This is a genomic window from Pseudoalteromonas sp. S554, assembly GCF_005930865.1.
GTDB lineage: Bacteria > Pseudomonadota > Gammaproteobacteria > Enterobacterales > Alteromonadaceae > Pseudoalteromonas > Pseudoalteromonas marina.
Genome location: NZ_PNDV01000092.1, coordinates 1 through 57,671, shown reverse-complemented (window position 1 = coordinate 57,671; position 57,671 = coordinate 1). Strand labels below are relative to the sequence as shown.

Below are 57,671 nucleotides of genomic sequence, written 5' to 3'. Positions count from 1 at the left end.
CATGCGTGTGGAATGCTTATGCCATTTTTAAGCGCCGCGTCGAGCACAGTTTGCCCCTCAGGTGCTTCAATTGCAGCGCCGTCAGGACACAATTCAGGATGTGGAAGAAAAACAATTTGTGGCATTCTAATCTCTCTTAAATGTTGTCTACTGACTGACCCGTTAGGGCTTTTTTAATTGATGCATCCATTCTGCGCGATGCAAACTCACTACTGGCGTTATCTACTTTTTCGATAGCCGCTTTAATTTCGCTAGGTTGTTGAGCATTTTCGCGCACTTTTACCAGCTCTGCAATTTCAGCTCTTAAACTTGTAAGCTGAGCGTCATCAAGTAACGCGCCATCAGCATCTAACGAAGCATTTAGTGCTTCAATAACACGAAGAGCCTCAACTTGTTGCTCTTTAAGCATACGTGCTTGCATGTCGTCTTTTGCGTTGCTCATCGACTCTTTTAGCATGTTAGCTACTTGGTCGTCAGATAAACCAAACGAAGGTTTAACCTGAATTTCGGCTTGCACACCCGTTGATTTTTCCATCGCTGAGACACTTAATAAACCATCAGCATCTACTTTAAAGGTAACCCGAATATGCGCAGCGCCTGCTGCCATTGGTGGAATACCTTTTAAGCTAAACTTAGCAAGTGAACGACAATCGTCAACCAGCTCACGCTCACCTTGTAATACATGCAAAGACATCGCCGTTTGGCCATCTTTAAACGTCGTAAATTCTTGAGCACGCGCTACCGGAATAGTGGTGTTACGCGGAATAATTTTTTCAACCAAACCGCCCATGGTTTCAAGTCCAAGCGACAGTGGCAGTACATCAAGTAATAACATGTCTGAGTCTGGCTTATTGCCAATGAGCACGTCTGCTTGCAGTGCTGCACCCAATGCTACAACGCGGTCAGGATCGATTGAGGTTAGCGGTTCTTTATCAAAAAAGCTATGTACTTGGCTGCGTACCAGTGGCATACGCGTTGAACCGCCGACCATAATAACTTGTAAAACTTCTTCGTTTTCAATGCCAGCATCTTTAACAGCTCGGCGACACGAACGCAGTGTTTTTTTAACCAGTGGCATCGCCATTTCGTCAAATGTTTCGCGCGTTACTTCTACCGTGTGGTTTTGCCCGTCAAACTCAAGCCCTACATTTACTTTTGCGTATTGGCTTAACGCTTCTTTACAGGCTTTGGCTTTGTTAATAAATAAACGTAAAACCGAAGGTGATAAAGCTGATACTCCGGTTTGCTGCTTAAAGTAGTCAACGAGTAGTGAATCAAAATCGTCACCACCTAAGCTTGAGTCGCCGCCAGTTGCCATTACTTCAAACACACCTTGGTGTAAACGAAGAACAGAAATATCAAATGTACCACCGCCTAAGTCGTAAACAGCAATAATACCTTCTTGACCCGAATCTAAGCCATAGGCAACAGCCGCCGCTGTTGGCTCATTTAACAAGCGTAATACGTTAATGCCAGCAAGCTCTGCTGCATCTTTAGTACTTTGGCGCTGAGCATCATCAAAATACGCAGGAACGGTAATAACAGCGCCTAAAATCTCTTGGTTGCCAAAACTTTGCTCTGCACGCGCTTTCAACGCCGCTAAGATGTGGCTTGACGCTTTAACTGGGCTGACTTTTCCAGCCTCAGTTTGAATGGCAAGCGAGCCATTATCTTCACAAAATTGATACGGTAATTGGCCGTAGCTTTGCTCTATTTCAGCCTGTGTTTTGCCTAAAAAACGCTTTACCGAAATAAGTGTATTCGCTGGGTCTTGTGTTGCAGCTTGAGCCGCATCGCTACCCACAGTAATACCACCGGCTTGATAACGAACAACCGACGGCAACATTGCCGCACCTAACTCATCTGTTAAAGTGCGCGCTTCGCCGCTTTGTACGGTAGCAACTAATGAATTAGTAGTGCCAAGGTCAATACCTATGGCTAGTTTGTGTTCGTGTGGTGCCGCGCTTTGCCCCGGCTCAGCAATTTGCAATAATGCCATAATGCTCTTTAAACTCGTTTTGCTCGCTTTACAGCAAGTAATTAATCGTCAAATAAACTGTCTTCAATGCGTTCTAGTTCGTCACGTAATTTATAAACAAACTTCAGTTTACGAATATTATCGGCAGCTAGTTGGTACTGTTGCTCGTTGCTGCTTGCTAAATGTTCTGCAAGTTGTGCACTGTATTGCTCGTTAAGTTGTTTTATTTGTTTTTCAAAATTAGCAATGGCCGCATCCGGGTCACTCGCTGATGCAAGCTCTTCAAGCTCTTCGCGCAATTCCATTTGTTGCATTAAAAATAATGGATCTTGCAGTGTTTGTTGCTCGGCGCGAATATCAACTCCCAGCTCGCTTAACATATACTCAGCACGTTTAACTGGGTGCTTAAGTGTTTGCAAGGCATCGTTAATTTCAGCTGCACTTTGCACCGACATTAACTTATCACGGCTGCTTGCATTGGCATGGCGGTCGGGATGTACAGCACGCTGCAACTCTAGGTAATTTTTATTAATCGTTGCTAAATCAATATTATAATCAACGGGCACTGCAAATAATTCAAAGTAACGCATAGCTTCAACCAGTAATATTCAGAAATAACAAAGCCCTACAGTTGCAGGGCTTCAAAATACAATTACACGTAGCAATTAAACGGTAAAGCTTTCGCCACAACCACACTCGTCAGCTTGGTTAGGGTTATTAAATTTAAACCCTTCATTTAAGCCTTCTTTAGTGTAGTCGAGCTCTGTGCCATCGATGTAAACTAAGCTTTTTGCGTCAACTATTAAAGTAACGCCTTTAGCCGCAAAGGTTTCATCGTCTTCGTTTAACTCGTCAACAAACTCAAGTACATAAGCAAGACCTGAACAGCCCGTCGTTTTAATGCCAACGCGCAGACCTAACCCTTTGCCGCGGTTTGCTAAAAATGATTGTACGCGGTTTGCTGCCGCATCTGTCAATGTCACTGCCATGAGTTTCTCTTCTTACTTCGCTTGTTTGCTTTTGTAGTCTGCAATTGCTGCTTGAATTGCATCTTCGGCTAAAATTGAACAGTGAATTTTCACTGGTGGTAATTCTAGCTCAGCACTGATATCAGTGTTTTTGATGGTTGCTGCTTCATCAAGTGTTTTACCCTTAACCCACTCTGTTACAAGCGAAGAAGAGGCAATTGCGCTGCCACAACCGTAGGTTTTGAATTTTGCATCTTCAATAACGCCAGTATCCGATACTTTAATTTGCAATTTCATTACGTCACCACATGCTGGTGCGCCTACCATACCCGTTGCCACTGACGGATCGTTTTTGTCTAGAGCACCTACGTTACGTGGGTTTTCTACGTGGTCGATTACTTTATCACTGTACGCCATAATTCTATCCTCATTACCTGCTAGGGTATGTGCTTACATCACTAAGTATTAGTGGTGAGCCCATTCAACTGAATCTAAATCAATACCTTCTTGATGCATCTCCCAAAGTGGAGACATTTCACGTAGGCGACCGATAGAGTTTTTCATTAATTCAACGGTGTAATCAATCTCTTCTTCGGTAGTAAAACGACCAATACTGAAACGAATTGAGCTGTGTGCTAATTCGTCGTTACGGCCAAGTGCACGTAAAACATAAGAAGGCTCTAAGCTTGCAGATGTACAGGCTGAACCTGACGATACCGCAATGTCTTTTACTGCCATAAGTAACGATTCACCTTCAACAAAGTTAAAGCTGATGTTTACAATACCCGGTACTGATTGGTCTTGTGTGCCGTTAAAATATACTTCGTCCATATCAGCCATAATGCCGTCGATTAGGCGTTTACGTAATGCGCTGATGTGTGCAAAATCTTTTTCAAAATCTTCTTTTGCGATTCTAAATGCAGTACCCATACCCACTAACTGATGAGTTGCAAGTGTACCTGAACGCATACCACGCTCATGACCGCCACCGTGCATTTGCGCTTCTAAACGAGCACGTGGTTTACGACGAACGTAAAGCGCACCTACACCTTTAGGGCCGTATGCTTTGTGCGCAGAGAACGACATAAAATCAACTTTAAGTTGTTGTACGTCAATAAGTACTTTACCTGCACTTTGCGCAGCATCTACGTGGAACATGATTTTACGTTCACGACACATTTCGCCAATCGTCGCAATGTCTTGAATTACACCTAGCTCGTTATTCACGTGCATGATGCTGACAAGTACTGTGTCGTCACGCATTGTGTCTGCTAGCTTTTGCAGATCAAGCAAGCCATTTTCTTCAACGTCCATATAGGTTACTTCAAAACCTTGACGTTCTAATTCACGACATGTGTCGATGACTGCTTTGTGCTCAGTTTTAGCGGTAATAACGTGCTTACCTTTCTTTTTGTAAAACTGTGCTGCACCTTTAATAGCTAGGTTATTTGATTCAGTTGCACCCGAAGTGAACACAATTTCACGTGGGTCTGCATTTACTAAATCAGCAATATCTGTACGTGCTTGGTCAACGGCTTCTTCAGCTTGCCAACCAAAACGGTGTGAACGTGATGCAGGGTTACCAAATTTACCGTCCATTGTAAGGCATTGCATCATTTCTTTAGCAACACGCTCATCAACAGGCGTGGTTGCTGCGTAATCTAAATAAATCGGTAACTTCATTTCTCTCTCCGCTGCAGGTCAACCTTAAAGTTGACAGCTTACTTGAATGTTTTCCAACTGCTTAATTGCGTTATTGATACTGTTATCTTGGCGCGATGCAATTTCTTTCACATCTGATTTTTCCACCAATTCAGCAAGGGTAATACTGTTCAAAAATTCTTCTATACGTGCGCTTAAATCTGACCACAAATTATGGGTCAAACAGCGCATACCGCTTTGGCAGCCAGTGTTGGCGCCTTGGCAACGTGTTGCATCAACCGATTCATCAACTGCGGTAATAATGTCACCAACAGAAATAACACCGGCTTCTCGCCCTAGTAAATAGCCGCCACCAGGTCCTCGAACCGAACTTACCAAGCCATTTTTACGCAGCCGAGCAAATAATTGTTCAAGGTATGACAAAGAAATTTCTTGTCTTTGTGAAATATCAGCAAGGGCGACAGGACCAACACCTGTGTGCAGCGCAACATCAAGCATCGCTGTAACGGCATATCGGCCTTTTGATGTTAATTTCATAACGCCCCCTGCACAAAGAGTGCAAATTTTAATTACCAGAGTAAATTAGTCAAGTATTATCACTTGATAAAAATTTGATTTAAAAACATATCGCTCAAAGTGAATGTAGTTAACAAATTTTTAATACCTGACCTGTTTGGTCAAGTATTGTCTCCATTGTAATTACCTGAGTAATTTAGTCAAGTATTAGCCAGTTATTTAAACACCCGTTTATATAACTAATTGCTATACCTTACTTAGGAATCGATTTATTTATAGAGGTAAGAATACCGCGCAAAATATTCATTTCAGCCTCTTCTGGGCGTGCACGGTTAAATAAACGACGAAGCTTTGTCATCACAATACCTGGGTGCTGTTTGATAATAAAACCTGTGTTATAAAGTGTTTCTTCTAGGTGATCGTAAAATAACTCTGTTTGTTTTGAGTTAGGGTAAACGGTGTCGTCTTGTGCTTCTTGCTTAGGTTGCTTATTTAAAAATGCCATACGTGTTTCGTAAGACAAAGTTTGCACAGCCATAGCAAGATTTAGCGAGCTATATTCTGGGTTAGCTGGAATGCATACATGGTAATTACACAGCTGTAGCTCTTCGTTAGTTAAACCACTGTTTTCACGGCCAAACACTAATGCCACAGGACCATTTTCAGCTTCTGCCACCAGCTTTTCACCACACTCGCGAGGCTCAACCATAGGCCATGAAAGCGTGCGCGAACGTGCGCTTGTACCAATGGTTAATGCACAATCAGCAATAGCGTCTTCAAGCTTATCAACAATCACTGCATTGCCTAATACATCGCTGGCACCTGCAGATAACGCACTTGCATGGCTATCAATTTCACAAGCAGGGTCAACTAAATAGAGTTTTGATAAACCCATTGTTTTCATGGCGCGAGCCGCCGAACCTATATTACCTGAGTGTGATGTGTTAACTAAAACAACGCGAATATCGTCTAAGATCATTGCTGTGCTTCTTACTAATGCCAAAAAATTGCGCGAATTCTAACATAAAAGCACACTAAGATCCTAGATCCTTAAACCCGATCAACACACGTAATAGGGACCTTTAAACCATGGCTGCTTTTACATACACATCAAAACGGTTCTTTTTAGTTTTAATTTGCATACTGGGGGTTTTGTCATTTAAAAACGGGGCGTAATCAGGGCGCTTAACCACCACTCGCTTGCTAGCAAGTGGGTAGGCAAATTCAAGTAAATCATCGGCGTCGGTATCTGCGCCTACTAACTCTTGAAATACGCGCATTTCTTTTTTTACTAAGGCTGACTTTTCACGGTGTGGGAACATAGGATCTAGATAAACCACATCGGGCATGCTTTCACATTGGGCAAGTAACGTGTGGCTTGAGCCAAACACTAGGCTCATATTGTCTCTCATCCAAGAGCCAATTTCTGTGTCGCTGTAAGCTCTGTTTAAACCGTCGGCCAGCAGTGCAGCAACAACCGGATGACGCTCATGTAAAATAACCTTGCAACCGAGTGACGCCAATACAAAGCCATCACGCCCCAAACCTGCGGTGGCATCCAGTACTATAGGCGTTGCCCCTTTATTAAGACCAACTGCTTTGGCAATAGCTTGCCCTTTACCGCCACCAAATTTTCGCCTGTGGGCAGCTGCCCCGGTAACAAAATCAACATTAATGGCACCTAACTTAGGTTCATCAGTTTTAAATAAACTCAGCCCTGTATCGTCATAGTGCAGGCTAAAACCTTGGCTATTTTGTTGCCAATTTACTAAACCAAAACGCGTTTCTAATTCATTTAAATACGGGCGACACTCTTTAAAGGCACACTGAATAACCACAATACACTCCGACGATAAAATACCGCCAGAGTATATCAACCAGCGAGCTTAAGCGCACTAAAATAGCTCTATGTCAGGGTCTTGGTCATTTGCCGGCTCAATCTCTTCAACTTTATGGCGTAAACTCTGTAAAAACTCACTGCGGCTTTGTGTTACTTGCTCAAACTGATATTTTATAAACGCTAAATCGCTATTGGCAGACACCAGTAACTGCATAGTATGCTCAAGCTGCGATATACATGAATCAAAATCAGCGGGGTTTAAATTATTCTTTTGAAGCTCAATAGCTGTATTTAATGCCTCTAGTTGTGCACAAAACTGCTCTGCTACAGTACTTTGCGTGATATTTTGAGCATTAAACTGGCTTATTATATCTTCCAGTGCCGTGCTAATTTGTTCAGCTTGCTGGTAATTTTTTTCGTTTCTTTCCATAGTAACGACCTTTTCATTGGTAACCTCTAAAATATGAGGAAACAAATCTTTATAACGCCCATATTTTTCGCTCTCATCGACGGGCATATTTTTTACCAGCAACGATAGTTTTGGGTAATTAATGATAGTGCTCTCGCCTATATCAACAAACCGCTGTGCATCTTTATGTTGCGCCAATAACTCCTGCACTAGTGGGCATACACCACCTTGTAAGCTGTAAAATTCACTTTTATGTTGATACCAAAATACAACCACTACATCCAAATTAAGAGGAGTAAAAAACCCTAAGAAGAACTCACTCAACGTTTGTAAGCTATTGGCATGATAACTTTGTCCAACGTAGCGCATAATTCGCCCCATATCTCCCGACTCGGTCATCGCCATTGCAGCCGTTTTATTGGCTTTATTTATGTCGCTTTCGAGTTTGACGCATTGCTGGCGATACGCATACAGTATTTTAATACGTGCCATTAGCTCTTCTGCGTTAAACGGTTTCATTATGTAGTCAGACGCACCAACGCTGTAGCCTTTCACTCGGTCGATAAGCGCTTCTTTTGATGACAAAAACATAACCGGAATATCTTTTGTATCGGCATTTTGTTTTATTTCTTGGCAGACTTGATAACCCGACTTACCCGGCATTTCTATGTCGAGAAGGATAATATCGGGTTTATGTTCGTTTATTAACCTTAGCCCCTCCTCGCCCTCTTTAGCATGAAGAAGTTTACAAAACCCAGCTAGAGACTCTTCAATAATGAGGTGGGTTAATTTATCGTCATCAATGGTAAGTACTAACTTTTCCATACACAAATCCGTTTAGTTGAGCATGCTTAGAGCATAGTACGGCGTGCTGAAATTACTAACGTTTATAGCCTATTATCTAAAAACAATAAAAAAGCGCCTAAAAGGCGCTTTTGTTAAATTTAATAAACGACATATTTTTAAGCTGCGATGCCGCTGTGGCGGAGTAACGCATCAACGCGTGGCTCGCGGCCTCGGAAGTTTTTAAATAATTCCATAGGCTCTTCACTGCCGCCTTTTTCTAGAATATGCTGCATGAAGGCTTGCCCTGTTTGTGGGTTAAAAATTCCTTCCTCCTCAAACTTAGCGTAAGCATCGGCCGATAATACTTCAGCCCATTTATACGAGTAATAACCGGCACTGTAGCCACCTGCAAAAATATGACTAAACCCGTGCTGAAAACGATTAAACTCTGGAGCGTGAACAACCGATGTACGACTGCGCACATCATTTAATACCGACTGAATTTGACACGGCTCGCCCGCGACATAATCGTTATGAATTTTAAAATCAAATAACGAAAACTCAATTTGACGCAGCATTTGCATGCCTGAGTTATAGTTTTTAGCAGCCAATAACTTATCAAGTAATTCTTTTGGTAATGGCTCACCGGTTTCAAAATGGCCCGAAATAAAGCTCAGCGCTTCTTCCTCGTAACACCAGTTCTCTAAAAATTGACTTGGTAGCTCTACGGCATCCCATGCTACGCCATTAATACCTGCTACGGGAGCAGCATCAACTTGAGTCAGCATATGGTGAATACCGTGACCAAACTCATGGAATAAAGTCGTTACCTCATTATGGGTGAACAAAGCTGGTTTATCACCTACCGCTTTATTAAAGTTACATACTAAGTAAGCTACAGGGGTTTGTAACTCGCCATTAGCGCGTACCTTACGACCCATACAATCGTCCATCCACGCGCCACCGCGTTTGCGATCGCGTGCGTAAAGATCTAAGTAAAAACGTCCTCGTAGTGTGTTATTGCTATCAACAATTTCAAAAAAGCGCACATCTTTGTGGTATGTGTCAAAATCGGTTACTTCGTTTACGCTAATGCCAAATAAGCGGTTAACTGTTTCAAATAAGCCACTCAATACTTTATTAGCAGGGAAATATGGGCGTAGTACTTCATCAGAAATTGCGTATTTTTCTTGTTTTAGTTTTTCGCCATAGTAGCCAAAGTCCCACGCTTCTAACTCTGTAATTCCGTGTTTTTGTGCTGCATACGCTCTGAGTTCTGCCACTTCTTGCTCTGCTTGCGGCTTAGATTTAGCGGCTAAATCTTCTAAGAACGAAAACACTTGCTCTGGTGTTTCAGCCATTTTTGTTGCTAATGATTTTTCAGCGTAGCTTTTAAACCCTAATAACTGCGCAAGCTCATGGCGAAGTGCAAGTGCTTCTTTCATTATGTCTGAGTTATCAAACTCACCCGCATTTGGGCCTTGATCAGATGCGCGTGTGCTAAATGCGGTGTAGGTTTCTTTACGAAGTTCACGGTTATCAGCGTAAGTCATAATTGGCAAGTAAGATGGAAAATCAAGCGTAAATACCCAACCGTCTAGCTCTTTACTTTTGGCTGTGTCAGCAGCAAGCGCTAGTGCAGACTCGGGGAGTCCGGCTAAATCGGCTTCATCAGTAATGTGCTTGTGCCACGCTAAAGTCGCATCCATTACATTGTTACCAAACTTAGATGAAAGCTCAGATAAACGCGCACTAATTTCGCCGTAACGCTTTTGATCTTCGCTCGCTAATGCAATACCCGACAATTTAAAGTCACGCAAGGCGTTAGTAATTGATTTTTGTTGTGCTGTGGTGAGTGTTTTAAATTCGTCACTGTTGTGCAAAGCATTATACGCTTCGTATAAACCTTGATGCTGACCGACAAACGTAGAGTACTCAGAAATAAGCGGTAAACACTGCTCGTATGCTTCACGCAGTTCGTCGTTATTCATAACAGAATTTAAATGAGAAACAGGCGAAAATAGTCGCGATAGTTTATCGTCGGCCTCTTCAAGTGGTAACACTAAGTCATCCCACGTGTATGACTTTTTCGCAAGTACGTCATCGATGGCTTTTCGACAATTTGCTATTCCGTCTTTAAGTGCCGGTACTACAAATTCAGGCTTAATTTTAGAAAATGGTGGTAAGCCTTCAAGGCCAATTAGTGGGTTGCTCATAAATACTCTCTTTGCGTTAATGCATTTCATTTTTAGATTGGGTCTAAAAGTTAAAAAACAACATACTTTTTATTAATCTAGCTTTTCAAAAGCCATTAATAACTATTTTTAGGCCCGGTAATAATGAAATGCCTACAGTTAATGCAATCTAAAGCGAGCCGGGTTACGTACTGCAGATATTCTGTTTGGTACTGACTTAACGTATCGCTTTATATCGATAAGGCTGTAAATGTGAATGTTTTTTTACTCAACATAGGTCATCTAAACACTCTTTATTTTTAAAACTTAATGTTATGCTTATGCGCATAAAACTCAACGCCTAAGGACTTAAAATGACACAACACTTTGATTACATTGCAATTGGCGGTGGCAGCGGTGGTATTGCTTCTGCAAACAGAGCTGCAATGCGCGGTGCTAAAGTGGCACTTATTGAAGCAAAACACATGGGTGGTACCTGTGTAAACGTAGGCTGTGTGCCTAAAAAGGTTATGTGGCACGGCGCACAAGTAGCCGAAGCAATTAACTTATATGCACCCGATTACGGTTTTAACGTTGAGGTAAAAGACTTTAATTGGAGCAAGCTAGTAGAAAGTCGTGAAGCCTACATTGGCCGAATTCATAAAGGGTACGACAACGGTTTAGCAAGTAATGGCGTTACCGTTATTAAAGGCTTTGCTACCTTTATTGACAGCAAAACAGTAGAAGTAAATGGTGAACACTACACCGCCGATCATATTTTAGTGGCTGTAGGCGGACGTCCTACTATTCCAAACATTCCGGGCGCTGAGCATGGTATTGATTCTAATGGCTTTTTTGAACTTAATGAACAGCCTAAACGCGTAGCCGTAATTGGTGCTGGTTACATTGCCGTAGAAATTGCAGGTGTATTACATAGCTTAGGCACAGAAACACATTTATTCGTGCGTAAAAGTAAGCCTCTACGTACATTTGACCCTTATATTATCGACACGCTCGTCGATATTATGGCTAAAGAAGGTCCGACTCTTCATACTGAATGCTCTCCTAAAGAAGTTGTCAAAGAAAGTGACGGCAGTTTAACTATTCATTTTGAAAACGGTTACAGCCAAAATGTTGACCAAGTTATTTGGGCCATTGGCCGCACACCTACAACAGACAAGATAAACCTTGCGGCAGCCGGTGTAGAAGTAAATGAAAGCGGTTATGTGAAAGTAGATGAGTACCAAAATACGACTGCTAAAAACGTTTATGCAGTGGGTGATATTATTGAAGGCGGTATTGAGCTTACTCCTGTTGCAGTTAAAGCAGGCCGTACGTTATCAGAACGCTTATTTAATAAAGCACTCCCTGATGATTTAAAAATGGATTACAGCCTAGTACCAACAGTCGTATTTAGTCATCCGCCTATCGGCACTATTGGTTTAACCGAGCAAGAAGCGATTTCTCAGTACGGCGTAGAAAACGTAAAAGTGTATAAATCAAGCTTTGCCGCTATGTACACAGCGGTAACTCAGCACCGCCAAGCATGTAACATGATGCTAGTTTGCGCAGGGGAAGACGAAAAAGTGGTTGGCTTACATGGCCTTGGCTTTGCAGTTGATGAAATGATTCAGGGCTTTGCCGTAGCGATGAAAATGGGTGCAACTAAAGCTGATTTTGATGCAGTTGTTGCACTGCACCCAACAGGATCTGAAGAGTTTGTAACTATGCGCTAAGCTATTTAACCTAAACTCTGGATAATAAATCGCTTAACCAGAGTTCAGGTTATTTACTAATTTAACAACGTTAAGCCCCTTACACATACGTGCTAAGGGGCTTTTTTATTAAGGTTAAATTTGCTTATTAGCTAAATAACTCAATATACTAGCGTGTGTTTATCAACATACCTACAACTGGATATTATGATTACTGATATATTGCTACACCCGTTTCTTGTTTCAATTGTTATGCTTAGTTTTGCACTTGGATTAAAAGTACTTGTTGATAAATTAGCGAGAAACCGCGCAGAAAAAAAAGACAAAGATATTCGCTACATTGCACATAACATTAAGCATTTTATTAATTTTGTGTTGGTGCTATCGCTGTTGTTTGTGTGGTCGACTGAAATTCAAAATTTTGCGTTATCTATTGCGGCCTTTGCGGTTGCCATTGTTTTAGCTACGCGAGAATTTATTCAATGTGTTATTGGCTTTTTTTACTTAGTCACCACACGCCCATTTAGAGTCGGCGACTGGGTGCAAGTCGGTGAATATTACGGTGAAGTAGCAGAAACAGACTGGATAAAAACAACCATGCATGAAATAGACATGCACACTTATCAGTTTTCAAGAAAAACGATTTACATACCTAATAATAAACTCATCACCAGCCCAATTAAAAATCTAAATTATGTAAAACGCTTTGCAACACATAGCTTTTCTATTGTTCGAAAAGAGAGCTTTAACCCTTACCCAATTTACGACACGCTCTCGGTAAAAGCTAAAATGTATTGTGAGGAGTTTGAAGAGCTCGCCACTCGTTATAACTCGATTATTGAGCGAAAACTAGATGCAAAAATATCGGGCCCTGCACCAGAAATACACTTTGGAACAACCGAATTGGGGGAGTTTAGAGCACGCTTTACGCTATTTTGCCCAACCGAGCAGGCACTGGACATAGAGCATAAACTCACTGAGTGTTTTATGGCGCTATGGTATGAAGAAGAAATGAAGCATAAAGTTGCATTAAGCGAAGTAAAAAACGAAGTAACTAACTGATAAAGCGACTAGGCGCGAACGGTTTCGCGCCTAAACTTTAGCGGTTAGGCCTTTAAGCTGTTCCACCTACCGTTAGCTGATCAATTTTAAGGCTCGGTTGCCCTACGCCAACCGGAACACTTTGCCCATCTTTACCACACACGCCAACGCCTTTATCAAGTGCTAAGTCGTTACCTACCATTGAAATATGCTGCATGACTTCAGGGCCATTACCAATGAGGGTTGCGCCTTTGATTGGCTGTGTAATTTTACCGTTTTCGATTAAGTAGGCTTCTGATGCACTAAATACAAATTTACCCGAGGTAATATCAACCTGCCCGCCACCAAAGTTAGGTGCAAACACGCCTTTTTTAACGCTACTGATAATATCGGCTTGGCTATGCTCGCCACCTAACATATAGGTATTTGTCATACGTGGCATAGGTAAATGAGCATACGACTCACGACGTGCATTACCGGTTGGGTTTACCCCCATTAAACGTGCGTTTAGCTTATCCTGCATGTACCCTTTTAAAATACCATTTTCGATTAGCACGTTATATGCAGCAGGTGTGCCTTCATCATCTACGTTAAGCGATCCACGACGATCAGCCATGGTGCCATCGTCAACGACGGTACATAGCTCAGAAGCCACTTTTTGCCCTACTTTGCCACTAAACGCTGATGCACCTTTACGGTTAAAATCGCCTTCAAGGCCATGGCCTACCGCTTCATGTAAAAGTACACCTGGCCAACCATTTCCTAATACCACTTCCATAGTGCCAGCTGGCGCGTCAATAGCTTCTAGGTTGACTTTAGCTTGGCGTACAGCTTCTTGTGCAAACTCCATCCAACGTGGTTTACCGTTTACCAGCTCTTTAAAATAGCCGTAATCTAAACGTGCTCCACCGCCTGCGCCACCGCGCTCACGACGGCCATTTTTTTCAAGCAATACTGAGCAGTTTAAACGAATAAGCGGGCGAATATCGGTAGCAAATGTACCGTCACTGGCCGCAATTAATACTTCTTCGTATACTGCTGACATAGAGCTAATTACTTGCTCAGCGTCAGGAGCGAGTTCTCGAATGTAGTTTTCAAGCTCGCGTAATAAACTCACTTTATCGCTATCGCTCATACTTGAAATTGGTTGATGTGGCGCAAATTGCATTTTTGCTGATACATCACTAAATACTTTAATGGTTTTATCTTCACCTGCATCGGCAATACTGCGAGCCGCTGTAGCGGCTTTATTAAGCGCTTCTAAGTTGATAGCATCCGAATATGAAAAACCTGTTTTTTCGCCGCTTACGGCACGTACGCCAACGCCGCGCTCAACATTGTATGAGCCTTCTTTTACCAAGCCGTCTTCCAGTACCCACGACTCGTGATGACTCGATTGAAAGTATAAATCGGCGTAATCTACTTTGTGCTGATGTATGTAAGCGAGCGTTTTTTCGAGCTCTTCTCTATTTAGTTGGCTGTCGTGTAATAAATGCTGTTCAACCGAATTCATAATAAATGCTCTCTAAATCGTTGATGAGACTGCACAGGCATATCTCGTCTAATTTTTTGTAACGGCTCTAAATCAGCGTTAGCGCTAATAAAACCTGTACCGCTGGGTAAATTACTTAAAGTATTACCCCAGGGTGAAATAATAATACTGTGGCCATATGTTTGGCGGCCATTTTCATGTGTGCCGTATTGGGCTGCAGCAACCACATAACATTGGGTTTCTATCGCTCGCGCCGCTAATAATGGTTGCCAGTGTGCTTGACCAGTAACCATTGTAAATGCACTTGGCACTAAAATAACTTCAGCACCTTTACGTGCAAGCGCATTAAATAAGGCACTAAAACGCAGATCATAACACACTGTTAGACCTAGTTTACCAAAGGGAGATTCAACCACAACCACATCACTTCCTGCTTGGGTAAAATCAGATTCGCGGTAACTCCCTGTTTTATCATCAACGTTTACATCAAATAGATGTATTTTATTATACGTTGCGACGCACTCACCTTGATTATTATATAAATGTGAGGCGGCATAATATTTAGTATTATTGTATGGTTCAGGTATTGTGCCTGCGTTTAACCAAATATTATGGTGTTTACATAATTGGCTTATTTGACGTTTGTATTGCTCGATGTGTTTAGCTGTTAAGAGCGTATCGTGACCGCTTTTGCTAAACACTAAAAAGGCCTCAGGGAGACATACAAGCAATGGCCGTGTTGCGGGAAGTGTGTTTAATGCTTTTTTAAGTTCTGCAATATTGTCGTCAGCATTTAGACCAGAACACATTTGTAAAGCAAGTATATTGTGGTTATTAGGGGTCGCTAAATTAGTCATTAGTTGCGGTTACTTCAGCATCTTTAAGTTTTAAATCGACTGAGGCTTGGGGCTGGTTTTGCGCCGCTTGTGGTAATGTAACTTCACGGCTTTTTCTATCTAGCTCCTGAACAACAGGCTCACTCATGGTGCCAGTCACTTTAAAGTTAATTTCAGAAATTACGCGCGCAGAGTGTATTACTTTATCTAGTGCCAATGCTGCTAGCCCTGTTACTGGGTTTACCATCCACGCCACAATAACGGGAATACTTGAGGTGACCTGCGGTGCAACAGCGAGATCGTAGTTGATATCAAGCGTATTTAAATTTGCGTAGCCTTTAATGGTTAAATCAGCCGGAACGCCATCCATCTTAGTGTCTTTTGTATAAGCGATACCGTTCTCTAATTGCATAGAACCTTGCATGCTGTTGTAGAAAAACCCTTTTGAAAATACGTCTCTAAAATCAAGTTTTAGTTTTCGAACCAACGAATCTAAGCTCAACAACGAAAAAACCCGTGCGCCACCATCACTAATTTCTGTTAGGTGCCCTTCTCCTAAATCCCAATCAATTTCACCACTGAGGCTCGGAACATCAAATAAGTAAGGTGCGGCTTGCCAAGCAAGATTGTAATTTATAGTGGCTTTAGAGCCTTTAATAGCCGTGGTAATATCAAACTCATCAAACAACGCGCCTATATCATCACTTTTAACTTCACCGCTTAACTGTGTGGTACCATCTTTCCATTGCCCTTTCGTGCGCAAAATATGATCGCCTTTATCAACAACCAACTCAGAAATAACCAAACGTTTACCGTCGCCAAGTAACGACGCGCTTACTTTGTCTAACTGATAGTTGGTAATTTTACAATCTGCACATTCAAACTCTACAGCCGGTAAGTTCGTCAGCCACGTTAAATCGGTGTCAGGGTCTGCTTTTGCAGCCTCAGTGATGGGCGCTTCAATTTGCTCTGCAAAATTCACGCGTAAATAATCAGCGTTAAATCGAATAGGCTGGCTGCGCTGCGAGGTAGGAATAAATACACCTGCACGTAATTCTTTGGCGTTTAATTTTAAATACACATTGCTTTGCTCAGGGGCTAGGCGCATTTCAAAGTCATTAAACACCATACTACTAAAATCGAGCATGCCAATATTTGCGACAATCTCGTTAAGCGGTGGCATGATGCCTTGTGATTCAGGGTCATCCTCGTTTTGGGCCGCACTAATGATTTGATCAATAAGATCAACCCAAGGTACAAGTTCGGTTTGCTCTAGGTTTATTGAAACGCTTAAATCTTGTGAATTTAGCCCTAAATCTTGCTTACCGATAACAAAATGCGCATTACTAAATTGCGATTTTCCATTTTCTAATATTGCATTAAAATAAAACTGCTTATTTACCTGTGCAGTTATAAGGTTTGAAATGTCATCGCCTTGAACAACCGCATCAAGAACCCACGGTTGTGTCTCGGCTTTTTTGTATGGTGCTGGCAATTTACTTGTTAACCCAACAAGGTCAGATTTAACCTGTGCACGATAATTAAACCCTTGCTCGGTAAAATTAAGCACAAGTCCAATATCAACTGCACTTTGTCCTTCTAGTGACCCTTTTAAAATACCTTGCCCGCTATCGATTAAAGTATTGGCATCAAGTTGTACATTAATATTTATGTTTGCTTTGTAGTCACTCGCTTCACTTTGGCTGTTGTAATTAAGTGCCAGCGGCATCCCAAGCCATGTAGCGGTGGCATTTTTAAGTTCGATATTATCGTTTTTAAAGTTAAGCACGCCGGTTAAGTTATTTAACGCAATACCGGGTGTGGCAATAAATACGGGTAAATCATCTAGCTTGACAGTGCCGCTAACACTTGCACCACCTTCAAACTTTGAACCTACCAGTAACTCAATGCTGGCATCGGCTTCACCTTGGCCTTGTATTACCTCAAAAATATCAGCTAACGGGCTCGCAATGGGCGTGGCTTTAAAAAAGGTGTACAGGTTTTCTATCGGTGCTTTTTTATCTATTTGCACCACCAGCTCATCGGCATTAATTAAATCATTAATGCTAACTTTAACGCTATTACCCACATCTAAATTAACCAAAGAGCCTTGTTGGCTGTAAATGTCCATGCGTTCATTAGCAAAATGTAGCTTTACCTTTGCATCTGTTACTGCTGGCCACTGCGGATCGAACTGGTACGTGGCATTGTCAATTTGAGCAAGTACATCAAATTGCCCTGAGCCATCTTTAAATGGAAATCCTGATAACGGACCTGCAAATAGAACCTGCGCTTTTGATATTTCACCGCCTTTTATAGCCCCGTTTAGGTAGCTAACTAATTCTGGGCTCATCGCTTTTAACGGAAAATAATGACCGGCAATACTGGCATCCTCTGCAAATGCCTCTGCGTATAAATCAAGACGCGGTGCATCACCAAAGCTCAGTTGCATCTCTGCGGCTAGCGTTATCTCATTGTTATCAAACCAAATATTATCACTGCTAATACGCCAGTTATTATTTTGCTTTGCGAGGTCTAATTCTATATTGAGCTGGTTATAATTAATGTTGTCACTAAAACTATCGCCAGTTATTAAAGTGCCGTTTTCTCCAAATAAGCTGATACGGCCTTTATCTTGGTTTAATAAACCGCTTACGCGTAAACCTTGCGCAGCTGGCACTGAATTAAGCTCTTGCCAGCCTATGTTATTAGCGTTAAACCATACTTGCCACTGCTGGTTACTCTCGTAATTAACGTACGCCTGCTGTATTTGGCCACTTGGTTTGCGTTTTAAAAACGCGTCGAGAGAGTCAAAATTTGTCAGCGCTGCCAAGTTAGCCAGTAGCGCTATATCTATTTGATTTAACCAAATTTGATTATTTTCACCAAGTTGAGCCTCAAACTCTAAGCTTGGCCATGTTGTATTATTGTTATTAAACGCTAAACCAGTGCTTTTTAAAAACCAATTACCTTGCTCGGGATAAAGATGAAAGCCACCTTCACTTAAACTAACTTGCTGGCTTTGAGATTCATTAAACCAAGTAACAGAACTAGGTAGCCACTGCATTTTTATATCGTCAATTAGGCCTTTTTCAATTTTTAGCCAAGCTTGTAAATTGATATCGCTGGTTAATTGTTGTTTTTCAGTATTTATATATTGCGCCAACCAATTAGACACATCCACCTTATTGGCTTGGACATACATATTGCCAGCAACTTCTTCTAAGCTTTCACCTTTGAGAGCAATGCGTGCATCAAAGGTGCCTACTGTGATACCAGGTAAAGCTAATGTTCCGCTACCTAAATGTTGAGACTCTTCATTTTGCCAAATGATATTTTCAAGCAGGAGTTTTCGCTCTTTGTTATCGTCTAAAACAAAATTAATACTGGAGTTTTCTATTGCAAAATGACCGGTATTACCTAAAAACAGCCCTTCTATAAGCTCTTTTTGCTCAAACGAAACATCATCTTGATTACCGCTCTCAAACAGGTCTGCCACGTTTACCGTGGTATGAAAGCCATTTATAACAAAGTAGTTAGACTTTAACTGCAGGGTTTTAATGCTTTCCCATAAATTAAGCTCTAAGCTAGTTTTTGCAATAGTGAGGGAAATTGGCGCAGTTTCGTTGTCTTTAAACGATAGCTCTTCAAGCACGAGGGCAGGACCATTTCCCTGCCAGCTTGCTGAAATAGCGCCAATAGATAAACTAATAGCAAACTTTTCGTCTAGGTAGGTTTCTATATCGCCTTTGTAATCATTTGCGTAAGGGAGTGTGTACTTTAATATTGAAACAATAACGGCCAGTAATACTAAAATTATGGCACAGGTTTGCCATAACTTTCTAAAACAAAAAAAACAGACCGCTTTTGCATTCATTACATCATTACCACATCAAACTGTTCTTGGCTGTATAAGCTTTCTGTTTGTATGTGTACTTGCTTACCTATAAATAGTTCAAGCTCCGCCAAGTTGTGGTATTCATCATTAAGTAAGGCTTCACTTACTGCTGGGGCTGCATAAACCATAAATTTATCGGCTGCGTAGGCGCGGTTTACGCGAACAATTTCACGTAATATTTCGTAGCATACCGTTTCGACTGTTTTTTGTGAGCCACGGCCTGAACATGCTGGGCATACATCACATAAAATATGCTCTAAGCTTTCGCGGGTGCGTTTTCGGGTCATTTCAACTAGCCCAAGTGCCGACAAACCATTGATATTTGTTTTAGTGCGATCTTTAGCTAACGCAGATTCTAACGAATGTAATACACGGCTTTTATGCTCTTCGCTGACCATATCGATAAAGTCGATAATAATTATTCCACCTAAATTACGAAGTCTTAACTGGCGCGCAATGGCCGACGTTGCCTCGACATTAGTGTTAAAAATAGTCTCTTCTAAATTACGATGGCCGACAAACGCACCGGTGTTTACGTCAACCGTAGTCATCGCTTCTGTTTGATCAATAATGATGTACCCGCCTGACTTTAACGTGACTTTGCGATGCAACGCTTTTTGCACTTCGTTTTCTACATCAAATAAATCGAATATAGGTCGCTCACCCGGGTAGTACTCGAGTACCTGTGAAAGTTGCGGCACAAATTCTTCGGTAAATATTTTTAGCTCTTGGTAGGTAAGCTTTGAGTCAACACGAATACGCTCCATATCTTCACCTACGTAATCACGCAGTGTTCTAAAGGCAAGCGTTAGGTCTTCATGTAATATGGTTGCTTTACTGGTTTTTTTACGGCGTGCGGTTATTTTTTCCCATAATTTTCTTAAAAAACCAGCATCGTGCCTTAACTCTGCTTCGCTTGCACCTTCAGCCGCGGTACGTACTATAAAACTGCCATTTTCATCGCCATATTCGGCAACAATTTTTTTAAGGCGTGATCGCTCTTCTTCAGTTTCTATCCGTTGGCTTACACCAACATGCGTTGCGTCTGGCATAAATACTAAGTAGCGAGATGGAATAGTGATGTCGGTAGTGAGTCTCGCGCCTTTTGTGCCTAATGGATCTTTAACCACTTGCACCATAATGTATTGACCTTGGCGCACTAACTCTCGTATATCTTGCACTTTTTTTATTGGTACATCGTCAACACCTTCAACAATGGAGGCACTGTTTACTATGTCAGATGCATGTAAAAATGCGGCTTTCTCTAAGCCAATATCAACAAAAGCGGCCTGCATTCCAGGTAAAACGCGGCTTATTTTTCCTAGATAGATATTGCCAACAATGCCTAGGTTACCAATTCGTTCTAACTGAATCTCTTGCAGCACACCGTTTTCGATTAGGGCAACACGACTTTCACTCGGTGTTACGTTGATCAGTAATTCTGTACTCATGCTACCCTCTTAGAAGTGCGTGTAATAATTGTTCAGTCTCATATAAAGGTAAACCGACAACACTAAAATAGCTACCCGCAATATGTGTAACAAAGCGACCACCTAGCCCCTGAATACCATAACCACCGGCTTTATCTTGCGGCTCACCACTTTGCCAGTAGGCTTTAATCTCTTCATCGCTCAGTTTTTTAAATGTCACATCGGTACTGATAACTTGGCTAAGCACTTTATCTTCAGTCGCAAAAGCAATAGCGGTTAGTACCTGGTGAGTGTTTCCAGACAAGCGTTTAAGTGTATGCGTAAAATCGGCTTCATCGCGTGGTTTACACAACGATTCATTATCAATAACAACTACTGTGTCACTACCTAGTACTGGCCGGTCTGTGTAACCAAGCTTGACACCTGAGCAAGCTTTTAGCCTCGCTAAGCGCTCTACATAGGCATGAGGAAGTTCATTAGGGAGTTGGCTCTCGTCTGCATCAACACTAAATTGCGAAAATTCGATACCAAGTTGAGCCAATAGCTCTTTACGACGAGGAGAAGCTGATGCCAGATATACGGCAGTATTCATTATCTGATCCTAAAATGTCTGCGGTATTTACGAAGTAATAAAAACACCCAAAACCAACTAATCATGCCAGTAAATACCGGCCATAAGTATTGTGGGTTAAAGTAAACACCAAGCAAAAAATGGTTTAGCCAAAACTGCATTAAATGATACAGCGTTAAAAACAAACCAATTAACAAACTTTGCTGCCAAAGCGAGAAGTTACGAATTTTTTGAAAGTTACTTGCGGTAATAAATATACATACCGAAAATGTCAGCGAGTTAACACCTAAAGGTGAGCCTGACGCTAAATCAATGAGTAAACCTACGACCCAAGCAGTACCAATATTTAACCGATGTGGCACCGCCAATGACCAATACATAAGTACTAATAAGACCCAATCCGGTCTAAATGGTTCAAACGAAAATGGCAGCGGCATTAGCGCCATAATTAAAGCAAAAAATATGCTCAGCGCAATTAACAATGAATAACGGTTAATCATCGTTTATTTGCTCCTGCTGGCTGCGCCATAGAATTACAAGTAAGCGAATACGGTCAAGCAACGCAATAGGCTCTGCATATACTTGTGCAAATGGACGACCTTCATCTCGGTTAATTTCTGTCACAATGGCGACAGGATACCCCTCAGGAAATGTGCCCCCAAGCCCTGAAGTCACCAATACATCACCAATACGCACATCTAAGCTGTGTGGAACATGCGAAAGCTTAACCACATTAATTTTACCAATGCCTTCAACTACGGTTCGTACGTCATTTCTAAGTATACGCACAGGTGTTGCGTGAGTTGTATCGGTCATCAATAATACGCGCGACGTAGTGGAACCTACTTTAGTAAGCTGCCCTACCACCCCCATTTCGTCTATTACCGCTTGCCCTTCACTTATACCGTCTGTAGTACCACGGTTAATAACGACTTGATGGCTATATGGGTTTGAGTGAACCGATAATACTTGTGCAATAATTTTACGATTAGATTGTTTTGCTGACGAGCCTAGTAATGCACGTAACTTTTGGTTTTCTCTGGCTAAAAATTGGTACTGTTGCAGCTGCTCACTTTGTAGCATTTGCTTTTTTTTCAGTGCTTCGTTTTCAGTAAGGAGTTGGTCTCGCGTGTGTAAGCTTTTAGCACCAATGCTAAATAACTCATAAGGTAAGTTGGCAACATAAATAAGCGGGCTAACCAGTGTATTTAAACTGGTGCGCACAACGGTTCCACCTTCTGTGTACCTATCTCCAGCTATGAGTACGATACTCAAAAGCACTGCGACAAAAAGTCGCAGTTGCAAAGAGACAGTGCGCCCAAACATTAATTTCATTAGTCGTAACTAAAAACGTCACCACCGTGAACATCAATCATTTCTAATGCTTTACCGCCGCCACGTGCTACACACGTTAATGGATCGTCAGCAACAACAACAGGAATGCCTGTTTCTTCCATTAATAAGCGATCTAAATCTTTTAATAGTGCACCACCGCCAGTCAGTACCATACCGTGCGCAGAAATATCTGATGCAAGCTCTGGTGGCGATTGCTCAAGGGCAACCATTACTGCACTTACAATACCCATTAGAGGCTCTTGAAGCGCTTCTAAGATTTCATGTGAGTTAAGCGTAAATGAACGTGGAACACCTTCAGCTAAGTTACGGCCACGTACTTCGATTTCAATTGGCTCATCCGTTTTAAACGCAGAACCAATTTGGTGCTTAATGTTTTCAGCGGTTGCTTCACCAATTAAACTACCAAAGTTACGGCGTACATAGTTAATAATAGCTTCGTCAAATTTATCGCCACCAATACGTACTGATGATGAGTAAACAACACCATTTAGTGAAATAATAGCAACTTCAGTTGTACCACCACCAATATCAACAACCATAGATCCTGTTGCTTCTGATACCGGTAAACCCGCACCAATTGCCGCAGCCATTGGTTCTTCAATTAGGTAAACTTCTCGGGCGCCAGCGCCCATTGCAGATTCACGAATTGCGCGTTTTTCTACTTGCGTTGCACCACATGGTACACAAATTAGTACGCGCGGACTTGGGCGCATAAAGTTATTGTTATGCACTTGCTTGATGAAGTGTTGTAACATTTTTTCTGTTACATAAAAGTCAGCAATTACACCGTCTTTCATTGGGCGGATTGCTTTAATATTACCCGGCGTACGACCTAGCATCTGTTTTGCTTCAGTACCTACCGATGCAACACTTTTAGGTCCACCAGCACGCTCTTGACGGATAGCAACTACTGAAGGCTCGTTTAGAACAATACCTTCTTCTTTTACATAAATTAGGGTATTGGCTGTACCCAAGTCGATCGACAGATCGTTAGAAAAAATACCACGGAGTTTTTTAAACATGAGGCTGGATGACCTTTGAAATACGTTCTTATATTAGCTGCCTCACTTTAACATGCTCATTTTGATGAGCAATATAAAGTGCAGCGCCTTTGTGAATTTGTTAAAAAAGGAAGCAAAGCTTCCTTATAATTTTATCTCTCGCGAACTAAGCGAAAACCAATGTAGTTTGATCTAAAATCAGCCGCTAAAATTAATCGTGTTGATACACGTGCAAGGCTTGGTGCAAAGTTCCATGCCCCGCCTCTTACTGCCACATCCGATTCACCTGATTTTTTACCGGTCCATTCCCATACGTTACCTACCGTATCGTAAAGTCCAAACGCATTTGGAGAAAAAGACCCAACCGGTGCTGCGCGCTTGTTTGACCATTCACTACCACACCAACCACAGTTAGCTAAGTTTTTACCAATTTCGTTACCCCAAGGGTACTCAGTTTCTGTACCTGCACGAGCTGCATATTCCCACTCAACTTCGCTAGGTAAACGAAACTGCTGCCCTGTCTGGCCAGATAACCAGTCAGCATATGCTTTTGCATCGTTATAAGTTAAACATACAGCCGGAAAGTCACTGCCCTGTTCAAAGCCAGGATTGCGCCAGTTTAAAGCCGCTTCCCATACTGGCTCGCCATTTAAATAATATGCGCAGCCTTTATTTATTTCTGCTTCTGTTTTATACGCCGTATTAGCAACAAATTTTTCATAGTCGCCTACAGTCACTTCCTTGCTTTGCATAGCAAAAGAGTTAGCAATGGCTTTTTCAATAACGGGGCGCTCATTAGCTAATCCGTTACCATTGATATCACCCATTTTAAATTTGCCAGCAGGAATAACCACAACAGGTGTTTCTACATTTGCGTTTAAAACGTTAACATTTTCGCTTACTCTGCGTGTTTGTGTTTCTGGTTGCTCGCGAGTATAGGTCGGTGCAGCAATCGACTTAGGCTTTTTTACTAAGTTAGCATTAATTGTTTGCGCTTTATTTAGGTTTACACGTGCTTGGTAAGGCTTGTAACCTAATTTACGAATTTCAATTTCATGCACACCTTTTGGTAAACGCGTAATTAAACGAGTAGAACCAAAGCTTACACCGTTAATGAATACTTCATCATCGTATACATTAGAGCGAAGTGTTAACTCTACCGACTGATCTTTTTTTTGTTCAACAACCGTGTAATCAGACTTAGACTGAACTGGCTGCTTAACAGAATAATCGCGTACAGGCTTGTTGTTTAAACGCGATACCGAAACTGTATTGTTATTATCCGCGCTATTGCTGAATGTTAACTGACTATCTGAATAGGTAGTGCCATAAGTTGGCTGGTAAGCTGTATTTAGCGGTGAACCGTATTCTGAACAATAACGGTTATCTATACTTAATAGGTTACATAAACGGCTGCTATTCACTTCGCCGCGCATTGAAACGCTTAAGTTAACGTTGTAATTACCTTGGCCGCTAAACGCACTATTAACCACATGGCTACTTAAAATTTGTACTTGCGCCCCTGCTAAATTGCGTTTTGGTTCAACTATGCGCTCTTCGGTTAAGTTTGCAAAAATTTGATCTACAAAGCGTTTGGTTGCTTTTTGTAAACCCATTTGCTGACCACGTTGCTCACAGGCTGCAAGTGTTTCGGTGCGCTTACAATTTATTGTATGGTTAACCTCAAGCGTACCTTCACGCGTAAACTCGTTACGCAAGCGCTCAACACGAGCTGTTGTTAACTGCTCTTTTAAACTTTCTAAGGTATTTAGTAAAGTGTGCTTAGCAACTCGTATTTGCTCAATATCTTTTCGGTGAGATGCAATTGCCGCCAACTGCATAGAGATATCATCTTTATTTTGCTTGTGATCAACTACCGCCTGTTGATAGCGAGATTGAGCACTTGTAATATTTATTGATGGATCATCAATTAAACGGCGATACATTTCGTTCATCGCGTCGAGCGCTTGGTTTTTTTCTTTATCTAGCTCAGTTGAACGAGAACGAAGTAGCTCTAATTGATTTTGTAACTGACTTTCTTCTTTTAAATGTTTATCAAGTATTCTTGTCGAGTTATCGTATTCTGTCTGTTTAACACTAATCTCTGACTCAATTCCAGTTACGGTAGCTGTGTCTTGTGCAAATGCACTACTTGCTAACAAACTAGCTGTAATTAACAGAGATAAAGGAGTAATTCGCATATATTCCAGTCCCAAAAAGCGGCAATTATTTGGTCGTTATTATTTTTTTATAATTAAAGTCTTATGCTATGTACTTGCAGCGCAAAACACAAGCTTTGTTCAATTATTATCTTAGTTTACAACTATTCGCCCGTTTCACGCTAGTAAATAACCTGATCATTTACTCTAAACCCGATAAATTGTGAAACAATGCTTAGATTCTCATTAAATTCATAAGCTTACACTTAACAGTGAAACTATTTTATTTTAGGTTATTGATCACCGTTAAGTGTCACTTTGTATTAAAGCTAGCGTATTTGCGTTATTTAACCGTTAACCATTAAAAATAACGTTATCAAATAAACTAGCAAACTTATAAACACTTATTTTTTGTACTAACACTCAGACGTAAATACGCTTAAAGCGGGCGCAGTAATTATATTTTGTTTAGTGTTTTTTTTGGCTTCAACATATTCAATACGGCAATTCTCTACTGCAGAATAACTGTTGGGATAAATAATAGCTTTTGCAACTTGTGGGTTGCTAGTAATATTAAATTCCCCAGTATTATCACTCGCAAACTTAGTATCTAAAAATGCCTTAAAAGCGGCCTCGGTTGCAGCAGGATAGCCGTAAACAATATCAACCATTTTTCCTGAACCAAGCTCGATACTAGCATTAGCTTTATTATGCACACTTTTTACAATGGCTTTTCCATGTACAACGCTTATTTCAGCTTGAATTGATACTTGCAGTGTTTCAAGAATGGATGCGTGTGCCTCACCTTGAAGGTTTAAAAAGCGCGGGGCAAAATAAACAGCTAACGCACCAAAAGTGACAATAACAATTATTAGCTGCAGAAACGAAAAGCCAACCTGTTTTTTTATAAGTATTGTTTCTTGAAATTGCTTCTTCATAACTAAACTCCCTTTACAATTGGTTAACTTTAAAACATGTTTACCAATCTAGCTACTCAAAATTTAATCAACGCACTGTTACACACAACAATCCGTTGTAATTTTGGATAGCCCCTTTTGTTTATAAGCTATAAAATTGGTCATGTATTTTATTAATCCTTTTAATTGAGAAAAAATGCCTGCATCTTTCAAAATAAATGAAACCACTATTACGCAAACAATTGATGATCCGTGGTTAAAAAGTAAAGGCATTGAGTTACTAGTAAAACGAGATGATTTGCTTCACCCTCTAATAAATGGGAATAAGTGGCGCAAACTAAAATATAATTTATTACAAATGCAGTCGCAGAATAAAACTGAGCTACTTACTTTTGGTGGGGCGTTTTCAAACCACATACATGCATGCGCCGCAGCTGGAAAAATCTTTGGTTTAAAAACACATGGGATTATTCGCGGGCCTAACTTAGATCTAAGCAACCCAACAATTCAATTTGCACAGCAGTGTGGCATGCAGCTTCATGTTGTTAATCGCATTGAATATAAGTTACGAAACGATTCACAATACCTTGCTGAGCTTCAAGAGAAGTTTCCAGATGCGTATATTCTTGCCGAAGGCGGGACAAATACCTATGCAGTACCTGGTTGTGCAGAGCTTGCACAAAGTTTACCAGAACACGATTACCTAATTTGCCCCACAGGAAGCGGCGGAACATTAGCAGGGTTAATTGAGGGGAGTAATACAGCAACACAAATAATAGGAATTGCAGTTTTAAAGCAAGCGCAATATTTAACGGATGAAGTCCGAGAGCTAAGCAGCAAAGCACAGTCACAAACTAACTGGCAATTACTTTGCGACTTTCATGGAGGTGGTTACGGTAAATTTACCCCTGAGTTATGGGCGTTTTGCCAACATATGGACATTACACACAATTTACCATTAGAGCCTATTTATAGTGGTAAAATGATGTACGCAATATGGAACTTAATAGAGCAAGATTATTTTCCTTCTGGCAGTAAAATAATTGCGATTCATACCGGTGGTTTGCAGGGGTTAGAGGGTCTTAAATACAGAAAACTAATTTAGGCATACTTCTTTTCGGTTAAGCCCCATTGCATAAGGCGTTAATTTACAAAGCTTAAATATTTTAATGAAAAACAGCCTGAGTTAGCTCTTGTAAAGGCTCCGAAAAATAAAAACCTTGTGCGCCAGCAACGCCCAATTTAGTTAACATAATGAGCTCTTTTTGAGTCTCAACGCCTACGGCATAAACAGGAAGGTTTAACATTTTACTTGCATCAACAATCTCTTTAATACATTTTTGATTATGCGATTTTTCATTAACTAAGTGAACGAGTTCATAGCTTAGCTTTAGGCCTATTACCTCTTCACAGTGAATAAGCAAAGGAATGTTTTCACTCGTTTTTACATTATCAATAATAATATTAGATCTGTGTTTTTTTATTGTATTTAACGTAGTTGATAACGCATTTTTGTTGTTGCAAAAGAAAGACTCACTCATTTCAAACTGTAATTGACAGCTTAGATTAAGCTTATCCATTTGCATGGTTAACCAGCTCCAAAACTCATTGTTAAGCCAGTTTTTAGGATGCATATTAATACTTACGCTCAAAGGCGACTTCTCGGCCATTACTAGTGTTAGTATTTGCGACAATACCGCCTTATCTAGAATTAACGCGTCATCTTTACTCTCAACTTGGTTAATAAAATACTGAGCAGCTAGTAATCCATGCATGTCGTGTCTTACTCTAATTAACGCCTCATGCTGGATAATATCACCACTAATCAGATCGAAAACAGGCTGAAAAGACAGCATAAATTTATTTTTCTTAATATTGTTTATAACCTGCTCATTACAAAATAACACTTCTTGGCTTTTGCTCAGCGCCAACCGGTGACGGTGTAATAACATACTATTTTTTGAAAGCGTTAGGGCCGACTGCGCTATTTGCAAAACCTTTGATTGATCTGCTCCTAGACGAAAATTACACGCCCCCAATTTAACATGCTTACGAGTCGTATTTTTTTGATGGCTTTGGCACACATTAAAAATTATTTTATGCAAACGCTCCGTGTACCGATCAAGCTCTGCAATAGATACGTTGTAAAGCATAATGGTTAGCTTGTCTGGATTAATAAGTTTCACAGCTACTTTTTTTATCTCTGGAATACCTTTTAGAATAAAAACTTTAAAACTAGTTTCTAAGTCGGTATTTTTGTCAAACTTACACTCCCAACTGACCAAAACAAACAAACTATGATACTGTTCAGCGGCAGCATATAGTGAGGCTAACTCCTCACTTTCAACATTTTTAACCACATTTAAACTGGAAATACTACGCGCCAATTTTGTTGAATTGTGATGACGGTTTTGGTGTTTTAATTGTCTAAAGTTAGCAGCGCTTCCCCAACGGTATAATGAAATAGCGGCACCCACTATCACCAGGTTAAGTAAAATAAATAAGTAGCTTTCCATTATCCACACAGGTGAATGGTAAAGGCCTAAGTTCAATGTTTTATATGAAAACACCTCAAGCTGCGGCTTTATAATGTTTTTAAAGTGGAGGGAAGACGACTCAGGTGCAAGCATAAAGCCATTGCTTTGTGCTAAAACAGACAGTGTTTTTTGATTCAAAGGGGCATTTAATTGTAACTCATAAACTTGCTTTGTGAGCTGCTGGCCAGCGCTATGTACTTTTAAATGTAACGCATTGCTTAAAATGAGGTTAAAGCCAATAAGCGATACAACAAGCATGACCAAACAAATCGGCTTAAAATATCTTAATAACCAATACTGCCCCTTAGACATAACTCACCCACACGTAATATTAGTCACTAAAGTGTTGTTCAAAAAAGCCATAAGCACAAGGTAGCCAATTAACTTTAAATGTAAAACAGTACTTAAGCTAATTACCATTATTAGCAACACGAGAAAATTGGCTAACATTGATGGAGTGAAAGACATAAAAAAGCCGCTTAATAGCGGCTTTCAAAATATCTTTTCAACATTTTTATTTTTGTCTTTGTCTAGAACGGAATGTCGTCGTCAAAATCTATTGTTGGTTCCATTGGATTTGATGCGCCGCCTTGTGGTGCATTTTGAGGCTTAGGTGCAAAACCACCTTGCTGCTGTGGTGCACTATTTTGCTGTGGAGCAAAACCACCGCCTTGTGGCTGATACTGGTTATTTTGCTGTGGTGCAGGCGCCGATTGAGGCTGTGCAGCAGGTGCAGCTTGCTGCTGTGGTGCATAACTACCTTGCTGGTTTTGATTATTTTGTGAATAACCGCCTTGTTGGCTACCTTGATTACCTTGATAACCACTGTTTTGCTGGCCACCTTGATTGCCTTGGTAACCGCCACCACTTTGCTGGTCTCCACCGCGAGCACCTAGCATTTGCATTTGACCTGTAAAGCCATCAACAACGATTTCTGTGGTGTATTTTTCTTGGCCTTGTTGATCAGTCCATTTACGTGTTTGAAGTTTACCTTCTACGTATATTTGTGAACCTTTACGACAATATTCGCCTACAATTTCAGCCAGTTTCCCAAAAAATACAACACGGTGCCATTCAGTTTTATCAACCATTTGGCCAGTGTTTTTATCTTTATAGCTGTCTGAAGTTGCTAAGGTAATATTTGCTACACCGTTACCGTTAGGCATGTAACGAACTTCAGGATCTTGCCCTAAATTACCAACCAAAATTACTTTGTTCACACCGCGTGCCATGAAACCATCTCCTATAAACGTTAGATTAAACCAGCGACTTTTCGCGCTTGGTCTAGGTCAAATTCTTTATCATTAATCTTTAAGTAGCTACGGCTTTCGTCGCGTACTACTGTTGCTTCTATTACACCGGGTAAAGCAACTAACTGAGAAGCCAATGTTTGGGCATGCTCCTCAGTACTTAATTTGGTCATTAAACTAATAACTTTACTTTTGGGTGGTACTTCCATTTTCCACGCAACAACAAGCCATATTAACCCAACAAGTGCCGCTGCCGCAAACACAGCTTGCGTACTTATTGTTTGTGCTACGTAACCACCTAAAATACCACCTAAAAAAGCCCCTAAAAACTGGCTAGACGAGTACCCGCCCATGGCTGACCCTTTTTGGCTAGCAGGCGCTAAGCGCGATACAAGCGCGGGCATTGTTGCTTCTAAAAAGTTAAACGCAACAAAATAAAGCAACATACATATTGCAATTCCTACCACACTATTAATCCATACTGACATGGCAAGCATGCTGACTGTTAACAGCGCTACAGAACTTATAAATGCTTGCTTTTCTTTTTCTTTTTTTATGGCCACAATCATAATGGGCACCATTAATAGAAATGCTAAAAGCAAGACTGGAATATACAAATACCAATGTTGTTCTGCCGCTAGGCCTTCTTTTATTAGTTGGCTGGGTAACACAACAAAAATGGTTGTTAATGTTAAATGCAACAGTAATACACCGGCATTTAAGCGTGCTAACTGCGGGTGTTTAATCAGCTTTTTAATATCGCTAAAGCTTGCAAGCGTGTCGCCTTTGGGGGCTTTATTAACCGCTTTGGGCACTAAAAACGTAATAATAAAAATACCACATACCGCAAGTATTGCTGTTAGCCAAAAAACGCCAGCAACACCCCACGACGCGGCAACAATAGGCCCTAATAACATAGCAAAAGCAAAGCTCATGCCTATGCTCATACCTATAACCGCCATTACTTTGGGTCGTTGTTCGTCTCGGCTTAAGTCGCTGGCAAATGCAAGCAAAGCACTAGCAATAGCGCCCATGCCTTGTAATGCACGCCCTACGGTTACCATTTGAATAGATTCAGCTAATGCGGCTATGACTGAGCCAATAGCAAACACAACTAAGCCACCAATAATAACTTTTTTACGGCCTATTTTGTCTGACAAACGGCCCATAGGTATTTGCAACACAGCCTGCGTTAGGCCATACGCACCAATAGCAAAGCCAATCCAAATAGGTGAAAAACCGTCAAGCGACTGGCCATAAATCGCTAATACCGGCATCAGCATAAATAAGCCGAGCATTCTAAATGCAAACACACTCGCTAGCGATACAGCGGCGCGCTTTTCTCGTGAATTAAGTGAAGATGCAGTCATTATCAGCAAAATCTTACGATGTGAAAAAATTAGGCAAGGATTCTACCACAAGCTTGGCAATAATTAATCGCTTAAAGCTAAGGATTTTTCATGATCAAGGATTAATATTGCAGCGTATTATGAGATACTCAGTAAATAATTTTGGTAATTAACGAGATAGCATGGAAAACATTGAAGTCCGAGGCGCCCGTACGCACAATTTAAAAGACATCAGCCTAACCATCCCACGTGATAAATTAATTGTTATCACAGGCCTATCTGGTTCGGGAAAGTCATCACTTGCATTTGATACTTTATACGCTGAAGGGCAACGCCGGTATGTTGAATCACTTTCTGCTTATGCAAGACAGTTTTTATCCTTGATGGAAAAACCCGATGTTGATCATATTGAGGGACTGTCTCCTGCAATTTCAATAGAACAAAAATCAACTTCGCATAATCCGCGCTCTACCGTAGGTACAATTACCGAAATATACGATTACTTACGTTTAATGTTTGCCCGTGTGGGCGAACCTCGTTGCCCTACACATGATTTACCTTTAGCCGCACAAACAATTAGCCAAATGGTTGATACCGTTTTAGCGCTGCCAGAGGGCACTAAACTGATGCTTTTAGCACCAGTGGTTAAAGACCGTAAAGGTGAGCACGTTAAATTACTTGAGCAGCTTGCAAGCCAAGGTTATATCCGTGCCCGAATAGATGGCGAAGTGTGCGACTTATCAGATCCGCCGACACTTGAACTTCATAAAAAACATACTATTGAAGTGGTTGTTGACCGCTTTAAGGTAAAAGACGGTCAACAGCAGCGTTTAGCTGAGTCGTTTGAAACAGCACTTGAAATGTCGGGCGGCGTAGCAAATGTAGCCTACATGGACGACAGCAGTATTGAAGAAATGTTGTTTTCAGCCAACTTTGCCTGCCCTACCTGTGGCTATGCAATGACCGAATTAGAACCACGTTTATTTTCGTTTAATAACCCTGCCGGTGCGTGTCAAAGTTGTGATGGTTTAGGCGTACGCCAGTACTTTGACCCTAACCGCGTAGTGCATAACCCAGAGTTAAGCTTAGCCGGAGGTGCTATAAAAGGGTGGGATAAACGTAGCTTTTACTACTTCCAAATGCTTCAAGCCGTAGCAGAACATTATAAATTTGATTTAGACGTACCGTTTGAAAAGCTGGCTAAAGACTCTCAAAAAATTATTTTAGAAGGTTCTGGCAGTACAAAAATAGCCTTTAACTACCGTAACGACAGAGGCGATTTAATCACACGCAACCACGAGTTTGAAGGCGTGTTAAATAACATGAACCGTCGCTATCGCGAAACTGAGTCAAACTCGGTACGTGAAGAGCTCGCTAAATATCAAACCAGCCAAGCCTGCCCTAGTTGTAAGGGGTCGCGTTTACGCCAAGAAGCACGCCACGTATTTATTGGCCAAACTAACTTACCTGCTATTACCACCATGAGTATTGGCGAAGCGATGGACTTTTTCGAGAGCTTATCGTTAAGTGGCCAAAGAGCACAAATAGCAGAAAAAATTCTTAAAGAAATTCGCGACCGTTTATCGTTTTTAATCAATGTTGGCCTTAATTACTTATCGCTTGAGCGCAGTGCCGATACCCTCTCTGGTGGTGAAGCGCAGCGAATTCGTTTAGCCAGCCAAATTGGTGCGGGTCTTGTTGGTGTTATGTATGTATTAGACGAACCATCAATTGGTTTACACCAGCGCGATAACGATCGTCTATTACAAACATTGGTGCATTTACGCGACCTTGGTAACACCGTTATTGTTGTTGAGCATGATGAAGACGCCATTCGCGCAGCCGATCATATTATTGATATTGGCCCTGGTGCGGGTGTTCACGGCGGACATATTATCGCACAAGGTACACGCGACGATATTTTAGCCACGAAAGACTCAGTAACTGGCCAGTTTTTATCAGGCGTGCGAAAAATAGAAGTACCAAAAAAGCGTAACCCAACCGGCGATAAATGGCTTGAGCTATTTGGCGCAACAGGTAACAACCTTAAAAATGTCGATTTAAAAATTCCGTTTGGTTTAATGACCTGCATAACAGGGGTGTCGGGCTCTGGTAAATCAACACTTATAAACGATACGCTATTCAAACTAGCGCATACTGAATTAAACGGCGCAACCACAGCCGAAGCCGCACCGTATAAATCAATTAGTGGTCTTGACCATTTTGATAAAGTAATTGATATTGACCAAAGCCCTATTGGCCGTACACCACGCTCAAACCCTGCTACCTATACCGGTATTTTTACGGGGATTCGTGAGTTATTTGCGGGTACACAAGAATCACGCTCTCGTGGATATAAAGTGGGTCGCTTTAGTTTTAACGTTAAAGGTGGACGCTGTGAAGCCTGCCAAGGTGATGGCGTAATTAAAGTAGAAATGCACTTTTTACCTGATGTATATGTACCCTGTGATGTATGTAAAGGGGCACGCTACAACCGCGAAACTCTAGAAGTACAATACAAGGGTAAAAACATTCACCAAGTACTCGAAATGACCGTTGAAGACGCGCACGACTACTTTGATAAAATACCTGCAATAGCCCGTAAGCTTAAAACGCTAATGGACGTTGGTTTATCGTATGTTCGCTTAGGACAAGCAGCTACTACACTCTCTGGCGGTGAAGCTCAGCGTGTAAAACTTGCCCGTGAGCTTTCTAAACGCGATACAGGTAAAACACTGTACATACTTGATGAGCCCACAACTGGCCTACATTTTGCTGACATTGAACAACTGCTTGTTGTATTACATCGCCTGCGCGATCACGGTAACACCATCGTGGTTATTGAGCATAACTTAGATGTGGTTAAAACTGCAGACTGGGTGGTTGATTTAGGCCCTGAAGGGGGCGCTGGCGGCGGTGAGATACTTATTGCAGGTACGCCTGAAGAAGTAGCCGAATGTGAGCGTTCGCACACAGGTCATTACCTAAAGCCATTGCTTTAATACCAATAAAAAAACACCAAGTAATTTAACTACTTGGTGTTTTTTATATTTGGCTCCCAACTGTTAGTCCTTGATAAACTTTTTATTCATCCCAACTAATTTGTATAATTTGCATATCTTTGTATTTAGCACCCGTAAATAAAATTTCGTTATCTGAACTCACCTCAAAAGTGATAGGCCGAAAGTCCACGTGTGTATCTTGCACGGTACCCTCTTTTAAATTGAGCCTTGCAATTCTTGAAATAGAATCTGAGTAATAAAAATAGTCTTTGCTTACTCCATATACATTCGCCTTTCTGGCATTTTTAGGTAATGCCCAGCTTTGCTTATCTGCGAGACGAATTAACTGATCAAGTGTTATTGCGTAAGCGTTACCTTCACTATCCGAAATGAGCTTATTGGCTTTAATGTCTTCAATTACGCGAGTATCTCGGGTTAGCAAGTTCAACTCAACGACTCTATTTTTTGAATCAAGCTGCTCAATATAAATAATACTTTCGTTATTTTTTGACCAAATATAACTCTCTATTTTTCGCCCACTTAACATCTCTAACGGGTAGAATTTTTGCGTGTTTAGGTCATAAAGTGAAAAGCGCTTATTTTTTATTAATAATATACGCCTCTTATTAGGGGATACTTTTAACCCTCTTAATTTATAGGTAGAGGAGTCATCGTCGTAATTAAAAAAACTAAGTTGCTTAGTTAGCCCATTTTGAGCAATCCATAATTGGCTGCTACCAGAGCGCTCTGATACAAAAACATGCGCTGGCCCAGCTTTATTTATTACTTCCACAATACTGTAGTCGTCATTATCACTTGTATACAAAGGTTCATAAACTGGATTGTCGCCAAAGGTATCCGTTGCTTTAATTAATGAAAATGCTTGTGTTTTATTTGCTGAGTAAAACAGACTATTAGCAGACTGAACTGCAATATAATAAGGTGAAATTGCGGGGGTAACATTTAGAGTATGTTTAATTATATTATTTTCATTAAACGTAATGCTTGAAAGATCAGAGTCTTCAAACACAATGACGCCTTTATCATTTGAAAGCCAATCGAACGCGAAACTGATGGTTCTTCTCTTTGCCTTAAATAATCGCTTAGTCTCACGTGTGTTAAAGTCGTAACTAAATACAGAAAATGGCTGGCCTTTTTGGCTTAGTATGTACGCTATTTTATTACCCGAATGAGATAAACGCGGCATTATTACACCATACATTACACCTGGCGGAGGAATAACAATCGACTCCTTTTGTAATTCTAAATCAAATTTGTATAACCCTGAGCCATCTTGCTCATTTTTGTATTCGGTATAATAAACATACTCACCATTTTGATCTAATTGCGCATAACCTGTGTATCTGAGGTCACATTTTTTTATAAGTTTAGCGTCTCCAATAATAGGAAACTGGCTTAAATCAACTAATACCATTTCGCATTGCTGCTGTTTTAAGTTTGTCGCTTGTAATAGCACAGCATGTTGGTTTAGCTGCCACGATAAAATAGATACCTGAAAACCAGGGTATGTAATTTCTACTTCTCTCTGATCAGAAAGTCGCTTAACAAATGCACGATTAAAATCCTGTTCAGGTTCAACATTGGTATAAGCTAAATAGTGTTTATCTGAAGATAGCTCAGGGTGAACCTCACTACCTATATTCCACGTACTCGCAACCTTATTTACCGTAACTTGTTTAATTACATCACCAGCGCCTTCACTTGTATAAAACAGTACCAACCACACAATAGAAAAAATACAGGTGATGACTAATAATGTATAAGCCAAAAGCGTTTTGATGTTCTTTTCTGGAACCGGTTTTGAAATAGTTGCAGCAGTAAAATCATCACTATTTGTAGTGTCAGTAGCCGAGTCAGATATTGAGTTTACAGGCTTTTCAGTAACGCTTTCTCGTGTTAACTGTTCAGGTACTACCGTAAGGCTATATCCTTTACGGTAATGCGTTTTTAAAAGCGGTGCTTTTTCAGCTGGATGAGCAAGCTGTTTTCTTAGCTCTGAGATAGCTCGGTTAATCGCGTTATCGTCTACATAGCTTTGTTGCCATACACTTTCGATTAGCGCTTGGCGGGAAACTATTTGTTGAGGCTTATTTACAAAGTGCAGTAATAACTTTACTAAAAGTGGATCTAATTCCCTTTCTAAGTTATTTGAAGTAATCACACAGCGATTACTTATAAATTGCCAAGGTCCGATTTGATAATTCATAGTCTTTAGGTATTTTTATTTTTATTTTTATTTTTATTTTTATAAACCGTACCACATCAACTCATTATTGTGTATAAAAAGCATTTAAAACCTTATATCAACAAAATAAGGTTTTGCGCTAACCCATTGAATTAAAACAATTAAATACGATTAAAACCTTATCTATTAATTGCTCATAACTAGATAAGCGACTCTCAGTAAATTCAGCGATATTCTTTAAACCGTCATCAACAAGCAGCTTACTAAAAATCATTTGCGATTCTAAATTAGCTGCAATTAAAAATATAAAAGGTTTAATTATGAACAGCACAATGAAAAAAGGTCTATCTACTCTACTACTAGTAACTGCTTTTAATACTACATCAGCCTTCGCAGTTGATACGAAACAACACATATTTAAAAAGAGCGTTGAACAGTGTGTAATTGGTGAACATCCAGAAACAAACAAACCAACTAACAAAAAGCAGCAAAAAACTAACACAGTAAATGCAACTGAGTCTTTAAAAACTCATGTCGATACGCAAACACTGCTTTCTTCAATAGATGAAAAAATATCAGCTGAACTTGATTCTTCAATGAGCAAAATAAACACAGAAATTGACGAAAACCTTTCAAAAGTAACATCGTCAATTACTGCTTATTTCAGCAATATTTTATCTAACTAAAAACAACAAATTTTAAAGTATTAGGAAGTTATTATGAAAAATTTTACAAAAAAATTAGTGTCTGCCAGCGTTTTACTTGGTTGCAGCTTGGTAGCAAATACAGCACAAGCTCAAAGCTCTGTATGGCAAGTAAGCAAAGGAGATGACTCGTTATTTATTGGCGGTACTGTACATATTTTACCTAAAGCTGAAATGCCATTACCCGTTGAGTTTAATCATGCCTATGAACAAGCCGATACAATTGTTTTTGAAGCGCCAGCAGCAGACCCAGCTGATACTAATGCTCAAATGCAAATGCTTGGCGCGCTTTCATATACTAATAATGAAACGTTAAGTGAAAAGTTAGAGCCTGAGGTTAAAGCTTCACTCGAAAATAAACTGAGTGAGTTTGGCGCTAACCTAGAAAAGTTAGATGGTTTTCGCCCAGCCATGGTGGGTATCGTTTTAATGTCCATGGAACTGCAAAAACAAAACTTAATGGGTGAAGGTGTTGATGCTTACTATACGAAAAAAGCGACTAAAGACAACAAAACAAAAAACTACTTAGAAACAATGGAGTTTCAGTTAGAGTTATATAAAACAATGGGTCAAGGTAACGAAAATGACTTTATCAAACGTAACCTAGCAGAGCTAAATAACTATAATGATATATTTAAAGGATTATTAACTGCATGGCGAGAAGGTGATACCGACACACTAAACAAGGTAGCGGTTGAAAATATGCAGAAAAATGACCCAAAAAGCTACAAGCAGCTACTTAAAGATAGAAATAATAATTGGTTACCAAAAGTAGAGGCAATGTTTAATAACGACAGCAGTGAGTTTGTACTAGTTGGGGCTGGACACCTTGTAGGCCAAGATAGCTTGCTTACATTACTTGAAAATAAAGGCTACAGCGTTTCTTTAGTGAGTATTAATAACGCACAAGACATAACTGTAAAAGGAGCCGAATAATGGATAAAACAGACAAATTAGCAGTATCGCTACTGTTTTTATTTGGGTCTATCATGTTGATATGTGCCATATGAAAAATGCCGCTAATAAGCGGCATTTTTATTTCAATAAACCTATCCGCGTGGAATAAACCCTAATGCATCGTATACCGATTTAAGCGTTTTCTCGGCACGTACACTGGCTTTTTCAGCTCCAGATTTCATTATGTTATCAAGTAAATTTTGATCTTCTCTAATTTCTTTAAAGCGAGCTTGAATTGGTTCAATCATGCTTACTACTGCATCGGCTGTATCTTTTTTAAGATGACCGTACATTTTACCTTCAAACTCTGGCACTAAGTCCTCTATTGAGCGCTTAGTCGCTACGCTTAATAAAGTAAGTAAGTTAGATACACCTGGCTTTTCAGTTCGGTCAAAGTAAATACGCGCTTGCTCGTCTGAATCGGTCACTGCTTTTTTAAGCTTTTTCTCAATCTTTTTAGGCTCATCTAATAACATAATGTAGCCGTTTGGATTTTCGTCAGACTTTGACATTTTCTTGAGTGGGTCTTGTAGGCTCATTACACGCGCACCAAACTCTGGAATGTAAGGCTCTGGCAGTTTAAAAACGTCACCGTATAAGTTATTAAAGCGTGTCGCTATGTCACGCGTTAGCTCTAAGTGTTGTTTTTGATCTTCGCCTACTGGTACCTGATCGGCTTGATAAAGTAAAATATCGGCCGCTTGTAAAACTGGGTACGAAAATAAGCCCACGTTTACATTGTTAGCATGCTTTGACGACTTATCTTTAAACTGGGTCATGCGGTTAAGTTCACCCATTTGCGCGTAACAATTAAGTACCCACGCTAACTGTGCGTGCTCTGGCACTTGAGACTGAACAAATAACGCTGACTTTTCAGGGTCGATACCGCATGCAGCATACAATGCAACGCCATCTAGTACACGAGAGCGTAATAATTCTGGCTCTTGGCGAACGGTGATTGCATGCAAGTCAACCAACATAAAGAAACTTTCGTGATCTTCCTGTAACTTTAGCCACTGGTTAATAGCGCCAACATAGTTGCCTATTGTCATACCACCGGTTGGCTGAATGCCGCTTAAAACTACTGGTTTACTCATGATTTTCCTTTATTTACTTAATTATTAATATTTAACGCTGTGTTAGGACAGGTATTATATCTAAGAAGTTATCGCATAGGTACTGTGGATTATAATCAGCAAGGTTTTCACCTTGATTATAGCCATAGCCTACTGCAATTACATCAATACCCGCCGCTTTTGCAGCAAGTATATCGCTTTTAGAATCGCCAATCATTATTGCTTTAGAGGCCTCAATATTTAGCTTTTTACACGCAAACAATAATGGCTCAGGTGACGGTTTTTTTGCCATATCATCGCCACAAATAATAAGCTCAAAATGATTGGTAAGTGCTAACTTATCAAGAAGTTTTTCAGTAAAAATTCGAGACTTATTAGTTATCAATGCTTTTTGCATACCACGTAAAGCTGCAAGCCCTGTTTCAACATGTTGGTATAACACGCTGTATTGGCCTACCTGTTGTTCATAATGCTTATGAAACTGTGCAATGGCTTTATTAGTTAGTGATTCATCTAAATGCTCACTAACCTGTATATCACCACTCAGTGCCCGCTTTACCAACATATCTATACCATTACCTACCCAGCTTTCGACCAAAAGTTGGCTTACAATAGGAAATGCCAAGTCGCTTAATGTTAAGTTAATTGAGATATATAGGTCATATACACTATCGACTAGTGTGCCATCCAAATCAAAAAATGCCGCATCGTACTGCATTATTTTACACTCTCAAGTTGCTTACGCATTTGATCAATAACTACTTCGTAGTCTGGCTGATTAAAAATAGCAGAGCCTGCTACAAACATATCTGCACCGGCCTGAGCTGCTGCAGCGATATTATCCACCTTAATACCACCGTCCACTTCTAGTCGAATATCTCGACCTGACTCAACAATTCGTTGCTTTGCCTGCGCTAACTTTTTAAGTGTATGAGGAATAAAGCTTTGCCCACCAAATCCGGGGTTAACAGACATGAGTAAAATAGTATCTAGCTTATCAATTACATGATCTAAATAGCTTAAACTGGTCGCTGGGTTAAATACTAAGCCAGCTTTACAGCCATGATCTTTGATTAATTGAATCGTGCGATCAATATGCTCACTCGCCTCTGGGTGAAAAGTAATTATTGAAGCCCCCGCCTCTGCAAACTGTGGAATGATGCTATCGACAGGCTTAACCATTAAATGCACATCAATTGGCGCGGTGATACCGTAGTCCCTTAGTGCTTTACACACCATAGGTCCAATCGTTAAGTTAGGTACATAGTGATTATCCATTACATCAAAATGCACTACATCTGCACCTGCGGCTAAAACGCTATCAACATCTTCACCAAGCTTTGCAAAATCAGCTGAAAGAATTGATGGGGCAATTAAGTATTTTTGTTCTGGGCTAAACATAGCAGATTCACCAATGAGTAAAATATTACGTTAATGTAACTCAATTGATGACGTTACCCAAGCAACTAAGGCGTAATACTGTTGCGTTTGAAGTACTTAAGTGGCTATTTTTGACATTTAATTAATAGTCTTTATTAGAAACAAGTTTGTTATTTGAGCAGTTTTTGTTATGCTTAAAAAAGTAACAAAATATTAGGTTCAAATCATGCGCGCTTTTAAAATTGGGATATTAATTGCATCTGCATTATTAGTTATTGGGGTAGTAAATTTTACGCCAAGTTCAGGGCAAGAGTTAAGCTCGGTTAATAATTGTGCTCCGCAATCAACACACGAAATAAACACAAGTAAACCCTGTTTACATGTACTTGAAGAAGACTCTTCTTGGTTTTCTTGGATCACTGGTGATAGCCGCAGCGCTCAGTTTCACTACTTGGATTTACTTGAGTTATTAACAAGCTCAGACGACAGCAAGAAAACACCTTCTTTAAAGCCTTTATTCTAGAAAATGCGGCACTTTATTAGCGCGTTGCAAAGTGTGCTAGCCGCATTTTTTGGTGTTCAATCAGAACAAAAGCGCCGCGCAGATTTTCAAGAACACTCTATTTCCTCAATCATTGCTATTGCGATAATACTATTTATCGCTTTTGCGCTTTCAATTTATGCTGTGGTTGTTTTAGTGGTAAGTACATAGCCATTAACTCGCCTACTTTATTACGAGTTCCGCCCTTAGGGCTTATCGTTCTTTTTACTTGAATTTGATCAAGTGATGCTTGGCTGTATATTTTCCGTGTCCATACTGTATCGTGATTTGAAATAAGCACTGGGGTGTTATTTTCAAACGCCGCTTTTTCTGCCAAATTAGCTAAATTAGCCTGATCATCTAAATTAAACCCGCCCTTAGCATAAGAAGTAAACGAAGCCGTTTTACTCAAAGGGACATAGGGTGGATCGCAATAAATAACCGCGTTATTAGGAACCAGTTTAAATACGTCATCGTAGCCTAAGCATGTAAACGTCGCTTGCTGTGCTTTTTCAGCAAAAAAGTACATTTCCTTTTCAGGAAAATAAGGCTTTTTATATTTACCAAATGGTACATTAAAAATACCTTTTAAGTTATAACGGCATAAGCCGTTGTAACCAAAACGATTCATGTATAAAAATAGCATTGACCGCTCATATACATCACGGCTTTGATTAAACTGAACTCGGTATTCGTAGTACGCATCGGGGTGGTTATTTAAATCAACGAATAGCTTTTTTGCATCACTAATAAACTCATCGGGTGAATTTCTTAATTCTTTATATAAGTTGATTAAATCAGCATTAATATCGTTAAGAATATAATGCTTAAAATCGCTATTTAGAAAAACGGAACCGGCACCAACAAAAGGTTCAACCAAGGTATCAGCATGCGAACTTGCTTGGTTTAATCGCGCGTTAATATCATCAACGAGACTGTATTTTCCGCCAGCCCATTTAAGGAAGGCTCTACTCTTTTGCTGCATTGGTTCTTTACTTCAATCTGGTGTTGCGCGATTTTACACTAAAGCGATTTATATTACTGATCAACTCGTGCAATTTCTTGTTTTATTTTACTAATTTTTTTATAAAACGGCTTATTTTTTAAGATACTTGCAGGTAGGTTTTTCATACCTTGCTGTGCATCCTTCATGCTTGTAAAACTGCCGGTTGTCACCACCCACCATGTTTTACCATTTCTTTGAGTTTGATAAGTGTACGCCGTTATTTGGAGTGCATACTGCTTTATAAAATCATCTACAACTTGCTTTTGTGTTACTGCAAGTAACTGAATCACCGTATTTGAATCATTTTGCTTAGAGTACCAAGAGCTAGCTTCGTTAATGGGCAGTTGCACTGATGATGCATTAACCTCATTGTTAACTTTTGATTGCACAAGCTCTTTAACAGGTTCATCTTTTATGAGTGTATCAGAGCTAATAGGCTCATTGATCTCGTTGCCTGCATTTAAGCTTTGCATGATCGCGGATATATCGTTTTTTCTTTCACCTTCAGCGGTAGGCTGTATGTCGGCTACTTTTTCTTTTGTTACTGTGTCAGGTATAGGTGCAATAGCCTGGCTCACTGGAATAGCAGTGCTATCAACCTCAATGGTGCCTTGCTCATAATGCTTTTGCCACCAATCACTCATATCTGACTTATATAACAAGCCTATAATTAAGAACATAATGAGCAACATAAGTACCAGTAAATGTACACGCCATGATACTTTATCTTTAACTTTGATATCTGCGATGTACTCATCCTGTTGCCATGCAAGCAATAAACTAGGATTACCATTAGCTTCAGCTAAAAAAGCTTGGAAAACAGGCTCTTCATCGTGAGGAAGCTTTTCAAAGTACCACCCCATTAACTGCTTACTTTCATGAAGAGGAAGCCGTTCAAGATGAATTTCAACTGCATGTTCAACCGGCAACTTTGCAGCTGAGGCAATCATAATATAGAGAGTGATTGGGCTATTTTTAGCTAGCAGCTCCAGCTCAATTAAAAACTCTTCTGATAAGTGCCTACCACCGTCAATAACCCATAAACAGGAGCCCGGTTGTTGTTGATTAAGTAACTGATAAAAATTTTCAGACAAACTTAAATTATGATCAACCAACGGGTTGTTAAAGCTTTGCTCTAATAGATCGCTCATTAACTGAGCGTCCGTCAATTTTGCACTCGACTGTACAAATGCTTTATTAAAGTCGTTGTATTTATCGGTAATAAAGGTTTCAAGTAGATAGCTTTTGCCTAGGCCTGATGTGCCCAGTAAAACAATGAGGTTTTGACCATATTCAAATTGCAGTGCGATTCTATCCACCAAAGCCGCACGGCTTGGTAAAATTTGTGACTGCATTTAGTGCTCGATTAATGCTCGGACTTGATCGTCAGATACATCGTCTACCAATGCACATTGACCAAATTGAGTGGGTAAAATAAAACGGATAGTTCCTTTTTTATTTTTTTTATCTTTGCGCATGTGCAATAAAAATTGTTCACTCGTCATATCTGCAGGTACTTCAGTTGGTAAGTTATATTGTTTAATAACATCCACAATACGCGCTACATCCTGCTGCGTTAAGTCACCTCGAGTGTGAGCCAACTGAGAAGCTAACACCATACCCGTAGCAACAGCTTCACCATGAAGCCACTTACCATAACCCATTTGGGCTTCAATTGCGTGACCGAAGGTATGCCCCAAGTTTAGCAATGCTCTGAGACCTTGCTCTTTTTCATCCTCAGCAACTATTAACGCTTTAATTTCACAGCACCTGTAAATGATATGCTGCAGGCATGTTTCATTTAGCTGCTGTAAGTTTTCAACATTTTGCTCTAAATAAGTAAAAAGCTCGGTATCGTATATTAAACCATACTTGATAACTTCAGCCATTCCTGCCGCAAACTCTCTTTTTGGGAGTGTATGAAGAGACTGAGTATCAATAAAAACAGCTTGTGGCTGATAAAAAGCCCCAATCATGTTTTTTCCTAACGGATGGTTCACCGCTGTTTTTCCACCAACAGATGAATCCACTTGCGATAAAAGTGTTGTAGGTATTTGAATAAACGGCACGCCACGTTGATAACATGCAGCTACAAAACCAGTTAAATCACCAACTACGCCACCACCTAATGCAATCAAACAAGTATCGCGACCACAATTATTTTGCAGTAAAAAAGCGGATATTTTTTCAAACCACTCTAGTGACTTGTATTGCTCACCATCAGGTATGATAAAGGAAAGAGGATTTAATTCAGCTAATGAATCAAGTAAGCCTTGTAGATATAAAGGTTCAATTGTGTCATTAGTAATGATGATAGGCCGACAATCACCAATATGATGAATTAGACGGCCATTATCTTGAAGTGCAGATTGCCCAATATAAATAGGATAACTTCGCTCGTCCAAATTAACAGTTAATTTAAGCATGCTCAGCTAATCCTTTATTATGTATTGGTTTTAAAAATCTAGTTTCTCAATGATTTGATTTGCAACAACTTTAGCGCTTTGCTCATCAGTGCGTACAACAAAATCAGCCACTTCTTTATATAACGGTTCGCGTTCTTCTGCTAAGCGCTCTAGTACATCACGAGGTGCTTCTTCTGTTTGCAGTAACGGGCGACGCTTGTCGCGTTGTGTGCGTGCAACTTGCTTTTCAATAGGTGTCTCTAGGTATACAACGATACCACGAGCCGAAAGCTTGTTTCGAACTTCTTTACTCATTACTGAACCACCACCTGTAGCAAGTACAATACCTTGCATTTCAGTTAAGTCGCCAATAACAGATTCTTCACGAAGTCTAAAGCCTTCTTCACCTTCAAGATCGAATACCCAGGCAATATCTGCACCCGTGCGGCGTTCGATTTCTTGATCAGAATCAACAAATTCAAGGTGTAATTGATCGGCAATGTGACGACCAATTGTGCTTTTTCCAGCCCCCATGGGGCCAATTAGAAATATATTACGTTTCTCAGCCATATCTTTTAGTACAAACGAACTCTAAAATTTGAAATAAAACCCCGCCTAACGACCTGGCCCCAAAATTAAGGAGGGGATTATCTCAGTAATTGCAGGGGTATTTCAAGTCAATTAGAATAAAAAGCCACATAACGAGCAATTAAACTAAATAATCACCCGTTGATTAACAAAAAAGTACCTTATTTTAATCTATTTGTATTTTTGGTGTCACGAAAATAAGCAATTCACGCTTTTCATTAAATTCACTGGTGCTTTTAAACAACCTACCAACATAAGGAATATCACCTAATACCGGCACTTTATTTGTAGTGTTGATTATCTGCTGTTGGAAAATCCCACCCAGTACGATAGTTTGCCCGTTTTCTACTAATACTTGTGTTTGAATTTCTTGAGTATCTATCGAAACGGCCTCACCGGTACCTGTTTGTACAGTATCGCCACGTGTATCTTGCGTGATAATTAAGTCTAAAATTACTTTATTATCAGGCGTTATATGTGGTGTCACCTCTAAACTAAGTACTGCTTTTTTAAAGCTTACCGTTGTTGCACCACTAGAAGCTGATTCTGTATAGGGTATTTCAGTACCTTGTTCAATGCGCGCTTTTTGCTGATTGGCAGCAATAATACGCGGGCTTGCAATAATCTCGCCTTTATTCTCTTCTTCAAGCGCACTTAACTCTAAATCGATTAATGTCCCGTTGGCGAGTTTTGCTATGTGGAGGCCTATACTTGCCGCTGGGTTTGTAATAGGTAGATTTACATTTAATCTATCTGTTAAGTCAGGGATTACCCCATTTGAAATGGTTTCAGCACCTTCTAAAGAACCAGATATGCCATCACTACCTTGCTGATCGCTAAATCCCCAACGAACACCTAGGTCCTCAGTTACGTTATCACGCACTGTTACCATACGAGATTCAATAACAACCTGTTGAACCGGTATGTCCAGGGTTTCAATCATACGTCTAATATTTTCTATGCTCTTAACAGTATCTTTAACGAGTAAAGTGTTAGTACGCTGATCAACCGACACACTTCCGCGTGGGGTAATGATGCTATTAATATCTGTTTTAAGTAAGTCAGCAAAGTCTTCAGCTTTGGCGTAATTTAATCGCATATATTCGCTATAAAGCGGCTCTAAATCTTCAACTTGCTGCTTTGCTTTTAGATCTTTTGCTTCACGGGCTGCAAGCTCTTCTGCTGGCGCTACCATTAAGATAGAGCCATCCATGCGCTTGTCCAATCCTTTTATACGTAATACGACATCAAGTGCTTGGTCCCACGGCACGCCATCTAAGCGCAAGGTAATGTTACCGGTAACGGAATCGCTTGTTACTAAGTTAAAGTCGTTATAGCCTGCGATAATTTGTAATGCTGCACGGACTGAAATATCTTGAAAGTTTAAGGTCATTGGTCGACCTTGATACTCTTTACCACCATCTAGGTAAGCATTTTGAGTTTCATCTTTTTCAACTGTGAGGGTAAGAATATTGTCTATTTGCTGATACGTGAATGTAAACTCGGCATTAGGTTCTATAACAACGCGGCTTCGCCCTTCTTCTTTAAACGTTTCGATAGTACTAACAATGGTACCAAAGTCTAAAACATCCAACTCATAAAGTAGATCGTCCAGAATATCTGTATGGTGAAAATCTGCGTAAATTTTGCCGCCACTTTCGTGAACCTCTATAGCAGCTTGAGTGTCTTGTAAAAATACAAGTACCTTTGCCTCACCTTTCTCACCACGCCTAAAATCAATAGATTGGATGCGGTTAATGTAGTTTCCACTCACATCACCTGTCAGAACGGCTTCATCTTCAGTTACTGAACCGGTTAATGGGTTATCCGATACTCGTATTGAAACTAAGTTGTTATTAACTTCTGTTTCATACATTTTTAATCTGTCTAGATTAACTGTTACCTTTAAACCTTGCTCAGATAACACATTGGTGACACTACTAATACCTGCTTGATTAACTTCAACGTCATTTAATCCTAATTCTAACTCTGCGGTATCAAAAAACATTTCAATACGCGCTGGGCTGTTAAATACTTGAATTTGTGGTTCTAAAGTTATCTCTTCGTCGAAAACAAGCTGTAGTTCGGTTTCACCTTTAAGTAATGGGTTATAACGTACATCGTAAAGCAATGGTCCTGCCAAAGCATTGTTAGCACAAACCAAAGCGGCTGTTGCAAATAAAGCTCTCGCAATGCGATTAAACCAAAGAACATCCTTATGCATGTTATTTTTACCTTTTTTATTATTAATTTGCGCCATCAGTTGCCGCCTCTAACATTTCCAGTTTAGTCAGGCGCTCTTTCCAACAACCAGAGCCATCAGGGATTAATTCAACTAATTCTATAAAATCGTTACTCACAGCTTTTACCTTGCCATCGTAACTGCCCAAATAATTACCAATCGTTACACGATGTAATGTTTCATCTGCAGCAGTTATAAGCGCCCAAACTTGACCACTTGAACCAATTGTACCTTTCATTGCTAAATTATCTAACGGGTATTTTTCTAATGGCTCTCTGCGCCTGTCTGGATCTGGATGTAAACAGTTTTTTATTTGCGTCAGTTTGTTCTGAATTATTTCAGGTTGAGGTGCCACAAATGGACTTCGTAAATTTCCAGCACTATATTCAAAAATCTCAAATTGAGTAAGTTCAGGAATCGACTCAACTTTAGGCGTTGTGCTTGCTTTTACCTGGTCAATAAACTCTTTTTGTTCCGAGGTATCGTCGTTACACCCCACTAACGCAACAACAGCCAATAGCGGCATTAAATGAAGGAGCCTCATTTTTTAACTCCTTCTTCATAACGGTAAGTTTTTGCTACAACACTAAATGTTAGTTGTTTTTCGCCAGAAGACGTAATAGAAAAGTCATGCAAACTAACTATTCGTGGTAACTGAGCAACTTTGCCAACAAATTCACCAAATTCATGATAAGTACCTACTACTTCTATTTTGATAGGTAGCTCTGTATAAAACTCTTTCTCTACTTCAGGTAACCAACCAATTTTTAAAAATGTTAAACCGCTCGTTGTGCCAACATAAGATAAATCGTCAAGTAAGCCTGGTATTTCGTTTGATGTCGGTAACCGCTTAAGTAATTGAGAAAACTTGTCTTCCATTTCTATCATTTGTTGGCGATAAATATCTAGCTTACTCGCTACAGCGTATTTTGTTCTGTAGGTACTTCTTAAGTCGACCTCTTTTGATACCGCATTATGGTAGCTATCAATCTCGTCAGAAACTAACAGGCTATAGCTAAAAAATAATATGAGCCCAGCAACAAATGCACAGCAAATTACCTTTACAGCAGCAGGCCAATCACCAATATTGTCTAACTCAATTTCATTCCAATCTATTTCGCCAAGCGCTTTAAAATCAAGGTTCATTACGTACCTCACCAATCTCATCAAATGGTTTTACGTAAAACTCCATACTAAAGTCACTTAGTAAACGCGAAGACTGATCACCTGCAACAATATCCTGCATGGTCAAACGCTCTAACAAATATGAACTTTGTACCTGGCGGATCATAGTAGATAAACGGTTATTTGATTCACTTCGGCCAAGTACATAAATCTGGTTCCCTCTGCGTTCCAGCTTTGTTAAGTAAATACCTTGAGGTACTATTTTTGTTACTTCATCCATAATTTGTGTGCCAAGGTTACGGCTACTTTGCAGCTCTTCGATTAATCGCATTCGCTGCTGTAGGTTTTCTTTTCGTTTGTCTAATTCTCTAATATCACTGATCTTTCGATCAAGCATGCTTATTTCAGAACTTAAGTAATTATTTTTTAAGTTTTGTCCGTCTTTTAATGCACTGTAAAACATACTTAATAAGTACATACTTAAAAAACAAGCTAAAACAATTCCAACTAGTATGGTTACAAATTTCTTTTTAGATTCTTCGCGCTGCAGTTCTCGCCAAGGCAATAGATTTATATGTGGCATGATGAAAAGCTCCTTAATGCCAAACCTGTTGCAATTGCAAACTGTGTTCGGTGACGCTGCATAACATTACGATCTACTTTTGGCGAAATTTCCATATTTGCAAACGGTTCTGCAACAACACTGTGTATACCTAATTCTTCAATTAATAAGCGATCAAGCCCTTTGATCATAGAAGTTCCACCAGTAAGCACAATGTAGTCTATTTGTTCTTTACCACTCGTTGTTAAAAACATTTGCACCGCTCTACGTACTTGCTGAAGCAACGCTGTTTGAAATGGCGCTAATACCTCAAAGGTATAGTTAGGTGGTAAGTCGCCTGATGTTTTACCTATTTCAGCTTCATCAAACCCTTTGTTGTAGTAGTTAACAATACTATTTGTGTATTGATCACCACCAAAAACCTGGTCACGTGTATAAATAGTTTCACCAGCTTGCACAACACTTACAAGCATGAGTACGGCACCAATATCTACAACAGCAACACACTTATTGAAGGCATCGCTTGGTAGCTGTTGATAATAAACGTCCATCGCACGGCTTAAGGCGTAACTTTCTACATCAACAATCTTAGTATCGAGATTAGCCTCTTCTAATGCGCCAACACGTGCTTCAACACTTTCTGTTCGGGCTGCTGAAAGTAATACATTCATTTTACTCGGATCAGCTTCGTTAGTAGAGAGCTTTTCAAAGTCTAAGCTAACTTCATCAAGGGGGTAAGGTATTAAACTATCTGCTTCAATTTCAATTTGAGATTCAAGTTCTGCATCGCTCAACGACACATCCATAAAAATTACTTTTGTAATAACCGTTTGCCCTGACACCGCCACTGCTGCATTTTTAAGTGACTTAGGTAATTTTCTTTTTAATTTTGTTATTACATTACCAATCGCTTCAATATCTTGAATCGTTCGTTCACTCATGGCGCCTTTAGGCATGGGCTCAATTGCTAGGGCCTCTAATCGAAATCCACTTTCAATTTCTCTCAGAAGCACCGCTTTAATCGAGTGCGATCCGATATCAATTCCTACCATCATTGGCGACGGCTTTTGAAATAGTTGACTTAGCATGTTTGCAACTTGGCCTTTGTTTTAATAATAAACAAGTTATAATTTTTTTCTGAAAAAATATTATTCATTTTTTAATCAATATATACTATCAGTCCAAACTCGCAATTGGGAGTCCATTTAGGGAAATATAAGTGATTTTATTAAAACGAACTTTACAATTTTTTATCATTTGTACGTTAATCGGTCTGATAACTTTGGTCAGTCTTTATTACTACGTTAAACCTGATATCCCCAGTGTGCAAGTTTTAAAAGACGTGCAATTACAAACTCCTATGCAAGTATTCACTAAAGATGGCCTTTTGATCAATCAATTTGGTGAAAAACGTCGAATTCCGGTCACTATTGATGAAATCCCACAACCTTTAATTGATGCATTTTTAGCAACTGAAGACAATCGCTTTTATGACCATATAGGTATAGACCCTATTGGCATAGTTCGCTCTGCTATTGTTCTTATTTCTACAGGCGAGAAAAAACAAGGTGCTAGTACTATTACCATGCAACTTGCACGTAATTTTTTCTTAACCCGAGAAAAAGCTTATATCCGTAAAATAAAAGAGATATTCATCGCTCTACACATAGAAAATGTACTTACTAAAGATGAAATTTTAGAACTTTACCTAAACAAAATCGAGCTAGGTAACCGCGCCTTTGGTATTGGAGCTGCCGCTCAAGTTTATTACGGTAAAGAGTTAAAAGACTTAACGCTTGCTCAAATGGCGATGATTGCTGGCTTGCCAAAAGCGCCTTCGGCGTTAAACCCAATTCGCAACCCTACCCGTGCAAAAGCACGCCGTAATGTTGTACTTGGTCGTTTATTAACTGAAAATTACATAACACAAGACGTGTATGATGATGCAACAAGCCAACCTATTACCGCTTACTTTCATGGTGCTGAAATAGATTTATACGCACCGTACATTTCTGAAATGGTGCGTGCAGAAATGGTTTCACGTTACGGAATAGACAAGGCATATAATTCAGGCTTTAAGATATTTACCTCTGTTGAGTCTAAAGTACAAAAAGCGGCGCAAACCGCGCTAGTTAATAATCTTCATAGCTACGATATGCGTCATGGCTTTAGAGGCCCAACCGCTATTTTATGGGATCCTGAAAAACAATCAGCGCTAAGTAAAGAGAAAATACTAGCTAAACTCAATGAAGCCAAAGAGATAGGAACGTTAAAAGCAGCTGCTGTTATTAACGTGGATGAAAAAAATGCCACGGTATTGCTTAAAAATGCAGAGCAAATAAACCTGAATTGGGACAACTTAAAATGGGCACGCAAATACATAACTCGTTATCGCCAAGGTTTTGCTCCAACTACGGCAGCTGAAATATTAACGCCAGGAATGCAAATCTGGGTGCGTAAAAACAGCAATAACGAGTATGAACTAAGCCAATTACCTGAAGCATCAAGCGCAATTGTTTCACTTGACCCACAAGATGGCCGCATTAAAGCCATTGTTGGCGGCTATAGCTTTGAACAGAGCCAATACAACCGAGCTATTCAAGCAAAGCGCCAAGTGGGGTCAAACATAAAACCATTTATTTATTCTGCTGCGCTTGAAAACGGCTATACGCTCGCCTCAATTTTAAACGATGCGCCAATTAATCAGTGGGATAAAAGCCAAGGTGTGGCATGGCGACCTAAGAATAGTCCGGCTGTTTACAATGGCCCAATTAGAATTCGTCGCGCGTTAGCACAATCTAAAAACGTAATATCAGTTCGTTTGCTCCGAGGTGTTGGTTTGCAACGAACAGCAGATCACTTACTAAAATTTGGCTTTAAAAATTCAGACATCAACCGCAGTGAATCCTTAGCACTGGGCAGTGCTTCAATTACTCCAATTGAACTAGCTCGCGGTATGAGTGCATTTGCGAATGGTGGGCATTTGATTGAGCCGTACTTTATCTCAGAAATCCAAGATGCTTACGGTAACAGTTTGTTTAAAGCTAATCCTTCAGTAGTGTGTGACGACACTTCAGATCAGTCATTAACCCCAGACAATACTACTGGATTATTCCCACAACAAAATACTGATACGCCACAATTAAAATGTGCCCCTCAGGTCATATCAAAACAAAATGCATTTTTAATTGCTCAAGCAATGCATAGCGCTGTTTGGGGAGGTGGAAACTGGTCACATAAAACGGGTTGGTCAGGAACAGGTTGGCGCGCTCAAGCATTAGGCCGTCGTGATCTATCAGGGAAAACAGGCACAACTAATGACTCTGTAGATACTTGGTTTAGTGGCTTTAATCGAAATGTTATGACCTCGGTATGGGTTGGTTTTGATAACCCTGGCAACCCGCTAGGCAGAACTTCATACAATAATAATCTTGATAGCGGGCAAATATCAGGGGCTGAATCTGGCGCTAAAACAGCACAACCGGCTTGGGTTGAGTTTATGAAAGTTGCGCTTGAAGGTAAACCTGAAGCCCCCATAGAGCCGCCAGAAGGTTTAGTGTCTATTCGGATTGATTTAGAAACCGGTTTATTAAGTCATAAAAATGATTACACCAGTCGCTTTGAGTATTTTGACAAAGGCACCGCCCCCACAAAATACGTAATGTCTCAACCAACAGATATATTTGAAGAAGACACTAAAACAGAAGAAGAACTGTTTTAAATAAAGAACGGCAGCCATTGGCTGCCGTTTTTAGTTAATACCAAATTTAGCTGTTCTAAATAAGAATTTTTAACTCAGATAGCGACACGTTTAGCCCCGCAAAATGATTAGGTATTATTGCGGATTGATACAAGGCCCTTGTAACCTTTATTTTATATTTTGTACCAACCAATATAAGTCAGAATGAATACCCGCAGCGGTTACTTCCTTACCCGCACCAGGCCCTTGAATCACAAGAGCGTTAGCGCTATACCACTTACTATTAATGACAAAAATATTATCGCCAGGTGTTAAATTAGCTAACGCATCACCAATAGGAGTATAAGTAATACCTACTTGAGCGGTTACTTTGTTTTCCGTAATTTCAAGTAAACCCGTGTAACGAAGTACGGAACTTTGTGCCTTGGCATTTGCAGCATGAGCGTCAATAAAGTCATTGAGGGTGGATTCATTAGCTAAAAAGTCGTCCCAACTTCCTATAGCAAGCGTTTCGGGCATGAGTGCTGATAAGCTTATATCATCAAGGTCGAGTTCTAAGCCAAGCTCTCTGGCAAGTATAAGCAGTTTACGCTGCATATCACGCCCTGACAAATCTTCACGCGGATCGGGCTCTGTGAACCCCATCTTTTGTGCTTCAAGCACCAGATCAGAAAATGGTATTGTTCCGTCAAACTTACTGCATAACCACGATAACGTGCCTGAAAAAACACCTTCAATACGAGTGATTTTGTCACCACTGTTTTGCAAATCTGCCAATGCAAAGTTAACAGGTAAGCCTGCACCTACGCTTGTGTTGTAGCGCCAATGCAAATTTCGCTCACTAATACTCGTACGCAAAGCTTTATACCATGCTGTATCTGCAGTTCCAGCGTATTTGTTAGCACTGATCAAGTGGCAATCTAATGCAACAAACTCCGGGTATAACTGGCTAAATGCCTCGCTTGCGGTAATATCAACAACCACTTTATGCTCATAATCAAGTTCACTAATTATGTTTAGTAATGTTTGGTTATTATAAGCTTTGCTTTCTGAGAGAAAATGCGTTTTCCAATCAGCAATGTTTATACCACTGGGATTAAAAAGTAATGTTTCAGAGCGTATTAACCCGACCAATTTAATTGTAAAGTCACCAGATAAACGCTCGAATTGAGCTGACAACTGCTCTATAAATACCTCTCCCACATTGCCAAGGCCCGCGATTATTAAAGCGACTTCTTGGCCTTTATTAATAAGCTTATCGTGTAAAACACTGAGTATATCGCTATCTATAACCTGATCCGTTAATAGTAAAATGTATCCACTGTCTTGGTGAATAAAGCGCGGCTCGATGGCATGAGCATTTAACGTATCAATAGCCAATACATTCAATTTTGAAATATCATTAACAGGCGCTACAACCGCACAGCCATTTAAGCTCGACTCGCTAATGTTTGCTCTACCCTCAAAATAACTAACAACTTTATATGATGAAGCAGAGGGGACAACTAAATAAGTTTCACCATTTTGACTAAAGTGATGAATGCTGTGTTGAATCAGCTGGCTAACATCTGCGACTTCGCCTTCGGCCAGCTTTTCAACTGTTAATAAATCGATGTTGTTTAACGTGGTAATAAAACGCTTTTGTTTTACATTTCCTTCTTTAACTATATCTGTAGGCGTTGCTTGCACATCAAAACTACTACGAACAGATAGTTTTATGTCGCTGTTTCTTAAAGGAGAAAGCGTTTTAGCGTGTAAAACAGGATTACCTAATCGAGCTAATAGGTTAGCTTGACCTCTACACACTTTATTGTATTTAACCGCTTTACTAACTTTGCGAGGGTCTGTGCTGTATACACCTTGTGTATCGGTCCAAATACACACCTGTTTAGCATGGCAGTAATTAGCGAGTAAGGTTGCACTATAGTCACTCCCATTGCGACCAAGTGTAACCGTATCACCCAACGTATTTGATGCAATAAAGCCTGTGACAACATTAATGTAGTCTGGGGTTATAAACTTCGCACATTGCTGCGCATTTTGGGTATGTAACAATTGCCCATTATTTAATGTAAAAAGTGTTCGAGCATCAAGGTCACAAGCATTAATATTTAATTGCGTAAGGTAAAGCGCCAATAAGCGTGCAGACCAGACCTCACCATGAGCAAGCAAGGGAGCCTCTTTCAAGCCTTGGTTTTTTATCAATTCACTAATCGCTGTTAGTTCACTATGCAAAAGCCTTAAAGCAGTTCGCTTAAGATCTGCATGAAGTAACTGTGTGATTAAATCAGTTTGATGATTATTTAATTGCAGCAATATATCAGCAACGACATGCGTATCCTGTTGCTGATAGCTTTGCCATAACTTCACCAAAGTATCGGTTGTTTTTCCCGCCGCAGATACAACAACACAATCGCCCGGCTGAGTATGCTCTAAAATAATACTCGCAACTCGCTCATACCGTTGAGCCGAACTAAGGCTTGAACCACCAAATTTATGTACCGTTTGTGTCATATTGTTCACCAAAGCGCTGGATGAGCGGCACTTAATTTAATGTCACCGCCTGCTCCTTTGTTTAAACTTGCTTTACTGCCTGGCTTTACAAGCTGAAACACGCGCTCTAAATCAGCTAATAAGTCGTTTATATCTTCTATACCTACTGAAACTCGAATAAGTGTATCGCCCACTCCCGCTTCAAGACGTGCTTTAGGCTCCATGCCAGCATGGGTCATGGTTGCAGGATGGCATATTAGGCTCTCTACTCCTCCCAAAGACTCTGCCAAGCTAAAGTCACGTAAGCTGGTTAAAAACGCCGCAGCATCGTTTATGTCACCTTTAATATCAAAACTCACCATGCCACCAAAGCCTAGTTGCTGCGCTTTGGCTAATTCATGCTGCGGGTGTGATTCAAGACCAGGGTAATAAACTTGGCGAACAAATTCCGATTTTTCTAAATATTTAGCAATCGCTAATGCGTTTTCTTGATGCTGCTTTAAACGCACATTTAGTGTTCGCAACCCACGCAATGTTAAATAACTATCAAATGGCGCACCTGTAATACCTATATTATTTGCCCACCATGCCAGTTCATCGCCCAGCTCTTGTGAAGCAGCAATCACCGCACCGCCCACTACATCTGAATGACCATTGATGTACTTGGTGGTGGAATGTACAACTATATCAACACCAAATTTAATAGGGTTTTGTAATGCTGGTGATAAAAATGTGTTATCGGCAGCGACTAAAGCACCGCACTGCTTAGCAACATCGGTTATTGCTTTAATATCAGTTAAACGTAGTAATGGGTTACTTGGTGTTTCTATCCAAATTAGCTTAGGTTTAATTGCTAAAATTTTATCTATACTTTGTGCTTGTGTTAAATCTAAAACTTCTAGCTTGAGCAAACCGCGCTTTTGCAGTGAAGTAAATAAACGATAGCTTCCGCCGTAACAATCATGTGGGATCACTAACGTATCGTCATGATTTAGGATTTGCGTAGCCAAGTGAACGGCAGACATACCCGTGGCAGTAATAATACCGCGTACGCCACCTTCAAGCTCAGCCAAGGTTTCAGCTAAAATATCACGATTGGGGTTACCACTTCGCCCGTAATCGTATTGACGCTTTGTATCAAAGTCGGCAAACGAATAGGTGGTTGATAAGTAAATAGGTGCGACAACTGCGCCATGATGTTTGTCTGCTTCAACACCACTTCTCACTGCAATGGTTGCTTTATTTTTTTCGCTCATATTCGTCACCTATTTAATTTGGATGTTTAGACGTCTAAAAGAGTAATTTATCTTATTAAAGATGTCAAAACATTTAAAGCTCCAGATGGCTAAACAACTAGTATTTGACTATCTTTTTTAAATCGATAGAATTTCACGCATATTCATATGTATTGTAGTGCATATGAGCAATTATTAATCTGAGGCGACGATACATCTTATGGCTAAATGGAATGGTGAGTATATTCACCCATACGCAGAACACGGGAAAAAATCAGAACAAGTAAAAAAAATTACCGTTTCAATCCCACTAAATGTATTAAAGGTATTAACGGACGAACGCACGCGTCGTCAAATTAATAACTTACGTCATGCAACAAATAGTGAATTACTTTGTGAAGCATTTTTACATGCATTTACCGGTCAACCTTTGCCTAACGACGACGACTTACGTAAGGATAACGCCGAAAAAGTACCTGAGGAAGTGAAAAAAATAATGCAAGAAATGGGGCTAGAAGTGCCTGTTTTAAACGAAGACTAAACCTAATTTAGACACAAAAAAAC

General features: G+C 40.1%; 49 protein-coding genes (1 of these 49 running past the window's edge). 10 read left to right on the top strand and 39 right to left on the bottom strand.

What is annotated here, in order from left to right:
* The 11 genes from fdx to prlC all read right to left on the bottom strand — a co-directional run.
* Positions 1 to 125, bottom strand: the beginning of a protein-coding gene (gene fdx / locus CWB65_RS17215; protein ID WP_006791979.1) for an ISC system 2Fe-2S type ferredoxin. The gene continues 214 nt to the left of window position 1, outside the view; 125 of the gene's 339 nt are visible here — the first part of the coding sequence; the start codon lies at positions 123 to 125; the stop codon falls past the left edge of the window.
* 11 nt (positions 126 to 136) lie between these two features.
* Positions 137 to 1,999, bottom strand: a complete 1,863-nt coding sequence (gene hscA, locus CWB65_RS17210; RefSeq protein ID WP_039036283.1) for a Fe-S protein assembly chaperone HscA — start codon at positions 1,997 to 1,999, stop codon at positions 137 to 139.
* A gap of 41 nt (positions 2,000 to 2,040) precedes the next feature.
* A complete protein-coding gene (gene hscB / locus CWB65_RS17205; RefSeq protein WP_138741076.1) occupies positions 2,041 to 2,568 on the bottom strand; it encodes a co-chaperone HscB in 528 nt (175 codons plus the stop codon).
* A gap of 75 nt (positions 2,569 to 2,643) precedes the next feature.
* Positions 2,644 to 2,967, bottom strand: a complete 324-nt coding sequence (iscA, locus tag CWB65_RS17200) for an iron-sulfur cluster assembly protein IscA (protein ID WP_006791976.1) — start codon at positions 2,965 to 2,967, stop codon at positions 2,644 to 2,646.
* Between the two features lie 12 nt (positions 2,968 to 2,979).
* A complete protein-coding gene (iscU, locus tag CWB65_RS17195) occupies positions 2,980 to 3,363 on the bottom strand; it encodes a Fe-S cluster assembly scaffold IscU (protein WP_006791975.1) in 384 nt (127 codons plus the stop codon).
* 48 nt (positions 3,364 to 3,411) lie between these two features.
* A complete protein-coding gene (locus CWB65_RS17190) occupies positions 3,412 to 4,629 on the bottom strand; it encodes an IscS subfamily cysteine desulfurase (protein WP_006791974.1) in 1,218 nt (405 codons plus the stop codon).
* A 24-nt stretch (positions 4,630 to 4,653) separates the two neighbouring features.
* The gene (gene iscR, locus CWB65_RS17185; RefSeq protein ID WP_006791973.1) at positions 4,654 to 5,145 is read right to left on the bottom strand and encodes a Fe-S cluster assembly transcriptional regulator IscR; all 492 of its coding nucleotides are present in this window, start codon (positions 5,143 to 5,145) and stop codon (positions 4,654 to 4,656) included.
* 232 nt (positions 5,146 to 5,377) lie between these two features.
* Positions 5,378 to 6,103 carry a tRNA (cytosine(32)/uridine(32)-2'-O)-methyltransferase TrmJ gene (gene trmJ, locus CWB65_RS17180; RefSeq protein ID WP_039036282.1) on the bottom strand — a complete coding sequence of 242 codons (726 nt, stop codon included), beginning with the start codon at positions 6,101 to 6,103 and terminating at the stop codon, positions 5,378 to 5,380.
* A 103-nt stretch (positions 6,104 to 6,206) separates the two neighbouring features.
* Positions 6,207 to 6,962: a class I SAM-dependent methyltransferase gene (locus tag CWB65_RS17175; RefSeq protein ID WP_138741083.1), complete on the bottom strand. Its 756-nt coding sequence runs from the start codon at positions 6,960 to 6,962 to the stop codon at positions 6,207 to 6,209.
* Between the two features lie 57 nt (positions 6,963 to 7,019).
* The gene (locus tag CWB65_RS17170) at positions 7,020 to 8,198 is read right to left on the bottom strand and encodes a response regulator (protein WP_138741075.1); all 1,179 of its coding nucleotides are present in this window, start codon (positions 8,196 to 8,198) and stop codon (positions 7,020 to 7,022) included.
* A gap of 137 nt (positions 8,199 to 8,335) precedes the next feature.
* The gene (prlC, locus tag CWB65_RS17165; RefSeq protein ID WP_138741074.1) at positions 8,336 to 10,375 is read right to left on the bottom strand and encodes an oligopeptidase A; all 2,040 of its coding nucleotides are present in this window, start codon (positions 10,373 to 10,375) and stop codon (positions 8,336 to 8,338) included.
* 332 nt (positions 10,376 to 10,707) lie between these two features.
* On the opposite strand from prlC, the gene gorA reads away from it, so the two are divergent.
* On the top strand, positions 10,708 to 12,069 hold the full coding sequence (gene gorA, locus CWB65_RS17160; RefSeq protein WP_138741073.1) for a glutathione-disulfide reductase: 1,362 nt from the start codon (positions 10,708 to 10,710) through the stop codon (positions 12,067 to 12,069).
* Between the two features lie 186 nt (positions 12,070 to 12,255).
* Positions 12,256 to 13,110, top strand: coding sequence for a mechanosensitive ion channel family protein (locus CWB65_RS17155; RefSeq protein ID WP_138741072.1), 855 nt, complete (start codon positions 12,256 to 12,258; stop codon positions 13,108 to 13,110).
* A gap of 52 nt (positions 13,111 to 13,162) precedes the next feature.
* Here the strand turns inward: CWB65_RS17155 and tldD are convergent, their stop codons facing one another.
* The 10 genes from tldD to CWB65_RS19900 form a co-directional block, all read right to left on the bottom strand.
* Positions 13,163 to 14,602 (bottom strand): metalloprotease TldD, encoded by a 1,440-nt coding sequence (tldD, locus tag CWB65_RS17150; protein ID WP_006793128.1) that lies wholly within the window; start codon positions 14,600 to 14,602, stop codon positions 13,163 to 13,165.
* Positions 14,599 to 15,438 carry a carbon-nitrogen hydrolase family protein gene (locus CWB65_RS17145; protein ID WP_138741071.1) on the bottom strand — a complete coding sequence of 280 codons (840 nt, stop codon included), beginning with the start codon at positions 15,436 to 15,438 and terminating at the stop codon, positions 14,599 to 14,601. Before CWB65_RS17145 ends, tldD begins: the two co-directional genes overlap by 4 nt.
* Positions 15,431 to 19,294, bottom strand: coding sequence for a YhdP family protein (locus tag CWB65_RS17140; protein WP_138741070.1), 3,864 nt, complete (start codon positions 19,292 to 19,294; stop codon positions 15,431 to 15,433). The genes CWB65_RS17145 and CWB65_RS17140 overlap by 8 nt, the downstream gene beginning before the upstream one ends.
* Positions 19,294 to 20,766, bottom strand: coding sequence for a ribonuclease G (gene rng / locus CWB65_RS17135; RefSeq protein ID WP_006793125.1), 1,473 nt, complete (start codon positions 20,764 to 20,766; stop codon positions 19,294 to 19,296). The genes CWB65_RS17140 and rng overlap by 1 nt, the downstream gene beginning before the upstream one ends.
* Position 20,767: 1 nt before the next feature.
* Positions 20,768 to 21,337 (bottom strand): Maf family protein, encoded by a 570-nt coding sequence (locus CWB65_RS17130; RefSeq protein ID WP_138741069.1) that lies wholly within the window; start codon positions 21,335 to 21,337, stop codon positions 20,768 to 20,770.
* The gene (gene mreD / locus CWB65_RS17125) at positions 21,337 to 21,816 is read right to left on the bottom strand and encodes a rod shape-determining protein MreD (RefSeq protein ID WP_006793123.1); all 480 of its coding nucleotides are present in this window, start codon (positions 21,814 to 21,816) and stop codon (positions 21,337 to 21,339) included. Before mreD ends, CWB65_RS17130 begins: the two co-directional genes overlap by 1 nt.
* Positions 21,809 to 22,651 carry a rod shape-determining protein MreC gene (gene mreC, locus CWB65_RS17120; RefSeq protein ID WP_006793122.1) on the bottom strand — a complete coding sequence of 281 codons (843 nt, stop codon included), beginning with the start codon at positions 22,649 to 22,651 and terminating at the stop codon, positions 21,809 to 21,811. The genes mreD and mreC overlap by 8 nt, the downstream gene beginning before the upstream one ends.
* Positions 22,651 to 23,694: a rod shape-determining protein gene (locus tag CWB65_RS17115; RefSeq protein WP_002958401.1), complete on the bottom strand. Its 1,044-nt coding sequence runs from the start codon at positions 23,692 to 23,694 to the stop codon at positions 22,651 to 22,653. The genes mreC and CWB65_RS17115 overlap by 1 nt, the downstream gene beginning before the upstream one ends.
* 131 nt (positions 23,695 to 23,825) lie before the next feature.
* A complete protein-coding gene (locus CWB65_RS17110) occupies positions 23,826 to 25,874 on the bottom strand; it encodes a formylglycine-generating enzyme family protein (protein ID WP_008131669.1) in 2,049 nt (682 codons plus the stop codon).
* A 374-nt stretch (positions 25,875 to 26,248) separates the two neighbouring features.
* Positions 26,249 to 26,770: a type II secretion system protein gene (locus tag CWB65_RS19900; protein WP_008131670.1), complete on the bottom strand. Its 522-nt coding sequence runs from the start codon at positions 26,768 to 26,770 to the stop codon at positions 26,249 to 26,251.
* Between the two features lie 175 nt (positions 26,771 to 26,945).
* On the opposite strand from CWB65_RS19900, the gene CWB65_RS17100 reads away from it, so the two are divergent.
* Complete coding sequence (locus CWB65_RS17100) at positions 26,946 to 27,854, top strand: 1-aminocyclopropane-1-carboxylate deaminase/D-cysteine desulfhydrase (protein WP_008131673.1); 909 nt, start codon at positions 26,946 to 26,948, stop codon at positions 27,852 to 27,854.
* Between the two features lie 61 nt (positions 27,855 to 27,915).
* On the opposite strand, the gene CWB65_RS17095 is transcribed toward CWB65_RS17100, so the two are convergent.
* The 3 genes from CWB65_RS17095 to CWB65_RS17085 all read right to left on the bottom strand — a co-directional run bounded on the left by CWB65_RS17095 (position 27,916) and on the right by CWB65_RS17085 (position 31,906).
* Positions 27,916 to 29,598: an EAL domain-containing protein gene (locus tag CWB65_RS17095; RefSeq protein WP_249365041.1), complete on the bottom strand. Its 1,683-nt coding sequence runs from the start codon at positions 29,596 to 29,598 to the stop codon at positions 27,916 to 27,918.
* Between the two features lie 218 nt (positions 29,599 to 29,816).
* A complete protein-coding gene (ssb, locus tag CWB65_RS17090) occupies positions 29,817 to 30,518 on the bottom strand; it encodes a single-stranded DNA-binding protein (RefSeq protein WP_006793117.1) in 702 nt (233 codons plus the stop codon).
* Positions 30,519 to 30,538: 20 nt separating this feature from the next.
* Positions 30,539 to 31,906, bottom strand: a complete 1,368-nt coding sequence (locus CWB65_RS17085) for an MFS transporter (RefSeq protein ID WP_010557957.1) — start codon at positions 31,904 to 31,906, stop codon at positions 30,539 to 30,541.
* Between the two features lie 161 nt (positions 31,907 to 32,067).
* On the opposite strand from CWB65_RS17085, the gene uvrA reads away from it, so the two are divergent.
* Positions 32,068 to 34,887: an excinuclease ABC subunit UvrA gene (uvrA, locus tag CWB65_RS17080; RefSeq protein WP_008131688.1), complete on the top strand. Its 2,820-nt coding sequence runs from the start codon at positions 32,068 to 32,070 to the stop codon at positions 34,885 to 34,887.
* Between the two features lie 82 nt (positions 34,888 to 34,969).
* On the opposite strand, the gene CWB65_RS17075 is transcribed toward uvrA, so the two are convergent.
* The gene (locus CWB65_RS17075; RefSeq protein ID WP_033025744.1) at positions 34,970 to 37,114 is read right to left on the bottom strand and encodes a winged helix-turn-helix domain-containing protein; all 2,145 of its coding nucleotides are present in this window, start codon (positions 37,112 to 37,114) and stop codon (positions 34,970 to 34,972) included.
* A gap of 299 nt (positions 37,115 to 37,413) precedes the next feature.
* Between CWB65_RS17075 and CWB65_RS17065 the strand changes: the two genes are divergently transcribed.
* Positions 37,414 to 37,779: a hypothetical protein gene (locus CWB65_RS17065; protein WP_008131695.1), complete on the top strand. Its 366-nt coding sequence runs from the start codon at positions 37,414 to 37,416 to the stop codon at positions 37,777 to 37,779.
* Positions 37,780 to 37,812: 33 nt separating this feature from the next.
* Complete coding sequence (locus CWB65_RS17060; protein WP_008131696.1) at positions 37,813 to 38,733, top strand: TraB/GumN family protein; 921 nt, start codon at positions 37,813 to 37,815, stop codon at positions 38,731 to 38,733.
* A gap of 113 nt (positions 38,734 to 38,846) precedes the next feature.
* Here the strand turns inward: CWB65_RS17060 and trpS are convergent, their stop codons facing one another.
* Genes trpS through rpe form a run of 3 tightly spaced genes read right to left on the bottom strand, consistent with a single transcriptional unit; the run spans position 38,847 to position 41,231 of the window.
* Complete coding sequence (gene trpS / locus CWB65_RS17055; RefSeq protein WP_006793110.1) at positions 38,847 to 39,851, bottom strand: tryptophan--tRNA ligase; 1,005 nt, start codon at positions 39,849 to 39,851, stop codon at positions 38,847 to 38,849.
* Between the two features lie 31 nt (positions 39,852 to 39,882).
* Complete coding sequence (locus tag CWB65_RS17050) at positions 39,883 to 40,548, bottom strand: phosphoglycolate phosphatase (protein ID WP_008131697.1); 666 nt, start codon at positions 40,546 to 40,548, stop codon at positions 39,883 to 39,885.
* A complete protein-coding gene (gene rpe, locus CWB65_RS17045) occupies positions 40,548 to 41,231 on the bottom strand; it encodes a ribulose-phosphate 3-epimerase (RefSeq protein ID WP_008131698.1) in 684 nt (227 codons plus the stop codon). Before rpe ends, CWB65_RS17050 begins: the two co-directional genes overlap by 1 nt.
* A 205-nt stretch (positions 41,232 to 41,436) precedes the next feature.
* Between rpe and CWB65_RS17040 the strand changes: the two genes are divergently transcribed.
* Together CWB65_RS17040 and CWB65_RS17035 are read left to right on the top strand one after the other, a co-directional pair.
* Complete coding sequence (locus tag CWB65_RS17040; protein ID WP_006793107.1) at positions 41,437 to 41,733, top strand: hypothetical protein; 297 nt, start codon at positions 41,437 to 41,439, stop codon at positions 41,731 to 41,733.
* A 3-nt stretch (positions 41,734 to 41,736) separates the two neighbouring features.
* On the top strand, positions 41,737 to 41,922 hold the full coding sequence (locus tag CWB65_RS17035) for a DUF2970 domain-containing protein (RefSeq protein ID WP_074210163.1): 186 nt from the start codon (positions 41,737 to 41,739) through the stop codon (positions 41,920 to 41,922).
* Here the strand turns inward: CWB65_RS17035 and CWB65_RS17030 are convergent.
* The 9 genes from CWB65_RS17030 to CWB65_RS16990 all read right to left on the bottom strand — a co-directional run bounded on the left by CWB65_RS17030 (position 41,867) and on the right by CWB65_RS16990 (position 50,767).
* Positions 41,867 to 42,736 carry a Dam family site-specific DNA-(adenine-N6)-methyltransferase gene (locus CWB65_RS17030; RefSeq protein WP_006793106.1) on the bottom strand — a complete coding sequence of 290 codons (870 nt, stop codon included), beginning with the start codon at positions 42,734 to 42,736 and terminating at the stop codon, positions 41,867 to 41,869. The genes CWB65_RS17035 and CWB65_RS17030 overlap by 56 nt on opposite strands.
* 53 nt (positions 42,737 to 42,789) lie before the next feature.
* The gene (locus tag CWB65_RS17025; protein ID WP_138741068.1) at positions 42,790 to 44,112 is read right to left on the bottom strand and encodes an SPOR domain-containing protein; all 1,323 of its coding nucleotides are present in this window, start codon (positions 44,110 to 44,112) and stop codon (positions 42,790 to 42,792) included.
* The gene (gene aroB / locus CWB65_RS17020) at positions 44,113 to 45,183 is read right to left on the bottom strand and encodes a 3-dehydroquinate synthase (protein ID WP_008131701.1); all 1,071 of its coding nucleotides are present in this window, start codon (positions 45,181 to 45,183) and stop codon (positions 44,113 to 44,115) included.
* Positions 45,184 to 45,213: 30 nt separating this feature from the next.
* On the bottom strand, positions 45,214 to 45,732 hold the full coding sequence (gene aroK / locus CWB65_RS17015) for a shikimate kinase AroK (RefSeq protein WP_006793103.1): 519 nt from the start codon (positions 45,730 to 45,732) through the stop codon (positions 45,214 to 45,216).
* Positions 45,733 to 45,916: 184 nt separating this feature from the next.
* Positions 45,917 to 48,010 carry a type IV pilus secretin PilQ gene (locus CWB65_RS17010; RefSeq protein WP_039036262.1) on the bottom strand — a complete coding sequence of 698 codons (2,094 nt, stop codon included), beginning with the start codon at positions 48,008 to 48,010 and terminating at the stop codon, positions 45,917 to 45,919.
* Positions 47,997 to 48,536: a pilus assembly protein PilP gene (locus CWB65_RS17005; protein WP_006793101.1), complete on the bottom strand. Its 540-nt coding sequence runs from the start codon at positions 48,534 to 48,536 to the stop codon at positions 47,997 to 47,999. The genes CWB65_RS17010 and CWB65_RS17005 overlap by 14 nt, the downstream gene beginning before the upstream one ends.
* Positions 48,533 to 49,138: a type IV pilus inner membrane component PilO gene (locus tag CWB65_RS17000; protein ID WP_006793100.1), complete on the bottom strand. Its 606-nt coding sequence runs from the start codon at positions 49,136 to 49,138 to the stop codon at positions 48,533 to 48,535. Before CWB65_RS17000 ends, CWB65_RS17005 begins: the two co-directional genes overlap by 4 nt.
* Positions 49,128 to 49,700 carry a PilN domain-containing protein gene (locus tag CWB65_RS16995; RefSeq protein WP_006793099.1) on the bottom strand — a complete coding sequence of 191 codons (573 nt, stop codon included), beginning with the start codon at positions 49,698 to 49,700 and terminating at the stop codon, positions 49,128 to 49,130. The genes CWB65_RS17000 and CWB65_RS16995 overlap by 11 nt, the downstream gene beginning before the upstream one ends.
* Complete coding sequence (locus CWB65_RS16990; protein ID WP_006793098.1) at positions 49,688 to 50,767, bottom strand: pilus assembly protein PilM; 1,080 nt, start codon at positions 50,765 to 50,767, stop codon at positions 49,688 to 49,690. Before CWB65_RS16990 ends, CWB65_RS16995 begins: the two co-directional genes overlap by 13 nt.
* 131 nt (positions 50,768 to 50,898) lie before the next feature.
* Between CWB65_RS16990 and CWB65_RS16985 the strand changes: the two genes are divergently transcribed.
* On the top strand, positions 50,899 to 53,400 hold the full coding sequence (locus CWB65_RS16985; protein WP_033025746.1) for a penicillin-binding protein 1A: 2,502 nt from the start codon (positions 50,899 to 50,901) through the stop codon (positions 53,398 to 53,400).
* 147 nt (positions 53,401 to 53,547) lie between these two features.
* Here CWB65_RS16985 and metL read toward each other — a convergent pair whose 3' ends face one another.
* Positions 53,548 to 55,893, bottom strand: coding sequence for a bifunctional aspartate kinase/homoserine dehydrogenase II (gene metL / locus CWB65_RS16980; RefSeq protein ID WP_008131713.1), 2,346 nt, complete (start codon positions 55,891 to 55,893; stop codon positions 53,548 to 53,550).
* Between the two features lie 5 nt (positions 55,894 to 55,898).
* Positions 55,899 to 57,128, bottom strand: coding sequence for a cystathionine gamma-synthase (metB, locus tag CWB65_RS16975; protein WP_008131714.1), 1,230 nt, complete (start codon positions 57,126 to 57,128; stop codon positions 55,899 to 55,901).
* 199 nt (positions 57,129 to 57,327) lie between these two features.
* Between metB and metJ the strand changes: the two genes are divergently transcribed.
* Positions 57,328 to 57,648, top strand: coding sequence for a met regulon transcriptional regulator MetJ (gene metJ / locus CWB65_RS16970; protein WP_006793094.1), 321 nt, complete (start codon positions 57,328 to 57,330; stop codon positions 57,646 to 57,648).
* The last annotated feature ends 23 nt before the right edge of the window (positions 57,649 to 57,671 follow it).

Coding starts and splice junctions, on each gene's coding strand:
- CWB65_RS17190 (WP_006791974.1), bottom strand. CDS start 4,629: ATGAAGTTACCGATTTATTTAGATTACGCAGCAACCACGCCTGTTGAT.
- mreC (WP_006793122.1), bottom strand. CDS start 22,651: ATGAAATTAATGTTTGGGCGCACTGTCTCTTTGCAACTGCGACTTTTT.
- ssb (WP_006793117.1), bottom strand. CDS start 30,518: ATGGCACGCGGTGTGAACAAAGTAATTTTGGTTGGTAATTTAGGGCAA.
- CWB65_RS17155 (WP_138741072.1), top strand. CDS start 12,256: ATGATTACTGATATATTGCTACACCCGTTTCTTGTTTCAATTGTTATG.
- trpS (WP_006793110.1), bottom strand. CDS start 39,851: ATGAGTAAACCAGTAGTTTTAAGCGGCATTCAGCCAACCGGTGGTATG.
- CWB65_RS17145 (WP_138741071.1), bottom strand. CDS start 15,438: ATGACTAATTTAGCGACCCCTAATAACCACAATATACTTGCTTTACAA.
- CWB65_RS17010 (WP_039036262.1), bottom strand. CDS start 48,010: ATGGCGCAAATTAATAATAAAAAAGGTAAAAATAACATGCATAAGGAT.
- CWB65_RS17170 (WP_138741075.1), bottom strand. CDS start 8,198: ATGGAAAAGTTAGTACTTACCATTGATGACGATAAATTAACCCACCTC.
- CWB65_RS17060 (WP_008131696.1), top strand. CDS start 37,813: ATGAAAAATTTTACAAAAAAATTAGTGTCTGCCAGCGTTTTACTTGGT.
- CWB65_RS17030 (WP_006793106.1), bottom strand. CDS start 42,736: ATGCAGCAAAAGAGTAGAGCCTTCCTTAAATGGGCTGGCGGAAAATAC.
- rng (WP_006793125.1), bottom strand. CDS start 20,766: ATGAGTACAGAATTACTGATCAACGTAACACCGAGTGAAAGTCGTGTT.
- gorA (WP_138741073.1), top strand. CDS start 10,708: ATGACACAACACTTTGATTACATTGCAATTGGCGGTGGCAGCGGTGGT.
- iscR (WP_006791973.1), bottom strand. CDS start 5,145: ATGAAATTAACATCAAAAGGCCGATATGCCGTTACAGCGATGCTTGAT.
- CWB65_RS17115 (WP_002958401.1), bottom strand. CDS start 23,694: ATGTTTAAAAAACTCCGTGGTATTTTTTCTAACGATCTGTCGATCGAC.
- CWB65_RS17085 (WP_010557957.1), bottom strand. CDS start 31,906: ATGACTGCATCTTCACTTAATTCACGAGAAAAGCGCGCCGCTGTATCG.
- CWB65_RS17040 (WP_006793107.1), top strand. CDS start 41,437: ATGCGCGCTTTTAAAATTGGGATATTAATTGCATCTGCATTATTAGTT.
- hscB (WP_138741076.1), bottom strand. CDS start 2,568: ATGCGTTACTTTGAATTATTTGCAGTGCCCGTTGATTATAATATTGAT.
- CWB65_RS17050 (WP_008131697.1), bottom strand. CDS start 40,548: ATGCAGTACGATGCGGCATTTTTTGATTTGGATGGCACACTAGTCGAT.
- CWB65_RS16990 (WP_006793098.1), bottom strand. CDS start 50,767: ATGCTAAGTCAACTATTTCAAAAGCCGTCGCCAATGATGGTAGGAATT.
- CWB65_RS17035 (WP_074210163.1), top strand. CDS start 41,737: ATGCGGCACTTTATTAGCGCGTTGCAAAGTGTGCTAGCCGCATTTTTT.
- uvrA (WP_008131688.1), top strand. CDS start 32,068: ATGGAAAACATTGAAGTCCGAGGCGCCCGTACGCACAATTTAAAAGAC.
- metJ (WP_006793094.1), top strand. CDS start 57,328: ATGGCTAAATGGAATGGTGAGTATATTCACCCATACGCAGAACACGGG.
- CWB65_RS17140 (WP_138741070.1), bottom strand. CDS start 19,294: ATGAATGCAAAAGCGGTCTGTTTTTTTTGTTTTAGAAAGTTATGGCAA.
- tldD (WP_006793128.1), bottom strand. CDS start 14,602: ATGAATTCGGTTGAACAGCATTTATTACACGACAGCCAACTAAATAGA.
- rpe (WP_008131698.1), bottom strand. CDS start 41,231: ATGTTTAGCCCAGAACAAAAATACTTAATTGCCCCATCAATTCTTTCA.
- iscU (WP_006791975.1), bottom strand. CDS start 3,363: ATGGCGTACAGTGATAAAGTAATCGACCACGTAGAAAACCCACGTAAC.
- CWB65_RS17025 (WP_138741068.1), bottom strand. CDS start 44,112: ATGCAGTCACAAATTTTACCAAGCCGTGCGGCTTTGGTGGATAGAATC.
- hscA (WP_039036283.1), bottom strand. CDS start 1,999: ATGGCATTATTGCAAATTGCTGAGCCGGGGCAAAGCGCGGCACCACAC.
- trmJ (WP_039036282.1), bottom strand. CDS start 6,103: ATGATCTTAGACGATATTCGCGTTGTTTTAGTTAACACATCACACTCA.
- CWB65_RS17110 (WP_008131669.1), bottom strand. CDS start 25,874: ATGCGAATTACTCCTTTATCTCTGTTAATTACAGCTAGTTTGTTAGCA.
- aroB (WP_008131701.1), bottom strand. CDS start 45,183: ATGCTTAAATTAACTGTTAATTTGGACGAGCGAAGTTATCCTATTTAT.
- CWB65_RS17065 (WP_008131695.1), top strand. CDS start 37,414: ATGAACAGCACAATGAAAAAAGGTCTATCTACTCTACTACTAGTAACT.
- aroK (WP_006793103.1), bottom strand. CDS start 45,732: ATGGCTGAGAAACGTAATATATTTCTAATTGGCCCCATGGGGGCTGGA.
- CWB65_RS17100 (WP_008131673.1), top strand. CDS start 26,946: ATGCCTGCATCTTTCAAAATAAATGAAACCACTATTACGCAAACAATT.
- prlC (WP_138741074.1), bottom strand. CDS start 10,375: ATGAGCAACCCACTAATTGGCCTTGAAGGCTTACCACCATTTTCTAAA.
- CWB65_RS17130 (WP_138741069.1), bottom strand. CDS start 21,337: ATGAATACTGCCGTATATCTGGCATCAGCTTCTCCTCGTCGTAAAGAG.
- CWB65_RS17075 (WP_033025744.1), bottom strand. CDS start 37,114: ATGAATTATCAAATCGGACCTTGGCAATTTATAAGTAATCGCTGTGTG.
- metL (WP_008131713.1), bottom strand. CDS start 55,893: ATGACACAAACGGTACATAAATTTGGTGGTTCAAGCCTTAGTTCGGCT.
- iscA (WP_006791976.1), bottom strand. CDS start 2,967: ATGGCAGTGACATTGACAGATGCGGCAGCAAACCGCGTACAATCATTT.
- mreD (WP_006793123.1), bottom strand. CDS start 21,816: ATGATTAACCGTTATTCATTGTTAATTGCGCTGAGCATATTTTTTGCT.
- CWB65_RS16995 (WP_006793099.1), bottom strand. CDS start 49,700: ATGCCACATATAAATCTATTGCCTTGGCGAGAACTGCAGCGCGAAGAA.
- CWB65_RS17005 (WP_006793101.1), bottom strand. CDS start 48,536: ATGAGGCTCCTTCATTTAATGCCGCTATTGGCTGTTGTTGCGTTAGTG.
- CWB65_RS17000 (WP_006793100.1), bottom strand. CDS start 49,138: ATGAACCTTGATTTTAAAGCGCTTGGCGAAATAGATTGGAATGAAATT.
- metB (WP_008131714.1), bottom strand. CDS start 57,128: ATGAGCGAAAAAAATAAAGCAACCATTGCAGTGAGAAGTGGTGTTGAA.
- CWB65_RS19900 (WP_008131670.1), bottom strand. CDS start 26,770: ATGAAGAAGCAATTTCAAGAAACAATACTTATAAAAAAACAGGTTGGC.
- CWB65_RS17095 (WP_249365041.1), bottom strand. CDS start 29,598: ATGTCTAAGGGGCAGTATTGGTTATTAAGATATTTTAAGCCGATTTGT.